The 57477-nt window shown below is 64.8% G+C and carries 51 protein-coding genes and 1 pseudogene (1 of these 52 only partly in view); 26 read left to right on the forward strand and 26 right to left on the reverse strand.

Going from position 1 to position 57477, the window contains the following annotated elements; all coding sequences use genetic code 11:
• Positions 1–342: pseudogene (locus IVA78_RS28875) on the reverse strand (hypothetical protein); the annotation flags it as partial.
• A 257-nt stretch (positions 343–599) separates the two neighbouring features.
• On the opposite strand from IVA78_RS28875, the gene dapF reads away from it, so the two are divergent.
• Entirely contained in the window at positions 600–1475 is an 876-nt protein-coding gene (dapF, locus tag IVA78_RS28880) for a diaminopimelate epimerase (protein WP_247281264.1), read from the forward strand.
• Positions 1475–2728 carry a tRNA (N(6)-L-threonylcarbamoyladenosine(37)-C(2))-methylthiotransferase MtaB gene (gene mtaB, locus IVA78_RS28885; protein WP_247468926.1) on the forward strand — a complete coding sequence of 418 codons (1254 nt, stop codon included), beginning with the start codon at positions 1475–1477 and terminating at the stop codon, positions 2726–2728. The genes dapF and mtaB overlap by 1 nt, the downstream gene beginning before the upstream one ends.
• Positions 2729–2859: 131 nt before the next feature.
• Here mtaB and IVA78_RS28890 read toward each other — a convergent pair whose 3' ends face one another.
• Positions 2860–3969 (reverse strand): DUF2336 domain-containing protein, encoded by a 1110-nt coding sequence (locus tag IVA78_RS28890; protein WP_247468928.1) that lies wholly within the window; start codon positions 3967–3969, stop codon positions 2860–2862.
• 226 nt (positions 3970–4195) lie between these two features.
• On the reverse strand, positions 4196–4897 hold the full coding sequence (locus IVA78_RS28895; RefSeq protein WP_247469006.1) for an RNA pseudouridine synthase: 702 nt from the start codon (positions 4895–4897) through the stop codon (positions 4196–4198).
• A 47-nt stretch (positions 4898–4944) separates the two neighbouring features.
• Here IVA78_RS28895 and ftsY point away from each other — a divergent pair, with 47 nt between their 5' ends.
• Both ftsY and IVA78_RS28905 read left to right on the forward strand, forming a co-directional pair.
• Positions 4945–5889 (forward strand): signal recognition particle-docking protein FtsY, encoded by a 945-nt coding sequence (ftsY, locus tag IVA78_RS28900; protein WP_247468930.1) that lies wholly within the window; start codon positions 4945–4947, stop codon positions 5887–5889.
• A gap of 2 nt (positions 5890–5891) precedes the next feature.
• On the forward strand, positions 5892–6494 hold the full coding sequence (locus IVA78_RS28905; protein WP_247468932.1) for a septation protein A: 603 nt from the start codon (positions 5892–5894) through the stop codon (positions 6492–6494).
• A gap of 152 nt (positions 6495–6646) precedes the next feature.
• Here IVA78_RS28905 and IVA78_RS28910 read toward each other — a convergent pair whose 3' ends face one another.
• The 5 genes from IVA78_RS28910 to ccmA all read right to left on the reverse strand — a co-directional run bounded on the left by IVA78_RS28910 (position 6647) and on the right by ccmA (position 9854).
• Positions 6647–7243 (reverse strand): DsbE family thiol:disulfide interchange protein, encoded by a 597-nt coding sequence (locus tag IVA78_RS28910; protein WP_247468934.1) that lies wholly within the window; start codon positions 7241–7243, stop codon positions 6647–6649.
• A complete protein-coding gene (gene ccmD / locus IVA78_RS28915) occupies positions 7240–7425 on the reverse strand; it encodes a heme exporter protein CcmD (RefSeq protein WP_247468936.1) in 186 nt (61 codons plus the stop codon). The genes IVA78_RS28910 and ccmD overlap by 4 nt, the downstream gene beginning before the upstream one ends.
• Entirely contained in the window at positions 7422–8213 is a 792-nt protein-coding gene (locus tag IVA78_RS28920; RefSeq protein ID WP_247468938.1) for a heme ABC transporter permease, read from the reverse strand. The genes ccmD and IVA78_RS28920 overlap by 4 nt, the downstream gene beginning before the upstream one ends.
• Before the next feature lie 92 nt (positions 8214–8305).
• Entirely contained in the window at positions 8306–8974 is a 669-nt protein-coding gene (gene ccmB / locus IVA78_RS28925) for a heme exporter protein CcmB (RefSeq protein WP_247468940.1), read from the reverse strand.
• 277 nt (positions 8975–9251) lie between these two features.
• Entirely contained in the window at positions 9252–9854 is a 603-nt protein-coding gene (gene ccmA, locus IVA78_RS28930) for a heme ABC exporter ATP-binding protein CcmA (protein ID WP_247468942.1), read from the reverse strand.
• A 240-nt stretch (positions 9855–10094) separates the two neighbouring features.
• Here ccmA and acnA point away from each other — a divergent pair, with 240 nt between their 5' ends.
• The 3 genes from acnA (at position 10095) to IVA78_RS28945 (ending at position 14775) form a co-directional block, all read left to right on the forward strand.
• Positions 10095–12815 carry an aconitate hydratase AcnA gene (gene acnA / locus IVA78_RS28935; protein ID WP_247468944.1) on the forward strand — a complete coding sequence of 907 codons (2721 nt, stop codon included), beginning with the start codon at positions 10095–10097 and terminating at the stop codon, positions 12813–12815.
• Between the two features lie 231 nt (positions 12816–13046).
• Positions 13047–13823: a DUF1223 domain-containing protein gene (locus tag IVA78_RS28940; RefSeq protein WP_247281253.1), complete on the forward strand. Its 777-nt coding sequence runs from the start codon at positions 13047–13049 to the stop codon at positions 13821–13823.
• Between the two features lie 580 nt (positions 13824–14403).
• On the forward strand, positions 14404–14775 hold the full coding sequence (locus tag IVA78_RS28945; RefSeq protein ID WP_247468945.1) for a DUF2794 domain-containing protein: 372 nt from the start codon (positions 14404–14406) through the stop codon (positions 14773–14775).
• A gap of 25 nt (positions 14776–14800) precedes the next feature.
• On the opposite strand, the gene IVA78_RS28950 is transcribed toward IVA78_RS28945, so the two are convergent.
• The 4 genes from IVA78_RS28950 to IVA78_RS28965 all read right to left on the reverse strand — a co-directional run bounded on the left by IVA78_RS28950 (position 14801) and on the right by IVA78_RS28965 (position 20013).
• Entirely contained in the window at positions 14801–15331 is a 531-nt protein-coding gene (locus IVA78_RS28950; RefSeq protein WP_247468946.1) for a GNAT family N-acetyltransferase, read from the reverse strand.
• 331 nt (positions 15332–15662) lie between these two features.
• Positions 15663–16454, reverse strand: a complete 792-nt coding sequence (locus IVA78_RS28955; protein WP_247281250.1) for a Bax inhibitor-1/YccA family protein — start codon at positions 16452–16454, stop codon at positions 15663–15665.
• A 269-nt stretch (positions 16455–16723) separates the two neighbouring features.
• A complete protein-coding gene (locus tag IVA78_RS28960; RefSeq protein ID WP_247468947.1) occupies positions 16724–19294 on the reverse strand; it encodes an FtsX-like permease family protein in 2571 nt (856 codons plus the stop codon).
• Entirely contained in the window at positions 19291–20013 is a 723-nt protein-coding gene (locus IVA78_RS28965; RefSeq protein WP_247281248.1) for an ABC transporter ATP-binding protein, read from the reverse strand. Before IVA78_RS28965 ends, IVA78_RS28960 begins: the two co-directional genes overlap by 4 nt.
• Positions 20014–20068: 55 nt before the next feature.
• Between IVA78_RS28965 and IVA78_RS28970 the strand changes: the two genes are divergently transcribed.
• From IVA78_RS28970 to IVA78_RS29025, 12 genes are all read left to right on the forward strand, one after another.
• Positions 20069–20704, forward strand: a complete 636-nt coding sequence (locus tag IVA78_RS28970; RefSeq protein ID WP_247468948.1) for an arylesterase — start codon at positions 20069–20071, stop codon at positions 20702–20704.
• Between the two features lie 174 nt (positions 20705–20878).
• The gene (thpR, locus tag IVA78_RS28975) at positions 20879–21415 is read left to right on the forward strand and encodes an RNA 2',3'-cyclic phosphodiesterase (protein WP_091893084.1); all 537 of its coding nucleotides are present in this window, start codon (positions 20879–20881) and stop codon (positions 21413–21415) included.
• A gap of 172 nt (positions 21416–21587) precedes the next feature.
• Positions 21588–22772 (forward strand): cell division protein ZapE, encoded by a 1185-nt coding sequence (gene zapE, locus IVA78_RS28980; RefSeq protein ID WP_247468949.1) that lies wholly within the window; start codon positions 21588–21590, stop codon positions 22770–22772.
• 249 nt (positions 22773–23021) lie between these two features.
• A complete protein-coding gene (gene mdh / locus IVA78_RS28985) occupies positions 23022–23990 on the forward strand; it encodes a malate dehydrogenase (RefSeq protein ID WP_247468950.1) in 969 nt (322 codons plus the stop codon).
• 209 nt (positions 23991–24199) lie between these two features.
• Positions 24200–25396, forward strand: coding sequence for an ADP-forming succinate--CoA ligase subunit beta (sucC, locus tag IVA78_RS28990; protein WP_247281244.1), 1197 nt, complete (start codon positions 24200–24202; stop codon positions 25394–25396).
• 4 nt (positions 25397–25400) lie between these two features.
• Positions 25401–25880, forward strand: a complete 480-nt coding sequence (locus tag IVA78_RS28995) for a DUF1579 family protein (protein WP_247281243.1) — start codon at positions 25401–25403, stop codon at positions 25878–25880.
• Positions 25881–25913: 33 nt separating this feature from the next.
• Positions 25914–26798: a succinate--CoA ligase subunit alpha gene (sucD, locus tag IVA78_RS29000; protein WP_247332645.1), complete on the forward strand. Its 885-nt coding sequence runs from the start codon at positions 25914–25916 to the stop codon at positions 26796–26798.
• A 136-nt stretch (positions 26799–26934) separates the two neighbouring features.
• Complete coding sequence (locus IVA78_RS29005) at positions 26935–29892, forward strand: 2-oxoglutarate dehydrogenase E1 component (protein ID WP_247468951.1); 2958 nt, start codon at positions 26935–26937, stop codon at positions 29890–29892.
• Positions 29893–30069: 177 nt separating this feature from the next.
• Positions 30070–31314, forward strand: a complete 1245-nt coding sequence (gene odhB, locus IVA78_RS29010; protein WP_247468952.1) for a 2-oxoglutarate dehydrogenase complex dihydrolipoyllysine-residue succinyltransferase — start codon at positions 30070–30072, stop codon at positions 31312–31314.
• Positions 31315–31378: 64 nt separating this feature from the next.
• Positions 31379–32128, forward strand: a complete 750-nt coding sequence (locus tag IVA78_RS29015; RefSeq protein WP_247468953.1) for an SDR family oxidoreductase — start codon at positions 31379–31381, stop codon at positions 32126–32128.
• Between the two features lie 38 nt (positions 32129–32166).
• Positions 32167–33567, forward strand: a complete 1401-nt coding sequence (lpdA, locus tag IVA78_RS29020; RefSeq protein ID WP_247468955.1) for a dihydrolipoyl dehydrogenase — start codon at positions 32167–32169, stop codon at positions 33565–33567.
• 34 nt (positions 33568–33601) lie between these two features.
• Positions 33602–34132: a hypothetical protein gene (locus tag IVA78_RS29025; RefSeq protein ID WP_247468957.1), complete on the forward strand. Its 531-nt coding sequence runs from the start codon at positions 33602–33604 to the stop codon at positions 34130–34132.
• Between the two features lie 257 nt (positions 34133–34389).
• Here IVA78_RS29025 and IVA78_RS29030 read toward each other — a convergent pair whose 3' ends face one another.
• The gene (locus IVA78_RS29030; RefSeq protein ID WP_247281236.1) at positions 34390–34980 is read right to left on the reverse strand and encodes a DUF4337 domain-containing protein; all 591 of its coding nucleotides are present in this window, start codon (positions 34978–34980) and stop codon (positions 34390–34392) included.
• An 84-nt stretch (positions 34981–35064) separates the two neighbouring features.
• A complete protein-coding gene (locus IVA78_RS29035; protein WP_247468959.1) occupies positions 35065–36030 on the reverse strand; it encodes a tyrosine recombinase XerC in 966 nt (321 codons plus the stop codon).
• A 124-nt stretch (positions 36031–36154) separates the two neighbouring features.
• Here IVA78_RS29035 and IVA78_RS29040 point away from each other — a divergent pair, with 124 nt between their 5' ends.
• Positions 36155–38365 carry a primosomal protein N' gene (locus IVA78_RS29040; protein WP_247468961.1) on the forward strand — a complete coding sequence of 737 codons (2211 nt, stop codon included), beginning with the start codon at positions 36155–36157 and terminating at the stop codon, positions 38363–38365.
• 211 nt (positions 38366–38576) lie between these two features.
• On the opposite strand, the gene IVA78_RS29045 is transcribed toward IVA78_RS29040, so the two are convergent.
• Positions 38577–39083 carry a septal ring lytic transglycosylase RlpA family protein gene (locus IVA78_RS29045; protein ID WP_247281233.1) on the reverse strand — a complete coding sequence of 169 codons (507 nt, stop codon included), beginning with the start codon at positions 39081–39083 and terminating at the stop codon, positions 38577–38579.
• A 638-nt stretch (positions 39084–39721) separates the two neighbouring features.
• On the opposite strand from IVA78_RS29045, the gene IVA78_RS29050 reads away from it, so the two are divergent.
• The 5 genes from IVA78_RS29050 to IVA78_RS29070 all read left to right on the forward strand — a co-directional run bounded on the left by IVA78_RS29050 (position 39722) and on the right by IVA78_RS29070 (position 44876).
• Positions 39722–40282, forward strand: coding sequence for a F0F1 ATP synthase subunit delta (locus IVA78_RS29050; RefSeq protein WP_247468963.1), 561 nt, complete (start codon positions 39722–39724; stop codon positions 40280–40282).
• Positions 40282–41811: a F0F1 ATP synthase subunit alpha gene (gene atpA / locus IVA78_RS29055; protein WP_247300026.1), complete on the forward strand. Its 1530-nt coding sequence runs from the start codon at positions 40282–40284 to the stop codon at positions 41809–41811. Before IVA78_RS29050 ends, atpA begins: the two co-directional genes overlap by 1 nt.
• 174 nt (positions 41812–41985) lie before the next feature.
• Positions 41986–42861 carry a F0F1 ATP synthase subunit gamma gene (locus tag IVA78_RS29060; protein WP_247468965.1) on the forward strand — a complete coding sequence of 292 codons (876 nt, stop codon included), beginning with the start codon at positions 41986–41988 and terminating at the stop codon, positions 42859–42861.
• Positions 42862–42913: 52 nt separating this feature from the next.
• Positions 42914–44356 carry a F0F1 ATP synthase subunit beta gene (gene atpD, locus IVA78_RS29065; protein WP_247281229.1) on the forward strand — a complete coding sequence of 481 codons (1443 nt, stop codon included), beginning with the start codon at positions 42914–42916 and terminating at the stop codon, positions 44354–44356.
• Between the two features lie 112 nt (positions 44357–44468).
• Positions 44469–44876, forward strand: a complete 408-nt coding sequence (locus IVA78_RS29070; RefSeq protein WP_247281228.1) for a F0F1 ATP synthase subunit epsilon — start codon at positions 44469–44471, stop codon at positions 44874–44876.
• Between the two features lie 315 nt (positions 44877–45191).
• On the opposite strand, the gene IVA78_RS29075 is transcribed toward IVA78_RS29070, so the two are convergent.
• The 10 genes from IVA78_RS29075 to proB all read right to left on the reverse strand — a co-directional run bounded on the left by IVA78_RS29075 (position 45192) and on the right by proB (position 54866).
• Positions 45192–45689, reverse strand: coding sequence for an RNA pyrophosphohydrolase (locus IVA78_RS29075; RefSeq protein WP_247468967.1), 498 nt, complete (start codon positions 45687–45689; stop codon positions 45192–45194).
• 64 nt (positions 45690–45753) lie between these two features.
• On the reverse strand, positions 45754–46260 hold the full coding sequence (locus IVA78_RS29080; protein ID WP_247468969.1) for an RNA pyrophosphohydrolase: 507 nt from the start codon (positions 46258–46260) through the stop codon (positions 45754–45756).
• Positions 46261–46341: 81 nt separating this feature from the next.
• Positions 46342–47577 carry a divergent polysaccharide deacetylase family protein gene (locus IVA78_RS29085; protein WP_247468971.1) on the reverse strand — a complete coding sequence of 412 codons (1236 nt, stop codon included), beginning with the start codon at positions 47575–47577 and terminating at the stop codon, positions 46342–46344.
• Positions 47578–47721: 144 nt separating this feature from the next.
• Positions 47722–49077, reverse strand: coding sequence for a S41 family peptidase (locus IVA78_RS29090; RefSeq protein WP_247468974.1), 1356 nt, complete (start codon positions 49075–49077; stop codon positions 47722–47724).
• A complete protein-coding gene (locus tag IVA78_RS29095; RefSeq protein ID WP_247469008.1) occupies positions 49074–50396 on the reverse strand; it encodes a peptidoglycan DD-metalloendopeptidase family protein in 1323 nt (440 codons plus the stop codon). The genes IVA78_RS29090 and IVA78_RS29095 overlap by 4 nt, the downstream gene beginning before the upstream one ends.
• A 32-nt stretch (positions 50397–50428) precedes the next feature.
• The gene (gene rlmH / locus IVA78_RS29100; RefSeq protein WP_247281223.1) at positions 50429–50911 is read right to left on the reverse strand and encodes a 23S rRNA (pseudouridine(1915)-N(3))-methyltransferase RlmH; all 483 of its coding nucleotides are present in this window, start codon (positions 50909–50911) and stop codon (positions 50429–50431) included.
• A gap of 97 nt (positions 50912–51008) precedes the next feature.
• Complete coding sequence (gene rsfS / locus IVA78_RS29105) at positions 51009–51365, reverse strand: ribosome silencing factor (RefSeq protein WP_024338888.1); 357 nt, start codon at positions 51363–51365, stop codon at positions 51009–51011.
• A 211-nt stretch (positions 51366–51576) separates the two neighbouring features.
• Positions 51577–52221: a nicotinate-nucleotide adenylyltransferase gene (locus IVA78_RS29110; RefSeq protein ID WP_247281222.1), complete on the reverse strand. Its 645-nt coding sequence runs from the start codon at positions 52219–52221 to the stop codon at positions 51577–51579.
• Positions 52222–52237: 16 nt separating this feature from the next.
• Positions 52238–53533, reverse strand: coding sequence for a glutamate-5-semialdehyde dehydrogenase (locus tag IVA78_RS29115; protein WP_247468976.1), 1296 nt, complete (start codon positions 53531–53533; stop codon positions 52238–52240).
• Between the two features lie 211 nt (positions 53534–53744).
• A complete protein-coding gene (gene proB, locus IVA78_RS29120; RefSeq protein WP_247468977.1) occupies positions 53745–54866 on the reverse strand; it encodes a glutamate 5-kinase in 1122 nt (373 codons plus the stop codon).
• Positions 54867–55061: 195 nt separating this feature from the next.
• Between proB and IVA78_RS29125 the strand changes: the two genes are divergently transcribed.
• Positions 55062–56024: a Bug family tripartite tricarboxylate transporter substrate binding protein gene (locus tag IVA78_RS29125; protein WP_247468979.1), complete on the forward strand. Its 963-nt coding sequence runs from the start codon at positions 55062–55064 to the stop codon at positions 56022–56024.
• Positions 56025–56275: 251 nt separating this feature from the next.
• On the opposite strand, the gene IVA78_RS29130 is transcribed toward IVA78_RS29125, so the two are convergent.
• Positions 56276–57477, reverse strand: partial view of an alkaline phosphatase family protein gene (locus IVA78_RS29130; protein ID WP_247468981.1) — the 3' portion only. 433 nt of this gene lie beyond the right edge of the window; 1202 of the gene's 1635 nt are visible here — the last part of the coding sequence; the start codon falls outside the window, past its right edge; the stop codon is at positions 56276–56278.

A 57477-nucleotide genomic window follows, 5' to 3' on the forward strand; every position in this document is an offset into this window, starting at 1 on the left:
GGCGGCGAGCGCCTCACCCGCCCCTGCTGCGACGCCCTCGCCCGCAGCCAGCGCCTCACCCAGCCCGGCCGCGGGCGGGGGCGCGGCCGGGCTGGGTGAGGCGCTGGCTGCGGGCGAGGGCGTCGCAGCAGGGGCGGGTGAGGCGCTCGCCGCCGGCGCGGGCGTTGCCATCGGCGCAGGCGAAGCACTCGCGGCAGGCGCCGGCGAGGCCGACGGGGCCGGTGAGGGGCTTACTGACGCGGCGGGCGCCGGGCTCGGACTTTGTGCCCGAGCGGCGGACAGACCAAGCGACATGGCCGCCGGGATCAGCGCGGCCAGAGCGAGACGACGAAACCTAATCATTCTATTCTCCCCAAGAACTTGGGCACCAAGACCTTGGGCTCCAAGACCTTGCCACCAAGGCCTAAATCCCGTTTTGCGCCCGGCCGCGCCTCCCGGTTCGCGCGAATGCCGCCGTTCTAACACGCGGGCGCCGAATTCGTCCCATGACAGATGCGTCATGGGCGGCGTCGCGGGCCGCGGCCCGGGCGCTCCGCAGTAAACCGCTGGCCAAGCCGGCAAGGATCGCCATATAAGACGGGCGAAATTCGGGAATTTTCATGAGCGCGCTGGCCAACCACGCATTCGCCAAGATGAACGGCATCGGCAACGAGATCGTCGTTGTCGACATGCGCGATTCCACAGCAAAGGTCACGCCGGACGACGCGCGGGCGGTGGCGTCCGCAAATGGCGGCGTGGCTTACGACCAGCTCATGGTGCTGCAGAAGCCGCGGCTGGACGGCACTGAGGCCTTTATCCGCATCTACAACAATGACGGCTCCGAAGCCGGTGCCTGTGGCAACGGCATGCGCTGCGTCGTGCGCCGCATTTTCGAGAAGAGCGGACAGACCACGGCGACGTTCGAGACGGCTGCGGGCCTGCTCAATTGCTGGCAGGGCCCGACGCCCGACCTCTATACCGTCGACATGGGCGCGCCGAAGTTCGGCTGGCAGGACATTCCGCTGGCGGAAGAGTTTCGCGACACCCGCTACATCGAATTGCAGATCGGGCCGATCGACAATCCGATCCTGCATTCGCCCTCGGTGGTGAACATGGGCAATCCGCACGCGGTCTTCTGGGTCGAGGAGGTCAGCGCCTATGATCTCGAGCGGTTTGGTCCTCTGCTCGAAAACCATCCGATCTTCCCCGAGCGCGCCAATATTACGCTTGCCCACATCGTCGATCGCGACCACATCACGATTCGCACCTGGGAGCGCGGCGCCGGCCTCACCAAGGCCTGCGGTTCGGCAGCCTGCGCCGCGGCTGTCGCCGCGGCGCGGCTGAAGCGCGCCAATCGCAATGTCGAGATCACATTGCCCGGCGGCAAGCTCGCCATCGAATGGCGCGAGCGCGACGACCATGTGCTGATGACGGGCACCGCGACCTTCGAATATGAAGGCAATTTCGATCCGGCGCTGTTCGCGCCGGTCGGCTGATGGCCGTCGACGTCGTCACCTTCGGTTGCCGCCTCAACGCCTTCGAGGCCGAGGTGATCCGCCGCGAGGCGGAAGGTGCCGGCCTCTCCGACACCATCGTCGTCAACAGCTGCGCCGTCACCAACGAGGCGGTGGCGCAGGCGCGCCAGTCGATCCGCAAATTGAAGCGCGAGCGGCCCGGTGCGCGTATCGTGGTCACCGGCTGCGCCGCGCAAACGCAAAGCGCGATGTTCGCCGACATGGCCGAGGTCGATCGCGTCGTCGGCAATGACGACAAGATGCGCTCGTCCGCATGGCGCGATGCGCGCGATGCATTCGACATCGGTGCCAGCGAGAAGATTGCCGTCAGCGACATCATGGCAGTGAAGGCGATGGCGCCGCATCTGATCGACGGCTTTGCCGCCGGCCTGCCGCGCGTCTTCGTGCAGGTGCAGAACGGCTGCGACCATCGCTGCACCTTCTGCATCATCCCGTTCGGCCGCGGCAACTCGCGCTCGGTTCCGATGGGCGCTGTGGTCGATCAGGTGCGGGCGCTGGTGGAGCGCGGTCACGGCGAGATCGTACTGACCGGCGTCGACCTCACCAGCTACGGCGCCGACCTGCCGGGCGCGCCCAAGCTTGGCATGCTGACCAAGCAGATTTTGCGGCACGTGCCGGACTTGAGGCGCCTGCGCATCTCCTCGATCGATTCGATCGAGGCAGATGACGATCTGCTCGATGCCATCGCCGACAATGCGCGACTGATGCCGCATCTGCACCTGTCGCTGCAATCCGGCGACGACCTGATCTTGAAGCGCATGAAGCGGCGGCATTCGCGCCAGGATGCGATCGCGTTCTGCGACCAGGTGCGCCGCCTGCGCCCGGACGTCATTTTTGGCGCCGACATCATCGCGGGCTTCCCGACCGAGACCGAGGACATGTTCTCGCGGTCGCTCGATCTCGTCGAGGAATGTGGTTTGACGTTCCTGCACGTCTTTCCCTACTCGCCACGCCCCGGCACGCCGGCCGCGCGAATGCCGCAGGTTGCGGGCGGCGCGATCAAGGAACGTGCGAAGCGGCTGCGTGCAGCCGGTGCGGCGGCATTGCGGCAGCGACTGCAAGCCGAGATCGGCGCCGCGCGCGAGGTGCTGATCGAGAGCGAAGGCCAGGGACGCACGGAGCATTATCTGCCGGTGGCGATTGCGGGCGAACGTGTGGGCAGCGTCGTGCCGCGTATGATTGCCGGAAGTGATGGCGAGCGTCTGACAACATAGCTCGCTGTCGTCGCCCGGCTTGACCGGGCGACCCAGTACGCCGCGGCTTCTCCGTATCTCACGACCGTCTCTGGAATACTGGATCACCCGCTTTCACGGGTGATGACACCGCCGGTGGTACACGGTGTGCCCTACAGGGCCCGCACCTGCCAGAACCGGAGCGTGCGCCGCGCATTCTCCGTCGTCATTCTCGCAAAATCGCCCTGCGAGCGCGCGAGATCAGCCGGCTTCATCGCGCCGGTCGCAAAACGGCTTTCGAGCACGGCAGCGGTGGCGTCCCAGCTGAGCTGCGCGGCCTTGCACGGCACGAGCAGGCCATCGTCGCGCAGGCTCTGCATCAGCGGGCGAATCACCTCGACGGTCGATCCGGACAGCGCCGCCAGGGCGGCGACGGTCTCCTCATAGCGCCGCTGCGTGGCGAAGCCGAGTAGCGTCGCTTCGTTGAGCTGGCCGATCGTCTTGAGATTTGCGATGGCCCGCTTGGCGCCTTCGAAATCGCGAACGCCAGACATCTCGCGCTCGACGCCGACGGTGACGGCGGCAATTGCGCTCTGGATTTCCTCGAACAGATGCGGTGGGGCGCGCGACAACAGGCGGGTGCGCACCGCATCCGTTGCCGAACGCAGCAATCGGCGGCGCAGCTCCGACGGCAAATCGACGCGGACGCCGACGCTGACCGCGAGCTCCGGATCGCTTTCGGCCTGTCCGACGATGATGGCAAATCCGCTGCCGGAGACGCGGGCGCCGGGATTGGCGGCGAGCCGCCGGCTGACGCTGGGATAGCGCCGCGCCAGCAGCGCATCGGTGACGATCTCCCTCAGCCACCAGCGGCCGGCGACCGCGAGCAGATGCGGCTCGCCCTTGGATGATGCGATCTTCACCAGCTCGCCATCGTCGAGGCGCGCGGATTCCTGGAGCACGGGTCCGGCGATACGGATCTCGTCATTGCTGGCGAGGCGGCGGATCACGGATGGCGGCGCCTGCGCGATCGGAGCGAGCTGCGCGCTGATCTCCGCGAGCGCAATTCGGGCGCCGATGTCGGCGACGGCGCGCAGCTCGATGGTGCCGATCAGGCGCTCGAGCACGTCGTCAAACAGCGCGATCTGCTCGTCGTCAAAGCTGCCGGCGGAAGACAGGAACAGGTCCGTGACGCGCCGGGCCGTCTCCAGCCCCTTTTCCGGCGAGCCCATCCGTATCGCGGATTCGACCTCGTCGATGATCGATAGCTCGGCCTTGGACATCACGCGCTGCTCGTCCTGAGCGGTTACAGAAGCTTGTTCTAAGCAACCGCTATCATTAGAGGCGAGCGCTGAACGTTTCGTAAACCATGGGCTTGTTGCCCCTCATCCTGAGGAGCCCGCAAAGCGGGCGTCTCGAAGGATCGAGGCTCAACTGCAACAGCACGGGCCTTTCATGGTTCGAGGCGGCGCTGACGCGCCTCCTCACCATGAGGGGCTGGCTGCCGGGCTAGTCCCCATGCCACCCGCAGGCGCGGAGGCGCTCGTGCATGTGGGGCGGGGCCGGCGCCACGACGCGGATCGGCTCCTTGTTCCGGGAGATCGGCACCACGATCTCACGGGAATGCAGGTGCAGGCGCGGCTCGCCGAAGCGCGGGCCGTTGCCGTAAATGTTATCGCCGACGATCGGCCAGCCGGTCGCGGCCGAATGCACCCGCAATTGGTGGGTCCGGCCGGTCACCGGTTCCATGGCGAGCCAAGCGAGGCCCGCGCCCCGGCCCATTACCTTCCAATTGGTGATCGCCTTCTGCCCTTCGGGATCCGGCTTCTGCCACCAGCCGCGCTCAGCATTGAGGCGGCCGAGCGGCATGTCGATGGTGCCTTCATCTTCATCAGGGCCGCCCTCGACCACTGTCCAGTAGGTCTTGCCGATCTTGCCGTGCTTGAACAGCAGGCCGAGCGAGGCGGTGGCTTTGCGATGGCGGCCGAGCACGAGACAGCCGGAGGTGTCCTTGTCGAGCCGGTGAGCCAGCACCGGCGGCCGCGGCAGACCGAAGCGCAGCGCGTCGAAGGAGGCTTCGAGGTTCGCCCCGCCCTTGGGGCCGCGATGCACCGGCAGGCCGGCCGGCTTGTCGATGACCAGCATCAAGCCGTCGCGATGGAGCACGCGGGCCAAAATCTCATCTGCGGTCAATTCGGGAACATCGAGCAATTGCAAGACTTTCGTTTAATCGTCGGAACGGCTAACACACCCCCACCATGAACGATACCTCCGAGACCCCCAAGCTGAGCTGGTGGCGCCGCCTGTCCGACGGGCTGAAGCGCACCTCGTCCTCGCTCGGGACCGCGGTCGCCGATCTCGTCACCAAGCGCAAGCTCGATCGCGCCATGCTCGACGACATCGAGGACGTGCTGCTGCGCGCCGATCTCGGCACGCAAGTCGCAGTGCGGATCGCGGATGCCGTCGGTACGGGGCGCTACGACAAGGCGATCTCGGCGGACGAGGTCAAGGACGTGGTCGCCACCGAGGTCGAGAAGGTGCTCGCGCCGGTGGCGAAGCCGCTCGAGATCGATGCGGGCAAGAAGCCGTTCGTCATCCTCGTGGTCGGCGTCAACGGCTCCGGCAAGACCACCACCATCGGCAAGCTGTCGCAAAAATTCGCCTCCGAAGGCCGCAAGGTGATGCTGGCTGCCGGCGACACCTTTCGCGCGGCGGCGATCGAGCAGCTCAAGGTCTGGGGCGAGCGCACAAGGACGCCGGTCATCGCCGGCGCGCAAGGCTCGGATTCGGCGAGCCTTGCCTTCAGCGCGCTGACGGCAGCAAAGGAGCAGAGCGCCGACATCCTCCTGATCGACACCGCGGGTCGGCTTCAGAACAAGGCCGAACTGATGAACGAGCTCGAGAAGGTCGTGCGCGTCATCCGCAAGGTGGATGCCACCGCGCCGCATGCGGTGCTGCTGGTGCTGGATGCCACCGTCGGCCAGAACGCGCTGTCGCAGGTCGAGGCCTTTCACCGCACCGCCGGGGTCACCGGCCTCGTGATGACCAAGCTCGACGGCACCGCGCGCGGCGGCATCCTGGTGGCGCTGGCGGAAAAATTCAAACTGCCGGTGCATTTCATCGGCGTCGGCGAGGGCGTCGACGATCTCGCGCCCTTCACCGCGCGCGATTTCGCCCGCGCGATCGCCGGAATCGAAAGTTGAGAATGGACAAGACCCAGCCGCATCCGTTGTTCAAGCTTGCGACCGAGCTCGGTCCGCTGCTCGTGTTCTTCTTCGTCAATGCCAGGTTCAACCTGTTCGCCGCGACCGGTGCCTTCATGGTGGCAATCGTGGCGGCGATGGCCGCGTCCTATATGGTGACGCGGCACATTCCGATCATGGCGATCGTGACGGCCGTGATCGTGCTGGTGTTCGGCACGCTGACCCTGGTGCTACACGATGAGACCTTCATCAAGGTCAAGCCGACCATCATCTACGGCCTGTTCGCCGCGATCCTCGGCGGCGGCCTGCTGTTCGGCCGCTCCTTTATCGCCGTGATGTTCGATCAGGTGTTCAATCTGACGCCGCACGGCTGGCGCATCCTCACGCTGCGCTGGGCGCTGTTCTTTGCCGGCATGGCGGTGCTGAACGAGGTCATCTGGCGCACGCAGAGCACGGACTTCTGGGTGAACTTCAAGGTCTTCGGCGTGACGACGCTGACCATGATCTTCGCGGTCGCCCAGTTGCCGCTGACCAAGCGCTATCACCTCGCGCCGGCGTCGCTGGAAGCGAGCGAGGCCGAGGCCGGAGATGTGAGCAAGGGCTAGGGCGAAGCGTCGCCCCACATACCGCTGTCATTCCCCGCGAAGGCGGGGACTCCAGCATGCCGCGGCCTCTTCGTATACTGCTGACGTCTCTGGAATACTGGATCGCCCGATCGAGTCGGGCGATGACAGTTGCGTGTGTCGCGAGAGCGGAGCTAGCTTCCCCCCGCCTTCAACGCCTTCTCCAGCTGCGGCAATAACACGGTGCGCAGATTGTCCGGCGTGATCGGTCCCACCAGCTTGTAGACGATGGTGCCCTCGGGCCCGACGACGAAGGTCTCCGGCACGCCATAGACGCCCCATTCGATCGAGGCGCGGCCGTTGGCGTCCACGCCGACGCGGCCGAACGGATTGCCGTAACGCCCGAGGAAGCGCCGCGCATTGTCGGCCGCATCCTTGTAGTTGATGCCGACGAGCTGGAAGCGCTTGTCCTTGGCGAGCTCGGTCAGCAGCGGCGCCTCGTCATGGCAGGGCACGCACCAGGACGCCCAGACGTTGACGAGACTGACCTTGCCCTTGAACGCGGCGGGATCGAGCCCTGGCACCGGCGCATTGTCAGCCTGCAATCCTTCGAGCGGCGGCAGCAGCGTTTGCGGCGCAGGCCGCCCGATCAACGCGGACGGAATCCGCGAGGGATCGCCGCTGCCGAGCCGAAACCAGAACAGCAGGGCCAGCGCGATGAAGGCGATCAGCGGCAGCACCATTAGGAAGGTGCGACGCTGCGGCGTCGCCTGGCTCGACGGATCGCTCATGATCTGTCCGTCGCGCTGCGGCCGGAGCGGCGGGTCACGCCGCTGCGATCGAGCTCGCGCAGGCGCGCGGTCTGACTGCGGTAGTCGAGCATCACCCAGCCGATCAGGATCATGACCACGAGGGCCGCTGCGGCATAGGACATCACGATGAACGACGCGTAAGGACCGAGCGTTATCATCACGCAGCCCCAGCTTCTTTTGACGCGTTTTCTTCACGCGAACCGGCGCTTAACTCGCTCGAAAACGCGACGCGGCTCGCCTGCACCATCTGCAGGGAGCGGACACGGCGGCGCAGGATCTCGTTGCGCATCGCAGCTAAGTGCAACGTGACGAACAGCAGCGTGAAGGCGATCGCCATCACCAGCAGCGGGATCAGGAACGATTTGTCGAGTGCCGAGCCGCCGATGCGCATCACCGAGGCCGGCTGATGCAGCGTGTTCCACCAGTCGACGGAAAACTTGATGATGGGCAAGTTGATGGCGCCGACCAGCGTCAGCACCGCCGCGGCGCGTGCCGCGCGCGAGGGATCGTCGACCGCGCGCCACAGCGCCATCAGGCCGAGATACATCAGGAACAGGATCAGCACCGATGTCAGCCGCGCGTCCCATTCCCAATAGGTGCCCCACATCGGCCGCCCCCACAGCGAGCCCGTGAGCAGTGCGAGGAAGGTGAAGGCGGCGCCGATCGGCGCTGCCGCTTTGGCGGCGACATCGGCGAGCGGATGCCGCCATACCAACGTGCCCAGCGAGGCGATGCTCATGACGCCCCACACGAACATCGAGAGCCAGGCATTGGGCACGTGGATGAACATGATCTTCACCGTCGCGCCCTGCTGATAATCGTCAGGCGCAATCGCTGATTGGTACAGGCCGATGGTAAGCAGGATGACGGTTGCAGCCGCAAGCCACGGCAGCAGGCGCGCTGTTAGCGCGAGGAACCGCGTGGGATTGGCGAGGTCGATCAGCGTCATGGTTATTGTGATAATGATCCGGGAGCGCTCAGGCAATCAGCACGAAAGTGCGTCGCGAGAGTTGATCCGGGTCAAGGTCTGGCGAGCCCATCTCAGTCGAGTCCATGCCGCAGGCTCGCCGCCGCCGCGAAAGGGCCGATGACGAGGCTGACCAGCGACAGTGCGCAGAGGATCGAGAACGGCGCGCCGAACGTCATGGGACCGACGATCACCGCCTGCGAGGCCGCGACCCCGAAAATCAGCACCGGAATCGACAGCGGCAGCACCAGCACGGCCATCAGAAGCCCGCCGCGATGCAGCGTCACCGCCAGCGCCGCGCCGATCATGCCGGTGAAGGTGAGCGCCGGGGTGCCTGCAAACAGCGTCAGCGCCACCGCGCCGGTTGCGACCATGTCGAGGTTGAGCAGGAGGCCGAGCACCGGGGTTGCGACAATCAGCGGCAGGCCGGCGGCCAGCCAGTGCGCCAGCGCTTTCGCAGCGCAGGCCAGTTCCAGCGGCGTCCGGCTCATCGTGATCAGGTCGAGCGAGCCGTCCTCATGATCGGCCATGAACAGCCGGTCCAGCGTGAGCAGGCTCGCCAGTAGCGCACCGAGCCACAGGATGGCCGGCCCGAGCCGCGACAGCAGCGCCAGATCCGGGCCCACCGCGAACGGCATCAGCACCACCACGGTGAGGAAGAACAGCACGCCAATCAATGCCCCGCCGCCGACGCGAAGCGCGATCCGGATGTCCCGGCGGATGAGCGCGGCAAGGGCGGTCATGGGGGGCTTCCTTCGAGGCCGCGCCCATGCATGCCCGGCTGGCGCCACGGGCAAACTGCGCTCCCTCCCCCCTTGTGGGGGAGGGCTGGGGAGGGGGGTAGCCCCGGGCGGGATCCTCGTCGGAAGCGAACTGCGGGCAACAGAGCGCTCGCCACTTCAACTCTAGAACCGAAAGGCCGCGCCGTGTGGCACCCCCCTCCCTGACCCTCCCCCACAAGGGGGGAGGGAATGGAGAGAGCCGTGCCCAGCCGCTCGGAAAGCTGAGGGTCGGGTCCGATCACGCCATACCCCCGATCCGCAGCTCGCGCGAGTCGATCCCCAGCGGGGCGTGGGTGGCGGCGACGATGAGGCCGCCGCTTGCCAAGTGCTCTCGCATCAATCCGGAAAACATGTTCTGGCCGCCGGCATCCAGCGCCGTGGTCGGCTCGTCCAGCAGCCAGACCGGGCGGCGCACCGTCAGCAGCCGGGCCAATGACAACCGGCGGCGCTGGCCCGCGGAGAGGAAGGCGGCCGGCAGGTGGGTGGCGTGGTCGAGGCCGACCTTGGTGAGGCTCTCGGCGGCATCGCAGCGCTCGCCGCCGAGAAAATCAGCCCAGAATGCCAGATTTTCCTTCACACTCAGCGCCGGCTTCAGTGCATCGCGATGGCCGAGATAATGGCACTGCTCCGGCAGCGTCAGCTCGCCATCGCCCCCGTCCAGCGCGATCGTCCCGCCGGCCGGAATGAGCAGGCCGGCGATCAGCCGCAGCAGCGAAGTCTTGCCCGATCCGTTGCGGCCGACGACCGCCAGGGCTTCGCCCGAGCCGGCCGCAAAATCGAGGCTGGCGAACACCTCGCGTCCGCCCCGCACGCATCTGAGCCCGCTGCCGGAAAGCCGCATCTCGCTTCGTTTCAACCCGCTCAAAGCCGGGCCTCAGGAAATCTTGGGGTAGCGCATGGGAATTTTTGGCTCGCGAATTGCTGCGGCACGATTGTGGCTGTGGCGGCGCGGTTAGAAAGCTTCTATAAGCCCGGAACTACTTGATGCAGCAACTCAACCTGCCCCTGCAAGCGGCCCAGCCTGATACGCTGACGGTGTCAAAATACCCTGCCGGGTATAACTAGCAATTGGGATTCCTACATGACCTCGCTCGACAGCTTCAAATGCAAAAAGACCCTCAAGGTCGGCGCCAAGACCTATGTCTATTACAGCCTGCCCACGGCCGAGAAGAATGGTCTGAAGGGAGTTTCGAAACTTCCCTATTCGATGAAGGTCCTGCTCGAGAACCTGCTGCGCAACGAGGACGGCCGCTCGGTCAAGAAAGAAGACATCGTCGCCGTCTCGAAATGGCTGCGCAAGAAGTCGCTGGAGCATGAGATCGCATTCCGCCCGGCGCGCGTCCTGATGCAGGACTTCACCGGCGTGCCCGCGGTCGTCGACCTCGCCGCGATGCGCAACGCGATGCAGAAGCTCGGCGGCGAGCCGGAGAAGATCAATCCGCTGGTCCCTGTCGATCTCGTCATCGACCATTCCGTGATCGTGAACTTCTTCGGCGACAACAAGGCTTTCGGCAAGAACGTCACCGAGGAATACAAGCAGAATCAGGAGCGCTATGAGTTCCTGAAGTGGGGCCAGAAGGCGTTCTCGAACTTCTCCGTCGTGCCGCCCGGCACCGGCATCTGCCACCAGGTCAATCTCGAATATCTGGCCCAGACGGTCTGGACCAAGAAGGAAAAGATGACGGTCGGCAAGAAGACCGGCACCTTCGAGGTCGCTTATCCCGACTCGCTGGTCGGCACCGATTCCCACACCACCATGGTCAACGGCCTGGCCGTGCTCGGCTGGGGCGTCGGCGGCATCGAGGCGGAAGCCTGCATGCTCGGCCAGCCGCTGTCGATGCTGCTGCCCAACGTCGTCGGCTTCAAGCTGAAGGGCGCGCTGAAGGAGGGCGTCACCGCGACCGACCTCGTGCTGACCGTGACGCAGATGCTGCGCAAGCTCGGCGTCGTCGGCAAGTTCGTCGAGTTCTTCGGCCCCGGTCTCGACCATCTCTCCGTCGCCGACAAGGCGACCATCGCTAACATGGCCCCTGAGTATGGCGCGACCTGCGGCTTCTTCCCGGTCGACGCCGCCGCGCTCGACTATCTCAAGACCTCCGGCCGGGCCTCGGCGCGCGTTGCGCTGGTGCAGGCCTATGCGAAGGCGCAAGGGCTCTTCCGCACCGCCAAGTCGCCCGACCCGGTGTTCACGGAAACGCTGACGCTCGACCTCGGCGACGTCGTGCCGTCGCTGGCCGGCCCGAAGCGCCCCGAAGGCCGCATTGCACTGCCCACGGTCGCGGAAGGCTTTTCGCTCGCGCTCAGCAGCGAGTACAAGAAGGCCGAGGAGCCTGCGAAGCGCTTCCCCGTCGAAGGCAAGAACTTCGATCTCAGCCATGGCGACGTCGTGATCGCCGCGATCACCTCGTGCACCAACACCTCGAATCCGAGCGTCCTGATCGGGGCCGGCCTGCTCGCACGCAATGCGGCAGCGAAGGGCCTCAAGGCGAAGCCGTGGGTGAAGACCTCGCTTGCCCCGGGCAGCCAGGTGGTCGCGGAATATCTCGCCAATTCCGGCCTTCAGGCTGACCTCGACAAGGTCGGCTTCAACCTGGTCGGCTTCGGCTGCACAACCTGCATCGGCAATTCCGGTCCGCTGCCGGAGGAGATCTCGAAGTCGATCAACGACAACGGCATCGTCGCGGCCGCCGTGCTCTCCGGCAACCGCAATTTCGAGGGCCGCGTCTCGCCGGACGTGCAGGCGAACTACCTGGCTTCGCCGCCGCTGGTCGTCGCCTACGCGCTCGCGGGCAGCGTGACCAAGAACCTCGCCACCGAGCCGCTCGGCGAAGGCAAGGACGGCAAGCCGGTGTATCTGAAGGACATCTGGCCGACGACGAAAGAAATCAACGCCTTCATGAAGAAGTTCGTGACCGCGTCGATCTTCAAGAAGAAGTATGCCGACGTGTTCAAGGGCGACACCAACTGGCGCAAGATCAAGACGGTCGAGAGCGAGACCTATCGCTGGAACATGAGCTCGACCTATGTGCAGAACCCGCCATACTTCGACGGCATGAAGAAGGAGCCGGAGCCGGTCACCGACATCGTCGAGGCGCGCATCCTCGCCATGTTCGGCGACAAGATCACCACCGACCACATCTCGCCGGCCGGCTCGATCAAGCTCACCTCGCCCGCGGGCAAATATCTCAGCGAGCACCAGGTGCGCCCTGCCGACTTCAACCAGTACGGCACGCGCCGCGGCAACCACGAAGTGATGATGCGCGGCACCTTCGCCAACATCCGCATCAAGAACTTCATGCTGAAAGGCGCCGACGGCAACATTCCGGAAGGCGGTCTGACCAAGCACTGGCCCGACGGCGAGCAGATGTCGATCTACGACGCCGCGATGAAGTACCAGGAAGAGAAGGTGCCGCTGGTGGTGTTCGCCGGCGCCGAATATGGCAACGGCTCCTCGCGCGACTGGGCCGCAAAGGGCACGCGCCTGCTCGGCGTTCGCGCCGTGATTTGCCAGAGCTTCGAGCGCATCCACCGCTCGAACCTGGTCGGCATGGGCGTGCTGCCGCTGACCTTCGAGGAGGGCACCTCGTGGCAGTCGCTGGGTCTCAAGGGCGACGAGAAGGTCACGCTGCGCGGCCTCGTCGGCGACCTCAAGCCGCGCCAGAAGCTGACCGCGGAGATCGTCTCCGGCGACGGTTCATTGCAGCGCGTTTCGCTGCTTTGCCGCATCGATACGCTGGACGAGCTCGACTACTACCGCAACGGCGGCATTCTGCACTACGTGCTGCGCAAGCTCGCGGCGTAAGCGCGGATTTGTGAACGATGGCTCACTGCGAAGTGAGTAGAAGCCTGAACGAAGGCGGCCTATCAAAAGGCCGCCTTCGCGCGTTTGCGGCACGTTTCGGATGAGCCCGGCCGGTGGAAACCTCCTCCTGGACGGTTGCCTGGAAGGACGAATGTGCCGCGCCCCGTAAGACTACGGTGACCATCAGGCGATAAGATTCCCTCTCACAAGCAATGGTGTGCGGCGTTCGACATGACAACAATGACGGCTTCTCATCCGGTTTCACGTTGGTCCAGTGCCCTCTGGTCGGGTGCTCTCGGCATCTGTGCGATCGTCGCCGTCATCCGCCCCGCCGAGGCTGATCCCCGCGCCGTTGTCGAATTGTTTACCTCGCAGGGCTGCTCGTCCTGTCCGCCCGCCGACAAGATCATCGGCGATCTCTCCAAGGATCCCTCGGTCATCGCGTTGAGCATGCCGATCGACTATTGGGACTATCTCGGCTGGAAAGACACGCTGGCGGATTCACGCTTCTCTGCACGGCAGCGTGCTTACTCGCGCGTGCGCGGCGACCGCGAGGTCTACACGCCGCAGGTCGTCGTCAATGGCTCGACCCATGTCATCGGCAGCGATCGCACCGGCATCGAGAATGCAATCGGCAAGACCGACAAGGGCACGGGGGTGATGAGCGTGCCGGTGACAATGTCGCTTGCGGGCAAGCAGATCAACGTCTCGGTGGCCGGGAGCAACGAGCCCACGGTCTCGCATGGCGAGGTCTGGATCTGCTCGATCGCCAAGTCGGTGCCGATCACGATCACCCGCGGCGAAAATCGCGGACAGCAGGTCACCTATCACAACGTGGTGCGCAACCTGCTGAAGGTTGGCGACTGGACTGGCCGTCCGGAAAGCTGGACGGTGCCGATCGAGAATCTCACGCGCGATGGCGTCGACGGCGCCGTGGTCTACGTCCAGGATGGCAGCCGAGAGAAGCCGGGCCCGATGCTGGGCGCGGCGTACACGTCGCTGCACTGATTCTTTGGCGTCGTACTCTGCTTTCAATCCTCATGGTGAGGAGCGCGCCCTTGCGCGCGTCTCGAACCATGAAAGGGGCCCCCCGCTGATGCAATGGGGCCTCCATCCTTCGAGACGCCGCGCAAGAGCGCGGCCCTCAGGATGAGGAGAGACAGGTGCGGATCAGAGACAAGTTCGCAGGACCGGGAACATCCCGACCCAAACAAAAAAGGACCAACTTGCGTTGGCCCTCCTTGCCGTGCGTACAGACCCGATCCTGTCGACCCCGGGGGGCTGGGGGCTGAGGAATCCGGAACCGAAGGACCGGGTCAACGCACGTAAGTCTTTTCGCAATGCAGGGCGGCAGTCGCTAGGCGGAAAAGCGGCGATACTATGATTCCTGCTAACGATGCCGTGACGGTTTGCCGCGACAGAGTTCCACCGCTGCGTGTGTTCGGATCCGCAACCGATTCCATTGGTTGAGCAAGGGAGCCCCTTGCGGCGCGGTACGGTTGGCGCGATCATGCAATTGTCATGAGCGCAGTTCCCGGGACGGTCTTCGGGGATGCGGGTCATGCCGCGCGATCAGGAGGCGCTTCCCATGAGTCTGATGTCGGAGGATGCCGATCCGAGCGAGCAGCGCGCGGCGGCGCGCCCCGCCGCTGCAACGACGCAGCCGAACCGGGTGACGTTCAACCGCCTCGAACTGCACCGGATCCTCAATCTCTATGGCCGCATGGTCGCCGACGGCGAGTGGCGCGACTACGCCATCGACTTCCTGAAGGACCGCGCCGTGTTCTCGGTCTATCGCCGCGCCTCGGAAGTGCCGATCTATCGCATCGAGAAGGACCCGCGGCTCGCGCGCAAGCAGGGCATGTACAGCGTGATCTCGGCGACCGGCCTGATCCTGCGCCGCGGTCACGAGCTCGAGCGCGTGCTGCTGGTGATCGATCGCAAGCTGGCGGTGGTGTAGGCGGCGTCGGGTGGGCGCAACGCGCCTACTTCCCCGGCAACGTGCTTGCACCCTCGCCGAGGGCGCGCTGCATCATCACCGTATCGAGCCAGCGGCCGAATTTCAGCCCGACATTGGGATGCGTGCCGATCATCTTGAAGCCGCTCTTGGCGTGAACGCCGATCGAGCCGGCATTGGCGGAATCGCCGATCACCGCGATCATCTGCCGGAAGCCGCGCGCCTCGCATTCGGTGATCAGCCGCTCCAGCAGCAGAGAGCCGACACCGCGGCGGTGGAACGAGGGATCGAGATAGATCGAATTCTCCACCGTGAAGCGGTAGGCCGGCCGCGGCCGGTAGGCACCGGCATAGACATAGCCGGCGACGCGACGATCAAGGATCGCGACGAAATAGGGATAGCCGCCGTCGATCAGCGCGCGATAGCGGCGCGTCATCTCGGCAAGATCGGGCGGCTCCAGCTCGAACGTCGCGGTGCCCTCGCGGACGGCCTGCTGGTAAATGGCGGTGATGGCGGGAAGATCGGCCTCGAGCGCGGGCCTGATTTCGGGTGTGGACATGGCGGCAAGATTAGAGCCTTCCCGCGGCCGCTGGAAGAGGGCAGGGCTGCTTCCCAGCCGTCATTGCAGGCGCAGCAGCCTCGATCTTCTCCGCTGTCATGCCTCGCCTAGTGCGCAATTGCGCACGGGGGCGGGGCATCCAGTACGCCGCGGCCCCTCGGCTTATCACGGACGCCTCTGGAATACTGGATCGCCCGCCGGAGCCTGTCATCGGGCTCGCCGAAGGCGAGACCCGGTGGCGGGCGATGACACCGGGTATGTGACGACATCTGCCCCAAACAAAAACCCCGGCCTTTCGGCCGGGGCTGATGTCGTTCTCTCAGCCTATCGCTTAATCGCGCTGGCCAAGGAGCTGCAACAGCAGCGTGAACAGGTTGATGAAGTTCAGGTACAGCGACAACGCGCCGGTGATGGCCGCACGCTCTGCGATGTCACCGCCGGCCGACGCGTAGCCGTAGATGTAGTCGTTCTTCAGCCGCTGGGTATCCCAGGCGGTGAGGCCCGCAAACACCAGCACGCCGACCACCGACACGATGAACTGCAGCATCGAGCTCGCCAGGAACAGGTTGACCAGGCTCGCGATGACGATGCCGATCAGGCCCATGAACAGGAACGAGCCCATGCCAGTCAGGTCACGCTTGGTGGTGTAGCCGTAGAGGCTCAGCGCACCGAAGGTGGCTGCGGTGATGAAGAACACCCGCACGATCGAGGTGTGCGTGAACACCAGGAAGATCGACGACAGCGAGATGCCCATCAGCGCCGAGAATACCCAGAACAGGATCTGGGCGGTCGAGGGTGCCAGACGGTTGATGCCCGCCGAGATCACGAACACCATCGCGAGCGGCGCCAGCATGAACAGCCACTTCAGGGGGCTCACGAACATCGCGTAGCCGAACGGCGTCAGGAACAGCTTGCCGACGCGGACGGCTTCCGGCGTCGGGACGTCCGTCACGGCGGCCATGTAGACGCCGAGCGCCGCCAGGCCCGTGATGGCCAGGCCAATGCTCATGTAATTGTAGATGCGCAGCATATAGGCGCGCAGGCCGGCATCGACCGTCGCGGCGTCAACACGCCCGGCGGCCCTGCCGAAAGGAGAAGCGTAGTTACGGTCTAGGTCCGACATGGTCGAATTCCCGTTGGTTGGTCCGGTCCGGCACGAGGGTCGCCATGCCGCCGGTTCGTCAGTTCTATCTCGGATACCGATGCCAGCCGACTAAATTCTGGCTCACAATCGGGGCTCCGAACCCACTCGATATGTGGGAAACTAACACATTCACTGCAACCGTCCACGCGCGGCCGAATGTCGCCCTCGGCCACAATCCTGACGGGAGGACGTGGTTAACCGCAGGAATCGTGCGATTCCGCTCCCGCGCGGTCAGCCGCTACCTTTTGTCACAAATTCCGCAACACCGTCGCGGGCTTTTTGTTCAATGCCAGCAACGTGCCGGCGAGCCCGAGCCCGACCGTGACGACGAGCGCGGCCGCGACCACGCCGGCCGCGCTGCCGGCCTGCCAGACGAAACTCAGCGTCATCAGCCGCGTCACGATCATCCAGGCCGCGATGCTGCCGGCGATCACGCCGAACAAGGCGGTGGCGAGCCCGATCAGGAGGTATTCGAGGGCATAGGCGCCGAGCAGCCGCAGCCGCGTCGCGCCCAGCGTCTTCAGGATCACCGCATCATAGACCCGGTGGCGATGACCAGCGGCGAGCGCCCCGCCGAGCACCAGGATCGCCGAGATCAGGGTCACGGCGCTGGCGCCGCGGATCGCCAGCGCCAGGTTGGTCACCACCGAGCCGACCGTCTCCATCACCTCGCGCACGCGCACGCTGGTCACCATCGGATAGGCATCCGCCACCTGCTTGATGATCTGGCCGTCACCCGCAGCATTGCTGCCGGCTTCGGTCAACGTTGCGATATGGGTATGCGGCGCGCCCTTGAAGGCGTTGGGCGAGAACACAAGGACGAAGTTGATACCGAGGCCCTGCCAGTCGATGGTGCGCAGATTGCCGATTTTAGCCGGGATGTCGCGGCCGAGCACGTTGACCACGACCTCGTCGCCAAGCTTGAGGCCGAGACCGTCAGCAATCTTCTTTTCCATCGAGACCAGCGGCGGGCCGGAATAGTCGGCGCTCCACCATTCGCCCTCGACCACCTTGGAACCCTTCGGCAGCTCGCCGGTGTAGGTCAGGCCACGGTCACTCTGCAGCACCCATTCGGAATCGGTGGAGGGCTTGAGCTCCTCGGCGCGCAACCCGCGCGCGCCGACGATGCGGCCGCGCAGCATCGGCACGTCCTCGACCTTGGCGCCGGGAGCGATCTGGCGCAGATAACCGTCGAACTGCTCGGCTTGCGCACTCGGGATGTCGATGAAGAAGAACGATGGCGCCTGATCGGGGAGCGCGGCCAGAAACTGCCGACGCAGATTGCCGTCGATCTGGGTGATGGTGACAAGCACGGCGAGCCCTAGCCCCAGCGACAGCACGACGGACGGCGTCAGCGCGCCCGGCCGGTGGATGTTGGCGATGGCGAGCCGCAGCATCGGCAGCTGCGTTCGCGGCAGCCGCGCAGCGATGGCCATCAGCAGGGCGGCGATGCCGCGCAGCAGGGCGAACACGACGATGGAGGACGCCACGAACACCGCGGCGATGCGCTTGTCGAATGAGAGACCGATCACGACGGCAACGAGCAGGACGATCACAACGCCCATAAACACGAGGTAACCCAGGCGCGGCCGGTGCCATTCGGAGCTGATGGTGTCGCGGAACAGCGCGGCCACGGGCACGTCGTGGACGCGGCCGAGCGGCCAGAGGCCGAAGGCCAGCGCGGTGAGCAGGCCATAGATGAAGGACAACGCGAGCTCGTCGGCATGCACGGCCGGCACGACCGGCAGCGGCAACAGCTTGCCGAACAGGCCGACGATGGCGAAGGGCATCGCGGCGCCGAGCGCAAGGCCGATCGCCGAGCCGATCGCAGCGAGCAGGATCACCTGCGCGAGATAGATGCCGAACACGTCGCGGCCCGTGGCGCCGACGGCTTTGAAGGCCGCGATCACCTCGAGCTTCCGGTCGATATGACTCTTCACGGCATTGGCAACCCCGACGCCGCCGACCAGCAGCGCGGCGAGCCCGACCAGCGTTAGGAATTGGGTGAAACGATTGATGTTGCGCTCGAGCTGCGGCGAGGCGTTGGAGCGGCTGCGGATCTCCCAGCCGGCCTGCGGCGCGGCATTGCGCGCATCGGTGATGAAAGTCTCGGTGGCGCGTTCGTTGTTGGCGGCGTCAGGTAGCTTCACCCGGTAGACCCAGCGAACCAGGCTGCCCGGCTGGATCAGGCCGGTGGCGTGCAGGCCCGCCTCGCTGATCAGGAAGCGCGGGCCGAAGCCGATGCCGCCGGCGAGCTTGTCCGGTTCGGCCTCGACGGTGCTGCGGATCTCGAACGTCGCCGAGCCGATGGTGACGCGGTCGCCGGTCTTGAGCGACAGCCGCGCCAGCAGCGTCGGATCGGCGGCAGCGCCGAACGCGCCGTCGCGCATCGCCAGCAGCTCGGACATCGGCAGCGGCGGCGCAAGTTTCAGCTGGCCGAGCATCGGATAGCTGTCGTCGACCGCCTTCATCTCGACCAGCGCCAGCTTGCCGTCCGTCGAGCGCGCCATGCCGCGCAAGGTCGCGGCGGTCGACACGGTGCCGCGCGAGCGCAGGAAGGCGACTTCTTCCGGCTTGGCCTCGCGCTGGAACAGCACGAACGAAACGTCGCCGCCGAGCAGGGTGCGGCCTTCGCGGGCAAGACCGTCGGAGAGGCTCGCCGAGACCGAGCCGACGCCGGCGATCGCCATCACGCCGAGCGCGATGCAGGCGATGAAGACGTAGAAGCCGCGCAGGCCGCCGCGCAATTCGCGCAGTGCGTAGCGCAGCGAGAGCGCGATGCCATTAGGCCTCGCCAACGGTTCGGCAGCCGTGCTCATGCCGGCGCAGTCTGGGTGTCGATGCGCCCGGAGCGCAGGCGGATCACGCGATCGCAGCGGTGCGCGAGCGAGGAATCGTGCGTGACCAGCACCAGCGTCATGCCACGCTCGGCATGCTTGCTGAACAGGAGATCGACGATCTGCTGTCCGGTGGCCTCATCCAGATTGCCGGTCGGCTCGTCGGCGACGAGGATGGCGGGATCGGGCGCCAGCGCGCGCGCGAGCGCAACGCGCTGCTGCTCGCCGCCGGAAAGCTGCGTCGGATAATGATGCAATCGATCGCCGAGCCCGACCGATTGCAGCTCCTGCGCCGCGCGCCTGGCGGCGTCCGGATTGCCGGCGAGCTCGAGCGGCACCGCAACGTTCTCCAGCGCCGTCATGGTCGGGATCAGATGGAAGGATTGGAAGACGATGCCGACCTGGCGGCCGCGGAAGCGGGCCAGCGCGTCCTCGTCGAGGGCATTGAAAGGCGTACCATTGACCACCACCTCTCCGCTATCAGGACGCTCCAGCCCCGCCATCACCATCAGCAGCGTGGATTTGCCCGAGCCTGACGGGCCGATCAGGCCGATCGTTTCGCTGCGGCCCACACGCAGGCTGATATCCTTGAGGATGTGAACGCGTGCCGCACCCGTGCCCAATGAGAGATTGACGTTGGAGATGGCGATGGTGTCCGGCGCAGTGCCGGCGAGCGAAGAGGTTTCGATGCGAGTGTCCATGGTCCGGTCATATGGCAACTCCGCTGGCGCGGTCGAGAGGCGTTACGGATTGTTCATGCACATAGCCGTGTTGATGCTCGCTTTGATGACGGTGGTCACGACGGCTTCGGCCGGGGGGCAGAAGCCGATCAAGCTCGTCGTGCTGGGCGATTCCTTGAGCGCTGGTCTCGGCCTCCCGGTCCAGGAGGCATTCCCGACGAAACTCCAAAAAGCCTTGCAAGCCAAGGGCATAACGGCCGACATGGTCAATGCCGGGGTGTCCGGCGACACCTCCTCCGGCGGCCGCGATCGGCTGGACTGGTCGGTGCCTGAAGGAACCGAGGGCGTCATCGTCGAACTCGGCGCCAACGACGCGTTGCGGGGCATCGATCCCGATTTGACGCGCGCCGCGCTCAGCGACATCATCCAGCGGCTCAAGGCACGCAAGATCGCGGTGATGCTGTGCGGCATGCTGGCGCCGCCGAATTACGGCGCAGATTATGCCGCGCGCTTCAATTCGATTTATCCGGATCTGGCGAAGAAATTCGACGTGCCACTCTATCCGTTCTTTCTCGACGCCGTCGCCGCCGACGCCAAGCTCAACCAAGCCGACGGCATCCATCCGACCGCGGGCGGCGTCGACATCATCGTCGACAGGATCATGCCTACGGTGGAGGCATTCATTGGCACGATCGCTGAGCAACGGCGTTGAAAAGCAGGCAATGCTAACCGTAATTCCCAGGGTTTTACCGGGGTGAGGTTGGCCAAGCTTCGCAGAGTCACACAACTGCGATAGGAATCAGGGTACCGGTGATTCGTCGCCGGCTCTAATTTGGATACCGTCCTTGCCTTGAGGGCTGTACCCAAGCATCGGGAGTGCGAAACGATGCCGCGTTTGTTCACGGGTCTGGAAATTCCGGCCGAGATCGGCCAGTCGCTTTCCAACTTGAGGGGCGGCCTTCCCGGCGCCCGCTGGATCGATCCCGAAAATTATCACGTCACCTTGCGCTTCATCGGCGATATCGACGGTGTCTCCGCCAACGAGATCGCCTCGATGCTGTTTCGCGTCGACCGCAAGCCGTTCGAGGTGAAGGTGCAGGGCCTCACGAGTTTTGGCGGCCGCAAACCGCGGGCAGTCGTTGCGACGATCGCGCCGAGCAAGCCGCTGATGGAATTGCAGGCCGAGCTCGAACGGATGATGCAGCGGATCGGTCTCGACCCTGAAGGCCGCAAGTTCATCCCGCATGTCACGCTGGCCCGGCTGCACGACGCCTCCGATCGCGACGTTGCCGACTATCTCTCGCTGCGCGGCTACTTCCCGAGCAAGGCGTTCATGGCGGAGCGTTTTGTTCTCTTCTCATCCCGCGCCTCCACCGGCGGCGGCCCGTATGTCGTCGAGGACGCCTACGAGCTGTGTGCGTAGGTCGCTCTTGTGCCCCCGGCCGTAGAGCCGGGGCCCAGCGCTCCGCGTTGAACGAAATTTGGCGATGAACGAAACTGTGGGTCCCGGCTCAGCGTGTCCGGGACACGAATCCGCATACCCCGTCCACCAATTCACGGCTTGCAATTTCCGTCCTTCTCTGGCGGAAAGGGCCATGCTCTCGACCCCCAGTTCCTCATTCCGCGAAGCCTATCAAGCCCAGATCGCCTCCGGGGCGATCGAGCCTGATGCCGCGCAGGCCGAAATCGCCGAAGCCTATGCAGCGCTCGACCAGCGGCTCGCGGCTTACAAGCCCGCGCGCAAGCAGGGTCTGCTCAGCCGCCTGTTCAGCAGCGACAAGGACGAGGCGCCGCGCGGACTCTACATCCATGGCGAGGTCGGCCGCGGCAAGACCATGCTGATGGACCTGTTCTTTCAGCATTCCTCGGTCGAGCACAAGCGCCGCGCGCATTTCCACGAGTTCATGGCGGAGGCTCATGAGCGCATCTACGATTATCGCCAGAGCATCGCGCGCGGCGAGACCGCCGACGGCGACGTCATCGCGCTAACCGCGAGTGCGATCTTCGAGGAGAGCTGGCTGCTCTGCTTCGACGAATTCCACGTCACCGACATCGCCGACGCGATGATCCTCGGCCGTCTGTTCGCAAAATTGTTCGAGCTCGGCACCGTCGTGGTCGCGACCTCGAACGTCGCGCCCGACGATCTCTACAAGGGCGGCCTGAACCGGTCGCTGTTCCTGCCCTTCATCAAGCAGATCACCGATCACATGGACGTTGCGCGGCTCGACGCGCGCACCGATTTCCGCCTGGAGAAGCTTCAGGGCGTGCCGATGTGGCTGACACCGGCAGATGCCGATGCGGATGCCGCGCTCGACCGCGCCTGGTCGAAGATGAGCGGCGGCGCCAGATGCAAGCCGCGCGACATCTCAATCAAGGGACGCATCCTGCACGTACCATGCTCGGCCCATGGCATCGCGCGATTCTCGTTCGCCGATCTCTGCGAGAAGCCGCTTGGGGCATCGGACTACCTCAGGCTCGCGCAGGACTATCACACCATCCTGGTCGACCATATTCCAGTGATGGACGTCTCTCAGCGCAACGCCGCCAAGCGCTTCATCACGCTGATCGACACGCTCTATGACAATGCGGTGAAGCTGATGGCCTCGGCCGATGCCAACCCGATCGCGCTGTACCTTGCGACCGAAGGCAACGAGGCCAACGAGTTCAAGCGGACCGCGTCACGCCTGATCGAGATGAGCTCGGAATCCTATCTGGCGTTGCCTCACGGCCGCAAGGATTCCACCGCCAGCGGCTCGACCAAGGGTCTGGTAGAGACTTAAGTCCTATTTCTAGCCTCCGGTCATTCCGGGGCGCGCCCCAGCGCGAACCCGCAATCTCGCGCTACAATTTCGAGATTCCGGGTTCGCCCGCGCAATGGCGCAGGCGCCCCGGAATGACGGCTTAGAGGCTGCTGGCCGGAATCGCGACAAGCCCGACAATTGGGCATCCACCGACTTGAACGGGGGAGGCGAAAGGGATAACCACCCGTCTCAGTTTTCCCTCCTTACGTGTCTAAAGGACAGGCTCACATGGCGCGCGACAAGATTGCTTTGATTGGCTCCGGTCAGATCGGCGGAACGCTGGCTCACCTCATCGGCCTGAAAGAACTGGGCGACGTCGTGATGTTCGACATCGCCGAGGGTGTGCCGCAGGGCAAGGCGCTCGACATTGCGCAGTCCTCGCCGGTCGACGGTTTTGACGCGCATTATGCCGGTGCGAACTCCTACGAGGCGCTCGACAACGCAAAGGTCTGCATCGTCACCGCCGGCGTGCCGCGCAAGCCCGGCATGAGCCGCGACGACCTCCTCTCCATCAACCTCAAGGTCATGGAGCAGGTCGGCGCCGGCATCAAGAAGTACGCCCCCGACGCCTTCGTTATCTGCATCACCAACCCGCTCGACGCGATGGTCTGGGCACTGCAGAAGGCCTCGGGCTTGCCGCACAAGAAGGTCGTCGGCATGGCCGGCGTGCTGGATTCGGCGCGCTTCCGCTACTTCCTGGCCGATGAGTTCAACGTCTCCGTCGAGGACGTCACCGCCTTCGTGCTCGGCGGCCATGGCGACACCATGGTGCCGCTGGTGAAGTACTCCACCGTCGCCGGCATCCCGCTGCCCGACCTCGTCAAGATGGGCTGGACCTCGCAGGCGCGTCTCGACGAGATCGTCGACCGCACCCGCAACGGCGGCGCCGAGATCGTCAATCTGCTCAAGACCGGCTCGGCCTTCTACGCGCCGGCGGCGTCCGCGATCGCAATGGCCGAGAGCTATCTGAAGGACAAGAAGCGTGTGCTGCCCTGCGCCGCCTACGTGAACGGCGAGTACAGCGTGAAGGATATGTATGTCGGCGTGCCCGTCGTGATCGGCTCCAAGGGCGTCGAGCGCGTGGTCGAGATCGAACTCGCCGGCAAGGACCGCGAGGCCTTCGACAAGTCGGTCGGTGCGGTGCAGGGCCTCGTCGACGCCTGCAAGAAGATCGCCCCCGATCTTCTCGGCCGCTAAGCGCCAGCAATTCCCCGCCGAAGTCCGAAAACCGGTCTTCGGCGGTTTCATTTCCGGGGCCCGCGCATCGGGCGGCTTTCCGGTTCGGCAGTCCAGAGATCTCGAAGTCAAAAGAATCCGGGTTGCAGTTCCTGTGGTATATGGTATGCCAGCCACAAGACTGAGGTGGGCCCTTGAGGTCACCGCCCGCGGGTTCAGGGAGCGACCATATGAATATTCATGAGTACCAGGCCAAAGCGCTGCTGAATGAGTTCGGCGTGCCGATTTCCAAGGGCGTGCCCGTCCTCAAGCCGGCTGACGCGGAAGCCGCCGCCAAGGCGCTGCCGGGTCCGGTCTGGGTCGTGAAGAGCCAGATCCATGCCGGCGGCCGCGGTAAAGGCAAATTCAAGGAAGCCAGCGCCGGCGACAAGGGCGGCGTCCGCATCGCCAAGTCGGCCGCCGAGGTCTCCGAATTCGCCAAGCAGATGCTGGGCGCGACGCTGGTGACCGTGCAGACCGGTCCCGCCGGCAAGCAGGTCAACCGCCTCTACATCGAGGACGGCTCCGACATCGATAAGGAATTCTACCTCTCGATCCTGGTCGATCGCGAGACCTCGCGCGTCTCCTTCGTCGTCTCGACCGAGGGCGGCGTCAACATCGAGGAGGTCGCGCACAACAGCCCTGAGAAGATCGTCACCTTCTCGGTCGATCCCGCGACCGGCGTCATGGGCCATCACGGCCGCACGGTGGCGAAGGCGCTGAAGCTATCAGGCGATCTCGCCAAGCAGGCCGAAAAGCTCACCGCGCAGCTCTACGCCGCCTTCGTCGCCAAGGACATGTCGATGCTGGAGATCAACCCGCTGGTCGTGACCAAGCAGGGCCAGCTCCGCGTGCTCGACGCCAAGGTCTCGTTCGACGACAACGCGCTGTTCCGTCATCCCGAGGTGCTCGCCCTGCGCGACGAGACCGAGGAAGATGCCAAGGAAATCGAGGCGTCGAAATACGACCTGAACTACGTCACCCTCGACGGCAACATCGGCTGCATGGTCAACGGCGCCGGTCTTGCCATGGCGACGATGGACATCATCAAGCTCTACGGCATGTCGCCGGCCAACTTCCTCGACGTCGGCGGCAGCGCCAGCAAGGAGAAGGTCGCGGCCGCCTTCAAGATCATCACCGCGGACCCCAACGTGAAGGGCATCCTGGTCAACATCTTCGGCGGCATCATGAAGTGCGACGTGATCGCCGAGGGCGTCACAGCCGCCGTCCGCGAGGTCGGTCTCAGCGTGCCGCTGGTGGTGCGGCTCGAAGGCACCAATGTCGAGCTCGGCAAGAAGATCATCCGTGAATCCGGCCTGAACGTGGTGCCGGCCGACAATCTCGACGACGCCGCGCAGAAGATCGTGAAGGCCGTCAAGGGAGGCTAAGGCCATGGCCCAGGACCATCTCGCCGCATCATCTCCGCTCCCCGAGCACGCGCGCCTCGCCGCGTTTGCCGGCGAATGGGATGGTGAAGAGATGGTCTTCCCGTCGCGCTGGACGGAGGGCGGACCGGCCACCTCTCACGTCGTCGCGCGCTTGGAGCTCAACGGGTTCTATCTGATCCAGGACTCGGTCCAGATGCGCGACGGCAAGCAGGTCTTCGCCACTCACGGCATCTTCACCTACGACCGCGACGATCGGACCTACAAATTGTTCTGGTACGACTCGCTCGGCTACACGCCGCCCTCGCCCGCCTCCGGCGGCTGGGTCGGCAAGACCCTGACGCTGGTGCGCGGCTCGCTCCGCGGCAATGCGCGCCACGTCTACGAGATCATCGACGACAATTCCTATTCGTTGAAGATCCAGTTCTCGCCGGACGCGGAAGGCTGGGCCGACGTGCTCACCGGCGTCTACCGCCGCATCCACTGACCTCTCACTCGTTAGTTCGCGAAAGCAGACCTCATGTCCATCCTGATCGACAAGAACACCAAGGTCATCTGCCAGGGCTTTACCGGCAAGAACGGCACCTTCCATTCCGAGGCCGCGATTGCCTATGGCACCAAGATGGTCGGCGGCACCTCGCCGGGTAAAGGCGGCGCGACGCATCTGGGCCTGCCGGTGTTCGATACCGTGCGCGAGGCGCGTGAGAAGACCGGCGCCGATGCGTCGGTGATCTACGTGCCCCCGCCGGGCGCGGCGGACGCGATCTGCGAAGCCATCGATGCCGAGATTCCGCTGATCGTCTGCATCACCGAAGGCATTCCGGTCGTCGACATGGTCCGGGTGAAGCGCTCGCTGATCGGTTCCAAGTCGCGCCTGATCGGGCCGAACTGCCCGGGCGTCATGACCGCGGGCGAGTGCAAGATCGGCATCATGCCGGCCAACATCTTCAAGACCGGCAGCGTCGGCATCGTCTCCCGCTCCGGCACCTTGACCTATGAAGCCGTGTTCCAGACCTCCCAGGAAGGCCTCGGCCAGACCACTGCCGTAGGCATCGGCGGCGACCCGGTCAAGGGAACCGAGTTCATCGACGTCCTGGAAATGTTGCTGGCCGATCCCAAGACCGAATCGATCATCATGATCGGCGAGATCGGCGGTTCCGCCGAGGAAGACGCCGCCCAGTTCCTCAAAGACGAGGCCAAGCGCGGCCGCAAGAAGCCGATGGTCGGCTTCATTGCCGGTGTCACCGCACCTCCCGGCCGCCGTATGGGCCACGCCGGCGCGATCATCTCGGGCGGCAAGGGCGACGCCGGTTCCAAGACCGAAGCGATGAAATCGGCCGGAATCGTGGTCTCTCCGTCACCCGCACGCCTTGGTCATACGCTTGCCGAAAAGTTGAAGGGCTAATTCACTTCTTCGTATTTTTCCGGGCGAAGTTTCGCAGCAAATAGGGTAAAGGGTGCCTGTCGCGCCGAGCCTCTGCCGGGAGCTCGGCGCCAGCGCCGTTTGTTATGCGCGAACCGAAATCGCCAGGAACTCCAGTATGTCTCGCCAGGACGCGAACGCAGCCTTTGCCCTCTCATCCTTTTTGCAGGGCACCAACGCCACCTACATCGACGAAATCTACGCCCGCTACCAGAAGGATCCGTCCTCGGTCGACCCCGAGTGGCAGGAGTTCTTCAAGAGCCTGAATGACCAGCCCGGCGACATCAGCAAGAACGCCGAAGGTCCTTCCTGGGAGCGCGCCAACTGGCCGCTGACCCCGCAAGACGAGCTGACCTCCGCTCTCGACGGCAACTGGGCCGAGGTGGAGAAATCGGTCGGCAGCAAGATCGCCGCCAAGGCGCAGGCCAAGGGGGGCGGCCTGTCTTCCGCCGACCTGCTCCAGGCCACGCGCGACTCCGTCCGCGCCTTGATGCTGATCCGCTCCTACCGCATGCGCGGCCACTTCCATGCCAAGCTCGATCCGCTCGGCATCGAAGCCCCGCGCAATCGCGAAGAGCTCGACCCGCGCACCTACGGCTTCAGCGAAGCCGATTTCGACCGCAAGATCTTCCTCGATCACGTGCTCGGTCTCGAATACGGCACGCTGCGCGAGATCACCGCGATCTGCGAGCGCACCTACTGCCAGACCCTCGGCGTCGAGTTCATGCACATCAGCAATGCCGCGCAGAAGGCCTGGATCCAGGAGCGCATCGAGGGGCCGGACAAGGAGATCTCGTTCACCCGCGAAGGTCGCCGCGCCATCCTGATGAAACTGATCGAAGCCGAAGGCTTCGAGAAATTCTGCGACACCAAGTTCACCGGCACCAAGCGCTTCGGCCTCGACGGCGGTGAATCGCTGATTCCCGCGCTGGAGCAGATCATCAAGCGTGGCGGCAATCTCGGCGTGAAGGAGATCGTGCTGGGCATGCCGCATCGCGGCCGCCTCAACGTGCTGACCCAGGTGATGGGCAAGCCGCACCGTGCACTGTTCCACGAATTCAAGGGCGGCTCGGCCAATCCCGATGCAGTCGAAGGCTCCGGGGACGTCAAGTATCACCTCGGCGCCTCCTCGGACCGCGAGTTCGACGGCAACCGCATCCACCTGTCGCTGACGGCGAACCCCTCGCATCTCGAGATCGTCGATCCCGTCGTGCTCGGCAAGGTCCGCGCCAAGCAGGACCAGCACGGCGATCCGCCGGATATGCGCATCTCCGTCATGCCGCTGCTGATGCACGGCGACGCGGCGTTCGCTGGCCAAGGTGTCGTTGCCGAATGCTTCGGTCTGTCGGACCTGAAGGGCTACCGCACCGGCGGCTCCGTGCACTTCATCGTCAACAACCAGATCGGCTTCACCACCTATCCGCGTTACTCGCGCTCGTCGCCCTACCCGTCAGACGTGGCGAAGATGATCGATGCGCCGATCTTCCACGTGAACGGCGACGATCCGGAAGCGGTCGTGTTCGCGGCCAAGGTTGCTACCGAGTTCCGGCAGAAATTCCACAAGCCCGTCGTTATCGACATGTTCTGCTACCGCAGGCATGGACATAACGAGGGCGACGAGCCGGCCTTCACCCAGCCGGTGATGTACAAGAGGATTGCCGCCCATCCCTCGACGCTGGAGCTCTACTCGCGGCGTCTGATCAGCGAAGGCGTGATCACCGAGGGCGAGGTCGACAAGGCCAAGGCCGACTGGCGCGCCCGGCTCGATGCCGAGTTCGAGGCCGGCACGTCCTACAAGCCGAACAAGGCCGACTGGCTCGACGGCAAATGGGCGGGCTTCAAGATCGCCGACCAGGAAGAGGATGCGCGCCGCGGCGTCACCGGCGTCGACCTGCCGATCCTCAAAGACATCGGCCGGAAGATCACCAAGGTGCCGGACGGCTTCCGGGTCCACCGCACCATTCAGCGTTTTCTGGAAAATCGCGCCAAGGCGATCGAGAACGGCGTCGGCATCGACTGGGCGACCGGCGAGGCGCTGGCGTTCTGCACGCTGCTTCAGGAAAACCATCACGTCCGCCTGTCCGGACAGGATTCCGAGCGCGGCACGTTCTCGCAGCGTCACTCCGTCCTGATCGACCAGGAAGACGAGAGCCGCTACACGCCGTTCAACCATCTGGGCACCGAGCAGGGCCATTACGAGGTCATCAACTCGCTGCTGTCTGAAGAGGCCGTGCTCGGCTTCGAATACGGCTATTCGCTCGCCGAGCCGAACACGCTGACGCTGTGGGAAGCCCAGTTCGGCGACTTCGCCAACGGCGCCCAGGTCGTGTTCGACCAGTTCATCTCCTCGGGCGAGCGCAAATGGCTGCGCATGTCCGGTCTCGTCTGCCTCTTGCCGCATGGCTATGAGGGCCAGGGACCGGAGCACTCCTCGGCACGTCTCGAGCGTTATTTGCAGATGTGCGCCGAAGACAACATGCAGGTGGTCTATCCGACCACGCCGGCGAACTACTTCCACGTGCTGCGGCGTCAGCTCCACCGCGAGATCCGCAAGCCGCTGATCATGATGACGCCGAAATCGCTGCTGCGCCACAAGCGGGCGGTGTCGCGTCTCGAGGAGCTGGCGAAGGGCACGACCTTCCACCGTATCCTCTATGATGACGCCCAGATGCTGCCGAACGAGGCGAGCAAGCTCGTCCCTGACGAGAAGATCCGCCGCATCGTGCTCTGCTCCGGCAAGGTCTATTACGACCTCTATGAGGAGCGCGAGAAGCGCGGCATCGACGACATCTATCTGATGCGCGTCGAGCAGCTCTATCCGGTGCCGCTGAAGGCGCTGGTGGCCGAGCTGTCTCGCTTCAAGAAGGCCGAAGTGATCTGGTGCCAGGAAGAGCCCCGCAACATGGGTGCCTGGCACTTCATCGAGCCCTATCTGGAATGGGTGCTGAACCAGGTGAACGGCGCGAGCCGGCGTCCGCGTTATGTCGGTCGCGCCGCCTCGGCTGCGACCGCCACGGGTCTGATGTCCAAGCATCAGGCGCAGCTGAAGGCGTTCCTGGACGAAGCACTGAGCTGAACTTTTTGAACTGTGTCATGCCCCGCCTCGTGCGCGACTGCGTACTGGGGTGGGGCATCCAGTACGCCGTGTCGTCCGTGCAGCATACGCACGCCCGGTTTGCTGGCTGGCTTGCTTTTCGCAGGCGATGACATCCGCACTTATGACCGCATTGGCGATCTCCTTAAGGAAAAGACCATGACTGAAATTCGTGTGCCGACGCTCGGCGAATCCGTCACCGAGGCCACCATCGGCCGCTGGTTCAAGAAGGCCGGCGACCCCGTCGCCGTCGACGAGCCCTTGGTGGAGCTCGAGACCGACAAGGTCACCATCGAGGTCCCGGCGCCCTCCGCCGGCACGCTGAGCGAGATCATTGCCGCCGATGGCGCGACTGTTGCGGTCGGCGCGCTGCTCGGCCAGATCACGGAAGGCGCAGGTGCTGCAAAGCCGGCCGCTGCTGCCGCGAAGCCCGCCGCTGCTGCTCCTGCGGCCGCTGCCGCCGCTCCTGCAGCAGCCTCGGCCGCGAAAGCGCCGCCGGCCGATGCGCCGCTCGCCCCCTCGGTGCGCAAGCTGTCGGCCGAGACCGGCATCGATGCCTCGACCGTTCCGGGCTCCGGCAAGGACGGCCGCGTCACCAAGGGCGACATGCTCGCCGCGATCGAGCGTGCGGCGTCCGCGCCGACCCCGGTCAACCAACCCGCCGCCGCCGTGCAGGTGCGCGCGCCGTCGCCGGCCGATGACGCCGCCCGCGAAGAGCGCGTCAAGATGACCCGCCTGCGCCAGACCATCGCGCGCCGCCTCAAGGACGTGCAAAACACCGCCGCCATGCTCACGACCTTCAACGAGGTCGACATGACCAACGTCATGGCACTGCGTGCCCATTACAAGGATGCGTTCGAGAAGAAGCATGGTGCCAAGCTCGGCTTCATGGGCTTCTTCACCAAGGCCGTCGTGCAGGCGCTGAAGGACATTCCGGCCGTCAACGCCGAGATCGACGGCACCGACCTGATCTACAAGAACTACTATCACATCGGCGTCGCCGTCGGCACCGACAAGGGTCTCGTCGTGCCCGTGGTGCGCGACTGCGACCACAAGTCGATCTCCGATATCGAGAAGAGCATCGCCGATTTCGGCCGCCGTGCCCGCGACGGCCAGCTCAAGATCGACGAGATGCAGGGCGGCACCTTCACCATCACCAATGGCGGCATCTACGGCTCGCTGATGTCGACCCCGATCCTGAATGCGCCGCAGTCCGGCATTCTGGGCATGCACAAGATCCAGGAGCGGCCGATGGTCGTCGGCGGCAAGATCGAGGTCCGGCCGATGATGTATCTGGCGCTGTCCTACGATCACCGCGTCATCGACGGCAAGGAAGCCGTGACCTTCCTGGTCCGCGTCAAGGAGAGCCTGGAAGATCCAGCACGCCTGGTGCTCGATCTCTGATTCCCGTTGCTCTGCGAGCGCCGTCGCCATTCGCGGCGGCGCGTATCGAACCATGGAGGCGCGCGTGACGGATAAAGTCGTTGTCATTACCGGCGGCAGCCGCGGCATCGGGCGGGCGACCGCGGTTGCGGCGGCCGCGCGCGGCTTCCGCGTCGTGGTCGGCTATGCCAGCAACAAGATTGCCGCGGACGAGGTGGTCGCGCAGATCGAGGCTGGTAACGGCAGTGCCATCGCCGTGAAATGCGATGTCGCGGAGGAAAGCGACATCCTCGACCTGTTCAAGCAAGCCGACAAGTTCGGCACGCTCGGCGCGCTCGTCAACAATGGCGGCATCGTCGGCAAAAGCGGCGTGCGCGTCGACGAGATGTCGGCCGAACGCATCCAGCGCGTCATGGCCGTGAACGTCACCGGCTCCATTCTCTGCGCGCGCGAGGCGGTGAAGCGGATGTCGACCAAGCACGGCGGCAAGGGCGGTGTCATCGTCAACCTGTCATCGGTCGCTGCCAAGCTCGGCGCACCCAACACCTATGTCGATTACGCCGCGTCCAAGGGCGCGGTCGATTCCTTCACCGTCGGCCTCGGCTATGAGGTCGCAGGCGAAGGCATCCGCGTCGCCGCGATCCGCCCCGGCCTGATCGACACCGAAATCCACGCCGCCGGCGGCGAGCCCGACCGCGCCCATCGCCTGGCCCATCTGGTGCCGATGAAGCGCGTCGGCACCGCCGAGGAAATCGCCAACGCCATCGTCTGGCTGATCTCGGACGAGGCCTCCTACGTCACCTCCGCCATTCTCGATGTGTCCGGCGGGCGCTGACACATCCTCATCCAGCTAAACCTACGGGACTTTCTCTCATGGCTACCTACGATCTCGTCGTCATCGGCACCGGACCGGGCGGATATGTCTGCGCGGTGCGTGCAGCCCAGCTCGGCATGAAAGTCGCCGTGATCGAAAAGAACACTTTCCTCGGCGGCACCTGCCTCAATGTCGGCTGCATGCCCTCCAAGGCGCTGCTGCACGCGTCCGAGATGTTCGAGGAAGCCGGCCATTCGTTCGCGAAAATGGGCGTGAGCGTTTCCGCGCCGAAGCTCGATTTGCCGGCGATGATGAACTTCAAGCAGCAGGGCATCGACGGCAACGTCAAGGGCGTCGAGTTCCTGATGAAGAAGAACAAGATCGACGTGCTCCAGGGCACCGGCAAGATTTTGGGGACCGGCAAGGTCGAAGTCTCCGCCGACGGCAAGTCGCAGACAGTCGAGACCAAGAACATCGTGATCGCCACCGGCTCGGACATCGCGCGTCTCAAGGGCATCGAGATCGACGAGAAGCGCATCGTGTCCTCGACCGGTGCGCTGTCGCTGGACAAGGTACCCGGCAGATTGCTGGTTATTGGCGCGGGCGTGATCGGGCTCGAACTTGGCTCTGTGTGGCGCCGGCTCGGATCCGAAGTCATGGTGGTCGAATTCCTCGATCGCATTCTGCCCGGCATGGACGGCGAGGTCGCCCGGCAATTCCAGCGGATCCTTGAAAAGCAGGGATTTGCATTCAAGCTGGGTTCGAAGGTCACCGGCGTCGAAGCCAACAGCAAGGCATTGCTCGCGAAAATCGAACCGGCTGCCGGTGGTACCGCCGAGACCATCGAGGCCGATGTCGTTCTGGTCTGCATCGGCCGCACGCCCTACACCGACGGGCTCGGCCTGAAGGAAGCTGGTGTCGCGCTCGACGCACGCGGCCGCGTCCAGATCGATCCGCATTTCGCCACCAGCCTGAAGGGCGTCTACGCCATCGGCGACGTGGTTGCAGGCCCGATGCTCGCGCACAAGGCCGAGGATGAAGGCGTTGCGGTTGCAGAGATCATTGCGGGCCAGGCCGGCCACGTGAACTACGACGTCATTCCGGGCGTCGTGTATACCACGCCGGAAGTATCTTCTGTCGGCAAGACCGAGGAGGAACTGAAGCAGGCCGGCGTCGCCTATAACGTCGGCAAGTTTCCCTTTACCGCCAACGGTCGCTCCAAGGTCAACCAGACCACTGACGGCTTTGTGAAGATTCTCGCAGATGCGAAGACCGATCGCGTGCTCGGCGTGCACATTATCGGCCGCGAAGCCGGCGAAATGATCCATGAAGCGTGCGTTCTCATGGAGTTTGGCGGCAGTGCAGAGGATCTCGCCCGCACCTGCCACGCCCACCCGACCCGCTCGGAAGCGGTCAAGGAAGCCGCGCTTGCAGTCGGCAAGCGGGCCATCCATATGTAGTCCAAGGCCCGAGCCGAATCGGGCGGGACAACACATGCTGCGCCGCCTTCTTCAACCGGTCTGGGTCCTGCTTGCGATCGTCTTCCTGATCGAAGCCTGGCTGTGGGACCATCTCGAGCCGATCGTTGCAAAAGTCGTCGCGGCGATCCCGCTCGCGCGCTTCAAGCAATGGCTGACGGAGCGCGTCGATGCGCTATCGCCGGCCATGACGCTGATCGTGTTTGCGGTCCCGATCATCCCGCTGTTTCCGCTCAAGCTGGTCGGCCTGTGGCTGCTCGCGCACGAATACTGGACCAGCGCGGTGTTCACCATCGTGTTCGCGAAGATGCTCGGCCTCGGCGTCACCGCCTTCGTGTTCGACGTGACGCGCGCCAAACTGTTGGAGATGCACTGGTTCGAGCGGCTCTACGAACTGGTGTTGAAGGTGCGCGCCAAGGCCGCCGCGCTGGTCGACCCGGTCAAGCGGCGCATCCGCGAGCTGATCGCCGGCAACGGCGAGGGATGGTCCTCCCGCACGCTCCGCCTGATCCAGCGCTTCCGCAAGAGCGTGCACGAAGCGCGATAGCTGCTCGCCTCATATTCGGTGTCATCTCCACAGACTCACTGTCATTGCCCGCGAAGGCGGGCAATCCAGTATTCCAGAGACGTCGGTGATTGAACCGAGAAGTCGCGGCGTACTGGATGGCCCGGTCCCGTCTCCGCCAAGGCTACGCCGGGACCACAAGGGTACTCGGCCGGCCGGAGCTTTAGAAGGCGGCAAGCCGGGGCATGACAGCGGAATGTGTGGCGACGGATTCGCTGCGCCATCGTCACGCGCCGCCCTCAATGCAAATGCAATAGATGCGGCCACCACAGGCCGAGCGCGGTCATGATCAGACCGGCAATCGTCAGCACGCCACTGACATAGGCGAGCGCGAACATGCCGGTGATGATGGTGGCCGAGGCCAGCACGATGCCGATCTGGAAGGCGGCCGAGGCCAGCTCGAAGTGATGGTACTTCGCGGTCGCCTCGTCGCGATCGTGCTCGGCATGCTTGGCCTTCTCGGCGAGTTGCTCGGTGCCCTCGCCGGTCTCGGGCTCGGAGCGGTAGCGCTGCGCGGTCTTGGTCCAGTCGTCGACCTGTTTCTGCACCGTCGCCTTCATGGCCTCGTCGGTCGTGCCGCCCAGCGTCAGCTTGCCCTGTTCTGCCGCGGTCACCACCACGGTGCGGCGGATGCTCTTGGCCTGGAAGAACGCCCAGAGATTGGCAGCCTCGACGTTCTTGCTGATCGATTCGGTCTGGGCCCCCTTGCCCAGCGTTTCCGAGATCGCCAGGAACAGCGCCAGAACCGCTATCAGGAGCGCGATCTTCTTGTTCGAGCCGGACGCGTGTTCAGCGTGCTCGGCATGCTCCATGCTTTCATGTGCGCTCATGATGTCCCTCCTGCCTCGGTTCCCCCACGATTGACCGAACCGCGTGCGCCGCGCAAGAGGCAAGCACGTTATGACGTCAGTGTGTCAGCGCCGCGGATGCGCGCTGGCATAGACTTCGAGCAGCCGCTCGGAATCGATGCCGGTATACACCTGTGTGGTCGAGAGCGAGGAATGGCCGAGCAATTCCTGAATCGCGCGCAGATCGCCGCCGCGCGAGAGCAGATGCGTGGCGAAGGAATGGCGGAGCGCGTGCGGGGTGGCGCTGTCGGGCAGGCCGAGCGCGCCGCGCAGCCGCTCCATCGCGAGCTGGATGATGCGGGGGCTCAAGGGCCCGCCGCGCGCGCCGACGAAGATCGGGCCCTCGGCGGGCAGCGGATACGGGCACATCGCAACGTATTCCTGCACCAGCGCGAGCACGTTTTGCAGCACCGGCACCATGCGGGTCTTGTTGCCTTTGCCGGTGACGACGAGCACGTCGCCCTCGCCCGGTCGCGGCACCTCGCGACGCTTCAGGCCGAGCGCTTCGGAGATGCGCAGGCCCGAGCCATACAGCAGCGCCATCACCGCAGCATCGCGCGCCAGAATCCAGGTCTCGCGTTCCTCGCCGGCGCGCTCGTCGGCATCGGCAAGCCGTTTGGCCGACGCCATCGGCAGCGGCTTTGGCAGGCTTTTTGCGACTTTCGGCGCGCGGATCGCGGAGAGCGCGCCGACCTTGCCCTTGCCTTCGCGCTCGAGGAAGCGGCCGAACGAGCGCAGGCCTGCGAGCGCGCGCATCAGCGAGCGGCCGGCAATATCGTCGGACCTGCGCATCGCCATGAAGGCGCGCACATCAGTGGCTTCCAGCGCGGCGAAGCGCTCAAGCGTAACGCGCTCGCCCCAATGGGAGCAGAGGAAATCCAGGCATTGCCGCAAGTCGCGGCCATAGGCCTCCAGCGTCTTCGGCGACAGCCGCCGTTCGGCGCCGAGGTGCGACAGCCAGCGCGCCATTTCTTGCGCGATCGAGGGATCGGCGCTGGCGAGTTCGATGGATGGGGCGGCCGCTTTGCTCATGCACTCTGGACGTGGTGATTCCGCACAGTATATCGCATCACACCCGTTTATCGTTCGCTAAGGCCGCCCCAGGGCGCTAGCCTTGAGGCGTCCTAAGGTTCCGATTCTCCCTCCAAGCCAGTTCATGGATCATTCGTCGCGCAGCACGTCCGCCCCCGCCACCGCGACCCGCATGGTCGACGTGCTGGTGCCGGTCGCGCTCGACCAGACCTATTCCTACAAGTTGCCGCGCGGGATGGAGCTGAAGGCCGGCGATCTCGTCGGCGTGCCGCTCGGGGCGCGCGAGGTACTGGCCGTGGTCTGGGCCGAAAACGCCAATCCCGATCCGCGCCTGCATAACCGTCTCAAGGACGTCAGCGAGAAGCTCGACATCCCGCCTTTGAAGGGCGAGCTGCGCGCGGTCGTCGATTGGGTCGCCAATTACACGCTGAGCCCGCGCGGCATGGTGCTGCGCATGTGCCTGCGCATGGGCGAAAATCTCGGCCCTGAACGGATGCGCGCCGGCGTGCGGCTGGTTGGCGATCCGCCGAAGCGCCTGACGCCGGCGCGGCAGCGCCTGATCGCGGTGCTGTCGGACCGGCTGCTGCACGGCAAGTCCGAGGCCGCCAAGGAAGCGGGCGTCTCGGCCGGCGTGATCGACGGCCTCGTCGACGAAGGCACGCTCACGGTCGAACCGATGCCGCCGCCTCCGCCGCCGCCGGCACCCGATCCGGATTTTGGCCGGCCGGATTTCACACCGCTCCAACGCGCGGCGGTCGATACGATGCGCGCGCTCGCGGCCAACGGCACTTTCCACGTCGCGCTGCTCGACGGCGTCACCGGCTCGGGCAAGACCGAGGTTTATTTCGAAGCCGTGGCGGAAGCCATTCGTCGCGGAAAACAGTCGCTGATCCTGATGCCGGAGATTGCGCTCACCGGCCAGTTCCTCGACCGGTTCGCGCAGCGCTTTGGCGTTCGGCCGCTGGAGTGGCATTCGGAGCTGACGCCGCGCACCCGTGCGCGCAATTGGGCGGCGATCTCCGCGGGCAGCGCGCCGGTCGTGGTCGGCGCGCGCTCGGCGCTGTTCCTGCCTTATGCCAATCTCGGCCTCATCGTCGTCGACGAAGAGCACGACCAGGCTTACAAGCAGGACGATGGCGTGCATTACCACGCCCGCGACATGGCGGTGGTGCGCGCGCATATCGCCAAAATACCGGTCGTGCTGGCCTCCGCGACGCCCTCGGTCGAGTCCGAGGTCAATGCGCGCAAGAACCGCTATCAGCGCATCGCGCTGCCCTCGCGCTTCGGCGGCCAGCACATGCCGCATATCGAGGCGATCGATCTCCGCCGCGAGCCGCCGGCGCGCGGCCGCTTCATCTCGCCCCGGCTTGCGGGCGAGATCAAGACCGCGATCGAGCGGCGCGAGCAGGCGCTCTTGTTCCTCAATCGCCGCGGCTATGCGCCGCTGACGCTGTGCCGTTCCTGCGGCCATCGCTTCGCCTGCACCATCTGCGATGCCTGGTTGGTCGATCACCGCTTTCGTCAGCGCCTCGTCTGTCATCACTGCGGCTTCTCGATGCCGCGCCCGCACGTCTGCCCGAACTGCTCTGCGGAGGAATCGCTGGTCGCCGTCGGCCCAGGTGTCGAGCGCTTGCAGGAGGAGGCGGCCGCGCTGTTCCCGGACGCGCGCACCATGGTGCTGTCGAGCGATCTCATCACCTCGATCGAGACGATGCGCAGCGAGCTTGCCGAGATCGCGGAGGGCCGCGTCGACATCATCATCGGCACGCAGCTCGTCGCGAAGGGTCACAATTTCCCGCGGCTCAATCTGGTCGGCGTGGTCGATGCGGATCTCGGCCTCTCCAACGGCGACCCGCGCGCGGCAGAGCGCACCTGGCAATTGCTCAACCAGGTGATAGGCCGCGCCGGACGCGAGCAGGGCCGCGGCGTCGGCTATCTCCAGACCCACCAGCCCGATCATCCCGTGATGAAGGCCCTGATCGCCTGCGACCGCGAGGCCTTTTACGACAGCGAGATCGACCTGCGCGAGAAGACGCTCTATCCGCCGTTCGGCCGGCTCGCCAGCCTGATCGTCTCAGCAGGCGACCGGCCGAGCGCGGAAGGCTTTGGCCGCCGCCTGGTTGCGCTGGCGCCACGAGACGAGCGCGTGGTGGTGCTGGGGCCGGCGGAAGCACCGCTCGCGGTCATCAAGGGCCGCTACCGCTTCCGCATCCTGGTGAAATCGGCGCGCGGCTTCGATCTGTCGGATTATCTGCGGAACTGGCTCGCCGTGTGCCCGAAGCCGACGGGCAATCTCAAGCTCGAGGTCGACGTCGATCCGCAGAGCTTTTTGTAGGGGCTGTGCGCACTCTCTCCCCGTCATTGCGAGGAGCGAAGCGACGAAGCAATCCAGAATCTTTCCGCGGAGGCAGTCTGGATTGCTTCGCTGCGCTCGCAATGACGGAAGAACAAAAAGGCCCGCGGTCCCCCAAGACCGCGGGCTTGCTTCACGCGCGCATCAAACTGATGAAAACTGCGCGGCTGAGATGAGGCGCTTGGAGCGCGCGTTAGGAGACGACTTCCGCGGTGACGCGGCCGACGCCGGCGCCGGTCAGGCCGATGGCGCGGGCAGCGCCGGTGGAGAGGTCGAGCACGCGGCCACGAATGAACGGGCCGCGGTCATTGATGGTGACGATGACGCTCTGCCCGCCATGGGTGACGCGCAGCTTGGTGCCGAACGGCAGCGAACGGTGCGCGGCGGTCATGGCGTTCTGGTTGAAGCGCTGGCCCGAAGCAGTCTTGCTGCCGGATTCGTTGCCATAATAGGAGGCGATGCCGGAGAAGCTGCGGCCCGTGCCCGACGACGGCGTCATCGACGCATTGGCGTTGCGCCAATCGGAGCTCGCGTTGGTATCGTTCTGAGCGTGGTGGCGGTGATGATGATGGTGATGCCGGTGATGTCTGGATTTGGCGGAAGCCTCGGTGGCAGTTCCACCGATGAAGAGAGTTGCGGCAACGAATGCGATCGCCGTGCGCGGCCGGGTCGCAAAGCCCAGCGTCTTCAAAGACAGCATTTAGTGGTCCCTAAGCTAGTATTGCCACATATGTGGCTAGTGGAGCCCCCATCAGTTTGTGAGCGGTATGGCGTTTCCTTTCGCAATGCGGCGTGAATTGGGCAGTAAATCCGCTCTGTGTCGTCATGAAACATCTTGTTACCTGTGCCGATATTCGGTTGATGTTCCGCAATCCTTTGTTTTAACAATTCATTAACTAATCGATTACTTGGGAATACTGTAAAATGAAGTCATTTCCGCCAGCGTTTAGAATTGGGTAAGTATTCGACGAATGGAACTGACGCGGCGGGATTCACGCCTCGGCGATCCGTGTTCATGGCGGGTATGCGCTGAGGGCAAGGAACGAACAGGTGCCGAGCCGTCGCGAGGCTCACGGCAATTCCGTGATGCGGGAGCTCATCGTCACGTCGTCGTGGCGTGCGACGAACTGGCGACAGATCCTCATGCCTTTAATTTGGCGTCATGTTGCACCTGCGCGCCTGCTATGTTAGCAAAGCCGCGATTTTAACGAGCCCGGCACCTCCCGTGCTGGTCGAAAAATCGAAGTCCCGCTTGAATTCCAAGGGCTTGGATCGCTAGGCGCCGCTTCGTGGCGACGGTTTTTCCCTTGCGAGTTTGACAGCAAAAAGAGCGCGTCTGTGGCTGCAGAAGATACGTCCGTTTCCGGTGTGTCCGGCCGTTATGCAACGGCCTTGTTCGAACTGGCCCGCGACCAGAAAGTGGTCGACGAAGTCAAAGCCGATCTTGAGAGATTCGAGGCCCTGCTGACCGAGAGCGCCGATCTCAATCGCCTCGTCCGCAGCCCGGTGTTCGCGGCTGACACCCAGTCCAGGGCCTTGTCGGCCGTCCTGACCAAGGCCGGCATCGCCGGCATCTCCGCCAATTTCCTGAAGGTGCTGACCGCCAACCGCCGCCTGTTCGCGGTGTCGGACGTCATCCGCGCCTACCGCGCCCTCGTCGCCAAGTTCAAGGGCGAGACGACGGCCGATGTCACCGTCGCGGAAACGCTCTCGGGCAAGAATCTCGACGCCCTCAAGGTTGCCCTGAAGTCGGTGACCGGCAAGGACGTCGCGCTGAACGTGAAAGTCGATCCCTCGATCATCGGTGGCCTTGTCGTCAAGCTGGGCAGCCGCATGGTTGATAGTTCGCTTCGCACCAAACTCAATTCGATCAAGCACGCGATGAAAGAGGCAGGCTGATGGACATCCGCGCCGCGGAAATTTCCGCGATCCTCAAGGACCAGATCAAGAATTTCGGCCAGGAAGCTGAAGTCTCCGAAGTCGGACAGGTGCTGTCCGTCGGCGACGGTATCGCCCGCGTCTACGGTCTGGACAACGTCCAGGCCGGTGAAATGGTCGAGTTCGAGAACGGCACCCGCGGCATGGCGCTGAATCTGGAGACCGACAACGTTGGTGTCGTTATTTTCGGTGCCGACCGCGAGATCAAGGAAGGCCAGACCGTCAAGCGCACCCGCGCCATCGTGGACGCGCCGGTCGGCAAGGGCCTGCTCGGTCGCGTCGTCGACGCGCTCGGCAATCCCATCGACGGCAAGGGCCCGATCCAGGCCGACAAGCGCATGCGTGTCGACGTCAAGGCGCCCGGCATCATTCCGCGCAAGTCGGTGAACGAACCGATGGCGACCGGCCTCAAGGCGATCGATGCCCTGATCCCGATCGGCCGCGGCCAGCGCGAGCTGATCATCGGCGACCGCCAGACCGGCAAGACCGCGATCGCGCTCGACACCATCCTGAACCAGAAGCCGCTCAACGCGCAGCCGGACGAGAACATCAAGCTGTACTGCGTCTACGTCGCGGTCGGCCAGAAGCGTTCGACCGTTGCCCAGTTCGTGAAGGTGCTGGAAGAGCAGGGCGCGCTCGAATACTCGATCGTCGTCGCCGCCACCGCCTCGGATCCGGCACCGATGCAGTACATCGCGCCGTTCACCGGCTGCACCATGGGCGAGTACTTCCGCGACAACGGCATGCACGCGGTCATCATCTATGACGATCTGTCCAAGCAGGCCGTCGCCTACCGCCAGATGTCGCTGCTGCTGCGCCGCCCGCCGGGCCGCGAAGCCTATCCGGGTGACGTGTTCTATCTGCACTCCCGCCTGCTCGAGCGCGCGGCGAAGCTGAACAAGGACCAGGGCTCGGGCTCGCTGACCGCGCTGCCGGTCATCGAAACCCAGGCCAACGACGTGTCGGCCTACATTCCGACCAACGTCATCTCGATCACTGACGGCCAGATCTTCCTGGAAACCGACCTGTTCTTCCAGGGCATCCGTCCTGCGGTGAACGTCGGTCTGTCGGTGTCGCGCGTCGGCTCCTCGGCGCAGACCAAGGCCACCAAGAAGGTTGCGGGCAAGATCAAGGGCGAGCTCGCGCAGTACCGCGAAATGGCGGCGTTCGCGCAGTTCGGCTCCGACCTCGACGCCTCGACCCAGCGCCTGCTCAACCGCGGCTCGCGTCTCACCGAGCTCCTGAAGCAGCCGCAGTTCTCGCCGCTGAAGATGGAAGAGCAGGTCTGCGTGATCTGGGCCGGTACCAACGGCTATCTCGATCCGCTGCCGCTCAACAAGGTGCGCGCGTTCGAGGACGGCCTGCTCTCGCTGCTGCGCGGCAAGCACGTCGACATCCTCAACACGATCCGCGACAGCCGCGATCTCTCCGACGACACCGCTGCCAAGCTGAAGTCGGTGGTCGAGGGCTACGCGAAGTCTTTCGCATAAGAAGGCCGTCAGGGCGGGGAAGGCGCGAAGCGCGTCTTCGCATCTAAAGTCCCGGCCAATCCACGCCTTCGCGTGGCTTATGAAGACGTGGATGCCCGGGACAAGCCCGGGCATGACGATTGGGATAGGCTAGCGGCTTGATCGTAAGGGTCGAACCGCCGGGGTGAACGAAGAATGGCGTCACTTAAAGACATGCGCGTCCGCATCGCCTCCACCAAGGCGACGCAAAAGATCACCAAGGCCATGCAGATGGTCGCGGCGTCGAGATTGCGCCGCGCCCAGCAAGCGGCCGAAGCGGCACGGCCCTACGCCGACAAGATGAGCGCGGTGATCGCTAACATCGCCAGCGCCGCCGCGGGCTCGCCCGGCGCGCCGGCATTGCTGGCCGGCACCGGCAAGGACCAGGTTCACCTGCTGCTCGTCTGCACCGGCGAGCGCGGCCTGTCCGGCGCCTTCAACTCCTCGATCGTGCGCCTGGCGCGCGAGCGCGCGCAGGCGTTGATCGCGCAAGGCAAGGAAGTGAAATTCTTCTGCGTCGGCCGCAAGGGCTATGAGCAGCTCCGCCGCCTGTTCGACAAGCAGATCGTCGAGCACATGGATCTGCGCAGCGTCCGCCAGCTCGGCTTCATCAATGCCGAGGACATCGCCAAGAAGGTTCTGGCGCGTTTCGACAACGGCGAGTTCGACGTCTGCACGCTGTTCTACGCGCGCTTCCGTTCGGTGATCGCGCAGATCCCGACCGCCCAGCAGATCATTCCGCTGACCGTGGAAGAAAAGGCGGCGAACGCGCCGGCGACATCCTACGAATACGAGCCGGAGGAGGACGAACTCCTCCCCCGCCTATTGCCGCGCAATATCGCGGTGCAGATCTTCCGCGCGCTGCTCGAAAACAATGCCTCGTTCTACGGCGCGCAGATGAGTTCGATGGACAACGCCACCCGCAACGCCGGTGAAATGATCCGCAAGCAAACCCAGATCTACAACCGAACCCGTCAAGCCCAGATCACCAAGGAGCTGATCGAGATCATCTCCGGCGCCGAGGCGCTCTGACGCACCAATTAAACGACGGTCGTTCAAGTACAGAATTTCGAAGGAGAGCTTCATGGCTACAGCAGCTAACCCGGTCGGTCGCGTCACCCAGGTCATGGGCGCCGTCGTCGACGTTCAGTTCGAAGGCCACCTCCCGGCCATTCTCAATTCGCTGGAAACCAAGAACGGCAATATCCGTCTGGTACTCGAAGTTGCGCAGCATCTCGGCGAGTCCACCGTGCGCACGATCGCGATGGACGTGACCGAAGGTCTGGTGCGCGGCCAGGAAGTGACCGACACCGGCCAGCCGATCGCGGTTCCGGTGGGCGCCGGCACGCTCGGGCGCATCATGAACGTGATCGGCGAGCCGATCGACGAAGCCGGCCCGATCCAGTCGGAAGGCAAGCGCGCCATCCACCAGGAAGCGCCGACCTACACCGATCAGTCGACCGAAGCTGAAATTCTCGTCACCGGCATCAAGGTCGTCGATCTCTTGGCCCCGTATGCGAAGGGCGGCAAGATCGGGCTGTTCGGCGGCGCCGGCGTCGGCAAGACCGTGCTGATTCAGGAGCTGATCAACAACGTCGCCAAGGCGCACGGCGGTTACTCCGTGTTCGCCGGCGTCGGCGAGCGGACCCGCGAGGGCAACGACCTCTATCACGAGTTCATCGAATCCAAGGTCAACGCCGATCCGCACAATCCGGATCCGAGCGTGAAGTCGAAATGCGCGCTGGTGTTCGGCCAGATGAACGAGCCGCCGGGCGCCCGCGCCCGCGTCGGCCTCACCGGTCTGACTGTCGCTGAGCACTTCCGCGACCAGGGCCAGGACGTGCTGTTCTTCGTCGACAACATCTTCCGCTTTACGCAAGCCGGCTCGGAAGTGTCGGCGCTGCTCGGCCGTATTCCTTCGGCGGTGGGTTATCAGCCGACGCTCGCCACCGATATGGGCGCGCTGCAGGAGCGCATCACCACCACGCAGAAGGGCTCGATCACCTCGGTGCAGGCCATCTACGTGCCGGCCGATGACTTGACCGACCCGGCGCCTGCGACCTCGTTCGCGCATTTGGACGCCACCACCGTGCTTTCGCGCGCGATCTCGGAAAAGGGCATCTACCCCGCGGTGGATCCGCTCGACTCGACCTCGCGCATGCTCTCGCCGCTCGTCGTCGGTCAGGAGCACTACGACACCGCGCGCCAGGTCCAGCAGGTGCTCCAGCGCTACAAGTCGCTGCAGGACATCATCGCCATTCTCGGCATGGACGAGCTCTCGGAAGAGGACAAGCTGACGGTGGCCCGCGCCCGCAAGATCGAGCGCTTCCTGTCGCAGCCGTTCCACGTCGCCGAAATCTTCACGGGTTCGCCGGGCAAGTTCGTCGACCTCGCCGACACCATCAAGGGCTTCAAGGGCCTGGTCGAAGGCAAGTACGACCACCTGCCGGAAGCTGCCTTCTACATGGTCGGCACCATCGAAGAAGCCGTCGAGAAGGGCAAGAAGCTCGCCGCTGAAGCGGCTTAAGCATTCTCATCTCGTCATCGCCGGGCTTGACCCGGCGATCCATCGAGAGCGTTTTGATGGATGGACCCGCGGGCCAAGCCCGCGGGTGACAAGCGGAAAAAACGGATAGCTCATGGCCACCTTTCACTTCGATCTCGTCTCTCCGGAAAAGCTCGCCTTCTCGGGCGAGGTCGACCAGGTCGACATCCCCGGCGTCGAGGGTGACTTCGGCGTGCTGGCGGGACATGCGCCGGTCGTCGCTGCGATCCGCCCCGGCATTCTCACCGTGACCACGGGCGGCAGGCACGAGAAGGTCATCGTGCTCGGTGGCCTTGCCGAAGTCTCCGAAAGGGGCCTGACCGTGCTCGCCGACGTCGCGACGTCGCTGGCCGAGCTCGATCGTGCGCAGTTCGCCGAGACGATCGCGGAGATGGAAGAGAATCTGAAGGAGCACGAAGGCAGCGAGCTCGATCACGCCATCGAGCGGCTGGACCACTTCAAGAGCATCCAGCACCAGCTCAACTCCACGGCTATGCACTAAGCCCCGGGGCACCGCTCCGGGGCTCAAGCCTAGAATTCGTGAACAGATTCAGCGCTCGTCACACCGTGGCGGGCGCTGAAGCTTTGCTGCACCGCGCCGTGCGCGCCTAGTTTAGCTGGCCCAATGCCGACGCAAATCGCGAAGGCACCGATGACGCCGCCGAGTGCCACGCGGCGATGGCGCCGATGTCGGCACCTTCACCATTCGATTGCGCTTTGCCGCCGATTCTACCCGACACTTCAAAGGCTTCACACTAACCACAGTGCATCGCGCCGAAGGTGCTCGGCTACTGTGCATGGGGTTGTTTTCGCAGTTTTAGTTTCCGAACCCCGCAAACTGCCGTGCCACGGCGCGGTAGACGTCGCGGCGGAACGGGACCACGAGGTCGGCGACGTGGTCGAGGCGCTCCCAGCGCCAGGCGTCGAATTCCGCCGGTTGGCCGTTGCGCGGCGTCAGCGGATCGATCTCGTCGTCACGCCCGGTGAAGCGCAGCGCGAACCATTTTTGGCGCTGGCCACGGAATTTCGCCAGCCGGTGCGTCTGCGGTCCGTCGTAGGGCGGGAATTCGTAGGTGAACCAGTCGGTCTCGCCGAGATAGTCGGCGCTGACGACGTTGGTCTCCTCCCAGAGCTCGCGCATCGCCGCATCGCGCAGATTCTCGCCCTCATCGACGCCACCCTGCGGCATCTGCCAGTCGAGTCCCGGCAGGATGATCTCGGGCCCGTCGCCCTTGAAGCGGTGGCCGATCAGCACGCGGCCATCGGCGTTGAACAGGGCGATGCCCACATTGGGGCGGTAGGGCTTTTCCGTCACGCGTGCATCTTTCGCTGTCACTCCGCGCGATGGATTAGCACCGAACCTGGAACGGCAACTCGAATTATTGATCCGCCAGCGCGGAAAATTCCTTCACCACGCGTTCATAGACCGGACGCTTGAACGGGATGATCAATCCCGGGAGGTTCTTCATCGGCTCCCAGCGCCAGCTCACGAACTCGGCCTTGTGGCCGCCGCCGCCGGGCTTTTCGACATTGATCTCGCTGTCCTTGCCGGTGAAGCGCACCGCGAACCATTTTTGGCGCTGGCCGCGGTAGCGGCCCTTCCAGGTGCGCCCGGCCACCGTGCGCGGAATATCGTAGGTCAGCCAGTCCGGCACCTCGCCGAGCCGCTCGACCGAGCGCACGCTGGTCTCTTCATAGAGCTCGCGCTTGGCGGCTTCCCAGGTGTCCTCGCCGGGATCGACGCCGCCCTGCGGCATCTGCCAGACATGGGTGTCATCGACATGCTCGATGCCGCCGGCGCGGCGGCCGATGAACACCAGCCCCTTCGTGTTGATCAGCATCACACCGACGCAGGTCCGGTAGGGCAGATCCTCGTAACGCGCCATTCCGCCAGACCTCTCGCATGCTGTTGTCGGTAGGACCTGATGCGGCCCCGCCGGGCACCCGTGCCGTACCAATTCGTTGATTTAGCTGGATTTTGATTTCAGCATCGCGGTTGTCAATGGCACCAAAAGGATACCCCGGTCGCCCAATGTCTTGGTCCAGACGCCGATGCGCTCGATCGAGACGGGCAGAGCCGAGGCAGTGCCGACGGCGGCGCCGCGCTCGCGCGCCGTCGCTTCGAGCTTGTTCAGGGCGCGGTCGATCTCGGTCGGCGTCGGCACCACGTCGATCGCGATGTCGCCCTTGCCGAACGGCATCGCCTGGTTGGCCGCTGCCTGGGACGCGATACTGCGGGGTGAGGAGCCGTCGTCGAAGAAGCCGAGCCCGCGCTTGGCCGCCTCGCGGATGATCGGCTGCATCGCCGGCTCGGACGCGATGAAGCGAGCGCCCATGAAATTGGTGAGGCCGGCATAGCCTTGCATCCGGCTGAGGTGCCAGTACAGGCGGTCCATGTTCTGGTCGGTGCTGAGCGAGGTCAGCAATGTTTGCGGCCCGGGATCGTTGTCGGGGAAGTCATAGGGCTCCATCGGGATCTGAAGGAAGACCTCGTGGCGCTGGGCGCGGGCCCGCTCGGCAAGCTTGCCAGGGTCGGACCCATAGGGTGTGAAGGCCAGCGTCACCGCGGGCGGCAGCTTCATAATCGCATCGGTGGTCTTGGCGGCGCCAACCCCGAGGCCGCCGATCACGATGGCGACCACCGGCATCTTTGCGGCCTTGGCGCGGTCGGCATCGGCCGCGTAGACGTTGAACGGCTTCAAGTCCCCGGCGACCACCGGGATCATGCCGTAGCGCGACTTCTCCAGCAGTTTTGGTTCGATCCCGGCCATGACAGGCGGCGGTGCCGAAGCCGCCCCGCCCTTATCGGTGGCCTCGCCAGCGCCGATCACCACGTCATGGCGTGCGCCGGTGGAGCCGTCGATCATGGTGACGGTCTTCTGCTCACTGCGAGCGGCCTGCTTCGGCGTCTCCTTGGCCTCGTGCTTGCTGTCCTGACCATGGCCCGCGGCGGCCGGCTTCTCTTCGATAGCCTTGTCCGTTGTCTTGTCCGATGTCTTGGGCTCGCGGATCGCGATCCGCATTATCGGCTCGCCGCCGAGCGGATCCTTGTTGAAGATGGCGAAGCCGGCAAAGGTGACCAGGAACAGGAGAAGCAGGACGGCAAGCAGCTGCATGGCCGTAAACGGCAGCCGCAGCCGGCGTTTCCGGCGCGGCTTGTCCTGTCCGAGCGGGGCGCTCAGATCATCGGCCGTTTCAGTCATGCGCGATCCCGAATCACTCGCAACGACGATACCACGCCGAGGTCAAGCGGCGGCAGGCCGGGATCGGCCGGGGGCATCAGGAGTTCCAAGCAAAAAGGGCGGCTTTTGCAGCCGCCCTTTGCAAGAAGTTCGTGTGCGCCGATGCTAGTTCGCCGCTTTGGGCTTGTCGGCGGCGGCCTTGTCGCCGCCCGGCGTCGGCGCGGCCGAGGCGCTGTTCTTGATGCCGTGGAGCAAATCGTCGGCAAGCTTGAGCGCCTTGTCGTCCTTGGCGTCCGGCGGGACGTAGGACTGCGAGCCGGTCTTCTCGTCGCCATCGTTCTTGAGGTGGCCGCGCAGCGACGCCTCGCCCTTGGTGTCGGTGCGGGACTTCAGCTCGTCCGGCACGTCCTGAAGCACTTCGATGTCGGGCACGATGCCCTTGGCCTGGATCGACTTGCCCGACGGCGTGTAGTAGCGCGCGGTGGTCAGCCGCAGTGCGCCGTTGCCGCTTCCGAGCGGAATGATGGTCTGCACCGAGCCCTTGCCGAACGAGCGCGTGCCGACGATGGTCGCCCGCCTGTGGTCCTGCAGCGCGCCGGCGACGATCTCGGAGGCCGAGGCCGAGCCGCCATTGACCAGCACGATGACCGGCTTGCCCTTGGTGAGGTCGCCCGCATGCGCGGTACGGCGCTGGGTCTCCTCGGCATTGCGGCCGCGGGTCGACACGATCTCGCCCTTCTCCAGGAAGGAGTCGGAGACGGTGACCGCTTCCTCCAGCAGGCCGCCCGGATTGTTGCGGAGGTCGATGATGTAGCCCTTCAGCTTGTCGCCGATCTGGTTCGAGAGATTGCCGATCTCGCGCTTCAGGCCTTCGGTGGTCTGCTCGTTGAAGGTGGTGATGCGGATATAGGCGATGTCGTCGGCTTCGACGCGCGCGCGCACCGAGCGGACGCGGATGTTGTCGCGCACCAAGGTGACGTCGAGCGGATTGTCCTGGCCCTTACGGATGATCTTGAGCTTGATCTTGGTGTTGACCGGACCGCGCATCTTCTCGACCGCCTGGTTCAGGGTCAGGCCCTGCACCGCCTCGTCGTCGAGATTGGTGATGATGTCGTTGGCCATGATGCCGGCGCGTGAGGCCGGTGTGTCGTCGATCGGCGAGACCACCTTGATCAGGCCGTCTTCCATCGTGACCTCGATGCCGAGGCCGCCGAACTCGCCGCGGGTCTGCACCTGCATGTCACGGAAGCTCTTGGCGTCCATGTAGCTCGAATGCGGATCGAGGCCGGTGAGCATGCCGCTGATTGCGGATTCGATCAGCTTGGTGTCGTCGGGCTTCTCGACATAGTCGGAGCGCACGCGCTCGAAGACGTCGCCGAACAGATTGAGCTGGCGATAGGTGTCCGCGGTGGCGGCTCGCGCGCTGGAGCCCATGAACACGGCGCGCGGCTGGGTCACGAACAGCGTCAGCGCCGCGCCGGTGGCCGCGCTGAGGAGGATTACTGAAGTCTTGCGCATCATCCGCGAACCTTCTCGCCTTCATTTGCGGCCCACCATGGGCCTGGATCGATTGGAGTGCCGTCTTTACGGAACTCGACATACAGCACAGGTTGACTCGCGTTCGTGGCGAGAATGGAGGCGACCTGAGAGGTCGACCCCATGGTCGCGACCGGCTCCCCCGTGAGCACAAACTGTCCGATGTTGACCGAAATGCGCTCCATCCCGGCGATCAGGACATGATACCCGCCCCCGGCATTGAGGATCAAGAGTTGTCCATAGCTGCGGAAGGGGCCGGCATAGACCACCCAGCCGTCACACGGCGTTGTGACCTGAGAGCCGGGTTTGGTGGCCAGTGAAATGCCCTTCTGGACCCCGCCGATCCCGTCGGAACCACCAAAGTCCCTGATCTTGTTACCATTAACCGGAAGAGGCAGGAGCCCCTTGGCCGACGCGAAGGCCATCGCGGGCGTGGTCCGGGACCGGTCCTTGAAAGCGCCCGGGCCGGACTTGGCGCTGGCGGCCGCCTTCGCCTCGGCCTGCTTTGCCGCCTCGGCCGCCTTCTCAGCGGCCTTGGCAGCGCTTTGCAGATCCTGCTCCATCTTGGTGATCAGGCCCTGGAGATCGCCGACCTGCTTTGACAGCATGATCGCGCGCGAATTCTCGGCGTCGAGGTCCTTTTCCCGCGCCGCCTGCTGGCGCTGCCGCTCGTCGACCAAAGCAGTGAGCCGGCTCTGGTCGTTGCGGACCCGGTCGCGGTCGAGGGCGAGCTGGTCGCGTTCGGTGGCGATGTTCTTGCGCAGGGCGACGAGCTCGCCGAGGTCGCCGGCGATCTTCTCGGCGCGGCCGCGCAACTCCGGCACGACGGCGCCCAGCACCATCGCGGTGCGCAGCGACTGCAGCGCATCTTCGGGGCGCACCAGCAGCGCGGGTGGCGTGCGCCTTCCGGCGCGCTGCAAGGCGGCCAGCACTTCGACGATGTCGGCGCGGCGCGAATCGAGCGAGGCGCGCATCTGTTGCTCGCGGCCGTTCAGCGTCCGCAGCCGGGCTTCGGCTTCGTCGATCTTGGTCTCGACGGTGCGCACATTGGCGGCGGTGTCGATCAGCTGCTGATTGAGTTGAGTGCGGTCCTGGCCGAGCGCGGTGATCTCGGCCTTGAGCTTGGCCTGCGCTTCCTCCGCGCTCTTCTGCCTGGCGCGCGCGGCCTCGAGCTCCTGCTCGCGCTGCTTGATTACATCGGGCGAGACAGCCGCGGTCTGCGGCGGTGTCGCCGTCTGAGCGTGCGCGAGGCTTGTGCCTGCGAGGCCAGTGATCAGCAGCAGGTTGAGAATCGGCGCACGCATCTCGTCGGCAAAGGTGCTCGTTGTGGCGCGCATCACGCGCGGTGATAGGGGTGGCCGGCCAGAATGGTGGCGGCCCGATAAAGCTGTTCCAGAAGCATGACGCGGACCATTTGGTGCGGCCAGGTCGCAGAGCCGAACGCGATCGCGAGCTTGGCCTTACGGCGCAATTCGGGCGAAAGTCCGTCCGCCCCTCCGATCACGAAGATAGTATGTCCGGCGCCTTCGTCCCGCCAGCGCGCCAGATGCCGTGCGAATACGGTGGAGTCCAGATTCTGACCGCGCTCGTCCAGCGCCACCAGGACCGCCTTCTCCGGAATATGGGCCGAGATCGCCGCGGCCTCTTCAGCCATCCGCGTTGCTGCGTCGCGCGCCCGGCTCTCCGCAAGTTCGTAAATCGAGAGATCGCGAAATCCGAGCTTGCGGCCGGCCTCGGCGAACCGCTCGAAATAGCGATCGGCAAGCTCCCGTTCGGGGCCCTGCTTCAGCCGGCCCACCGCAATGACAGCAACACGCATGATGGCTTCAGCGTCGTGTTTTCAAGGTCGCGCGCATCAGACGCGCGCACGACGCTAGCATGCGCGTCAGCCGATTCGAAATCGGCTCGTCAGGCCTCTAGATCGCCTTCGCCGCCCCTGGGCCCTGCGTGTACAATCGCTCGAGATTGTAGAACTCGCGGACCTCGGGTCTGAACACGTGCACGATCACGTCGCCGGAATCGATCAGCACCCAGTCGCAATTGGGCAAGCCCTCGACATGGATGTTTTTGATGCCGTTTTCCTTGAGGCTTTTGGTGACGTTTTCCGCGATCGCGCCAACGTGCCGGTTAACCCGGCCGGTCGTGACGATCATGTAGTCGGAGTACGCCGATTTGCCGCGAAGGTCGATTGTGACCGTCTCTTCCGCCTTCATGTCCTCGAGGCGGGAGAGGATCAGGCTCAGCGTCTTGTCGGCGTCGGGTTGCGCCTTCAAGGCAGCTTTGGACGATGTTTTACGCGTAGGCTTAGCAACCTTGGGTAAAACAGACTTGGACAATACAGATGTGGCCAGGGACCATTCCTTTCACTGTATCGCGAACGCCGAATCCGGCGCTCACCGGTTACACTACATCATGTGGGGTTAAGGGTTTCAATATGCCAGAGAGCCCCAATTCCACACACTCCGTCTCACTTCGTACCTTTTCTCACTTCGTACCTTTCCAGCTCCCGTCCGGGTTCCGCAGGCCCGTCGAGGAGAGATTCAGCTTCAATCCGGTCAGGAACACCCAGGCCGGCGCCGGCCGATCCGCAAGCAGTGCCGCCTTATTCTCGGGCAAGCGGTAGCGCGCCAGTGCCTTGGCGGCAGGAGAGGCGAGGGCACGAAAACTTTGCGGCGGGCGATCGATGACCGCAATCGGCACCTGGGCGGCGATCCGCCGCCAGTCCTGCCAACGGTGGAATTGAGCGAGGTTGTCGGCGCCCATGATCCAGACAAAGCGCAAGCCGGGTAAACGGCGACGCAAGATGTTGATCGTGTCGATAGTGTAGCGCGTGCGAATGACGGATTCGAGACAGCTCACCTCGATTCTGGGATCGGCCGCGACGTCACGCGCCGCCTGCATGCGCGCGCCGACCTCATGCAGCGTGCCGTTCTCCTTGAGCGGATTGCCTGGCGTCACCAGCCACCAGACGCGATCGAGCTGTAATCGCTTCAGCGCGAATTGGCTGATTGCGCGATGGGCCTGGTGCGGCGGATTGAACGAGCCGCCGAGCAGGCCGACGCGCATGCCCTGGGTGTAGGGCGGGATCGCTTGCGCCACGAAACGCGGCACGACGAAATTGTTGCTCAATGCCCGCCCCGAGCGGCTACGGCCGCGTCTGCCCGGTGCCGAGGACCCGGTATTTGAAGCTCGTCAGCTGCTCGGCGCCAACAGGTCCGCGGGCATGGAAGCGGCCGGTGGCGATGCCGATCTCCGCACCGAAGCCGAACTCGCCGCCATCGGCAAACTGCGTCGAAGCGTTGTGCAGCACGATCGCGGAATCGACCTCGCTCAGGAATTTCTTCGCGGCGACCTCGTCCGCGCTCACGATGGCGTCGGTGTGATGCGAGCCGTGGTTCCGGATGTGCGCGATCGCGCCGTCGACGCCGTCGACCACTTTCGCTGCGATGATCGCATCGAGATATTCAGTATTCCAATCGTCTTCGCTGGCAGGCTTTACGCGTGCGTCGGTCTTCTGCACCGCATCGTCGCCGCGCACTTCGCACCCGGCATCCAGCAGCATCTCGACCAGCGGCTTCAGGCTCCTTGCGGCTCCCGCACGATCGACCAGCAGCGTCTCGGCGGCGCCGCAGACACCGGTGCGGCGCATTTTTGCGTTGAGCACGATCGATTTTGCCATGGCGAGGTCGGCGCTGGCATCGATGTAGACGTGATTGACCCCTTCGAGATGCGCGAACACCGGCACGCGCGCTTCCTGCTCGACGCGCGCGACGAGGCTCTTGCCCCCGCGCGGCACGATCACGTCGATCGCGCCATTCAATCCTGACAGCATCATGCCGACCGCCGCGCGGTCGCGCGTCGGCACCAGCGTGATCGCGGCTTCGGGCAGGCCGGCTTCGCGCAGGCCTTGCACCAGGCATTCATGGATGGCGCGGCAGGAGCGGAAACTGTCGGAGCCGCCGCGCAGGATCACGGCATTGCCGGACTTCAGGCACAGCACGCCGGCATCGGCCGCAACATTCGGCCTGCTCTCGAAGATCACGCCGACGACGCCGAGCGGCACGCGCACGCGCTCGATGGTCATGCCGTTCGGCCGCTGCCAGCTTTCAGTAACGACACCGATCGGATCGGCAATGCCGCGCACGGTGCTGATGCCCTCGGCCATCCCTTCGACGCGCGCCGGCGTCAGCGTCAGGCGGTCGATGAAGGAGGCGGTCGCGTTGCCGGAGGCGCGGGCTTCAGCGACGTCTTCGGCATTGGCGGCGAGGATCGCCGCAGCGTTGCCGCGGATCGCCCGCTCCATGGCTTCCAGCGCCCGGTTCTTCTGCTCCGGCGGCGCCAGCGCGAGCACGCGCGCGGCAGCGCGGGCACGGGTACCGAGATCGGACATCAGCGCCTGGAGATCGGCATTGCCGTCAACGGCTTTGAGGGGGGCGGCCATGGGAGTCAACCTTCTGCTAAGGCGGTGTCCTAGCACGGAAATCCTGCGTCTGCGAAGGGCGGCGACGGTATGGCTGGTCTCCCGGCGACTTGGTGCAAAGGCCATCGGGCCAATCGCGACGTCATGGCCGGGCTTGACCCGGGCCATCCACGCCTCTTGCGGCTCGAAGAAGGTGAATGCCCGGGACAAGCCCGGGCCTGACGGCAAAGGCCTACCCGCCCACCACCAGGTCGTCGCGGTGGATCATCTCCGACCGCCCGCTGATGCCGAGGATCGCCATCACGTCCGGGGACGAGCGGCCCTTGATCCGCTCGGCGACTTCGGCGTCATAGGCGATCAGGCCGCGGCCGATCTCGCTGGCGTCGGGACCGCGCACGATCACGGCGTCGCCGCGGGCGAACTGGCCCTCGACCTTGATCACGCCGGCCGGCAGCAGGCTGGCGCCGGCGCGCAGCGCCGTCACCGCGCCGGCATCGATGGTCAGCGTGCCCTTCGGCTCCAGCGTGCCCGCGATCCAGCGCTTTCGCGAGGTGATGGGATTGGCCGGCGTCAGGAACCAGGTGCAGCGGCCGCCATCGGCGATGGCCTGGAGGGGGTGCTCGATCTTGCCGGAGGCGATCAGCATGTGCGTGCCGCCTGTGGTGGCGATCTTGGCCGCCTCGACCTTGGTACGCATGCCGCCGCGCGATAGCTCGGACTCGGCGTCCCCGGCCACCGCCTCGATCTCTGAGGAGATGCTCTCGACCACAGGAATGAGTTTTGCGTTCGGGTTGTTCTTGGGCGGAGCGTCGTAGAGGCCATCAATGTCGGACAGCAGCACCAGCAGGTCGGCGCTCGCCATGGTGGCGACGCGCGCGGCAAGGCGGTCATTGTCGCCGTAGCGGATCTCGTTGGTGGCCACCGTGTCATTCTCGTTGATCACGGGGATGGCGCGCCATTCCAGCAGCTTGCCGATGGTGGAGCGCGCATTGAGATAGCGGCGGCGCTCCTCAGTGTCCTGAAGCGTCACCAGGATCTGGCCGGCTTCGATGCCGTGCGCGCCGAGCACTTCCGACCAGATTCGCGCCAGCGCGATCTGGCCGACGGCGGCGGCGGCCTGGCTCTCCTCGAGCTTCAGCGGGCCGCGTGGCAATTTGAGGCGGCTGCGGCCGAGCGCGATCGAACCGGAGGAGACCACCAGCACATCGCGGCCCTCGCGGTGCAGCTTGGCCATGTCGTCCGCCAGCGCCGCGAGCCAGGACGCGCGCACCTCACCCTTGTCGGAATCGACCAGCAGCGCGGAGCCGACCTTGACGACGATACGGCGGAATTGACTGAGTTCGGGGCTGGCCATGTGGATAGATGTGTTGGCGCTGGATGCGATTGTTCGGAAAACGGCGGAGCAGACGGCGCCGATGAGCCCTGCTTTTGCAGCAGGACGGTGACGGGCGCAAGGCAGCCGCCATGGTAAACGGCGAATGTCGGCCTTGTGTCGGGCGTCCGCCCGGCTCTAATTGCGGTCAACGATAAAGGGCCGAAGAGGAAACGAATGGATCGCCGCAAATTCATGGCTGGATGTCTCGGGCTGCCGCTGCTGGCGCAGGCGGGTGGGGCGCAAGCGCAGGCCGGGCTCACAAAGATCATCTTCCCGTTCGCAGCGGGAGCAGGCGGCGACACGCTGTGCCGGCTGATCGCGCTGGAGTTGGCGCCGGTGCTGCAACGGACCATCGTGGTCGAGAACCGCACCGGCGACGGGCTGATCGGCATCAAGGCGGTCAAAGGCGGCAGTCCCGACGGCAGCATGGTGCTGGTGACGACGGGGCCGACCATGTATCTGCTGCCGATGGTGGAGACGACGCCGAGCTTCGACACGGCGAAGGACTTCTTGCCGGTGTCGCTCTTGGCGCGGTTCGAATTTGCGCTGGCGATCAGTCCGGCGGTCGAGGCCACTGATTTCAAGAGCTTTGTGACGTGGCTGAAGGCGCATCCGGACAAGACCTCGTTCGGGGTGCCCAGCAATGGCACCATCCCGCATTTCATGGGCTCCAAGCTCGAGAAGGACCTCGGCATTCCCCTGACCCGCGTGCCCTATCGCGGCAGCGCACCCATCCTCAACGACATCGTCGGCGGCCACATCTCGTTCGGCATCACCACGTTGGCCGATGCTCTGCCGCAACATCGTGCCAAGGGCGTGAAGATCATTGCGGTCGCGAGCGCGGAACGATCGCCGTTTGCACCAGACGTTCCGACGCTGAGGGAGAGCGGCATCGATCTTGTCGCCGACGCCTGGTACGGCATGTGGCTTCCGGCGGGCAGCCCGCAGGAGTTCGCGAGCAAGCTCGGCGCCGCCGCGCGCGCCGCGCTCGCCAAGCCCGAGGTGAAGGAGAAGCTGACGGCGATCGGGCTCATTCCGGTCGGGTCGACACCGGAAGGCTTGACGAAAGAGCTCGCAGCAAACATCGCGCTATGGCAACCGATCGTGAAGGCGACGGGATACAGGATCGAGAATTAAGGCGTTGCTCGCACAACGCACCCCGCCGTCATGGCCGGGATTGATTCGGCCATCCATGCGCTTCCGCGCTCGACGCAAGACGTGGATGCCCGGCACAAGCCCGGGCATGACGAGCTGAGCGAGCAGCGCGCTCTCTATCCCTCATCCTGAGGCGCCGCAAAGCGGCGTCTCGAAGGATGAAAGGCCCGCGCTGTCGCGGCGAGGCCTGCATGGTTCGAGACGGCGCTTCGCGCCTCCTCACCATGAGGGGCTTAGAGCTTCCCTCGCTGCGCGATGCCGTCCTTGATCGTCGCCAGTTCGGCTTCGTCCCAGACGCCGATCAGAATGCCGCCCTTCACCTGGAGCTGGTTGTCCGCATAGGCCGCGATCTTCTCGCGCGGCGTCGTGATGTGGTCGTTCGGATGCAGCGCCCAGTCGAACAGCTCGGCCTGCAACCGCGCGATGATGCCGGCGCAACCGGGGTCATCGCCGCGGTCCACAAATTCGTCCGGATCGGTTTCGAGGTCATACAGCATGGGGCGGAAGCCGGAGGCGTGGATATATTTCCAGCGGCCGTCGAACACCATGAACAGGCGGCAGCGCTCGATGGGCTGGTTCAACTTCAGCCGCACATCCTGCATGGCGTAGTCATATTCGGAGAACGCCACCCTGCGCCAATCTGATGGCGTGCGGCCGCGCAGCAGCGGCAGCAGCGAACGCCCTTCGAGAATGTGTCCCGGCACCTTGCCACCGAAATAGTCGAGGAAGGTCGGCGCGAGGTCGATCGCCTCGACCAGTGCATCGCTACGTGTGCCGCGCGTGGCGTCGGCCTCTTGCGACGGATCGATCACGATCAGCGGAATCTTCGCTGATTGCTCGTGGAACAGGTCCTTCTCGCCCATCCAGTGATCACCGAGATAATCGCCGTGATCGGAGGTGAACACGATCATGGTTGTCTCCAACAGCCCGCGCGCCTCCAGGAACTTCATCAGCACGCCCATCTGGTCGTCGATCTGGGTGATCAGGCCCATATAGGTCGGGATCACTTTCTCGCGGGCATCGTCGCGCGCCATGTTGCGGGAGTAGCGCATGTCCATGTAGGCGCCGAACACCGGATGCGGATTCTGGCGCTCGCGCTCGGAGCGGATCACCGGAATCATGTCTGACGTCGAATACATGCTGGCGTAGGGCTCTGGCGCGATATAGGGCCAGTGCGGCTTGATGTAGGACAGATGCAGGCACCACGGCCTGCCATCGGTCTCGGCCTCGGTGATGAAGTCCATCGCACGCCGCGTCATGTAGGGCGTCTCGGAGTGCTCGTCCGGCACGCGCGCGGCCTTGTCGGCATGCACCAGCAGCCAGCCGTTCTGCAACGAGCCGTCGTCGGCCGCGCCGGAATTGGCCCAATGCTCCCAGGGATTAGTAGCCTCAAAGCCCTGCTGGCGCAGATATTCATCGTATTTCGGGCGCGGCC

This window comes from Bradyrhizobium sp. 137 (genome assembly GCF_023074095.1).
Classification (GTDB): Bacteria; Pseudomonadota; Alphaproteobacteria; order Rhizobiales; family Xanthobacteraceae; genus Bradyrhizobium.

What these genes read in the sequence shown, in the direction of transcription:
- dapF (WP_247281264.1), top strand. Translation starts at nt 600, where the DNA reads ATGAGCGCGCTGGCCAACCACGCATTCGCCAAGATGAACGGCATCGGC.
- mtaB (WP_247468926.1), top strand. Translation starts at nt 1,475, where the DNA reads ATGGCCGTCGACGTCGTCACCTTCGGTTGCCGCCTCAACGCCTTCGAG.
- IVA78_RS28890 (WP_247468928.1), bottom strand. Translation starts at nt 3,969, where the DNA reads ATGTCCAAGGCCGAGCTATCGATCATCGACGAGGTCGAATCCGCGATA.
- ftsY (WP_247468930.1), top strand. Translation starts at nt 4,945, where the DNA reads ATGAACGATACCTCCGAGACCCCCAAGCTGAGCTGGTGGCGCCGCCTG.
- IVA78_RS28905 (WP_247468932.1), top strand. Translation starts at nt 5,892, where the DNA reads ATGGACAAGACCCAGCCGCATCCGTTGTTCAAGCTTGCGACCGAGCTC.
- IVA78_RS28910 (WP_247468934.1), bottom strand. Translation starts at nt 7,243, where the DNA reads ATGAGCGATCCGTCGAGCCAGGCGACGCCGCAGCGTCGCACCTTCCTA.
- IVA78_RS28920 (WP_247468938.1), bottom strand. Translation starts at nt 8,213, where the DNA reads ATGACGCTGATCGACCTCGCCAATCCCACGCGGTTCCTCGCGCTAACA.
- ccmB (WP_247468940.1), bottom strand. Translation starts at nt 8,974, where the DNA reads ATGACCGCCCTTGCCGCGCTCATCCGCCGGGACATCCGGATCGCGCTT.
- ccmA (WP_247468942.1), bottom strand. Translation starts at nt 9,854, where the DNA reads ATGCGGCTTTCCGGCAGCGGGCTCAGATGCGTGCGGGGCGGACGCGAG.
- acnA (WP_247468944.1), top strand. Translation starts at nt 10,095, where the DNA reads ATGACCTCGCTCGACAGCTTCAAATGCAAAAAGACCCTCAAGGTCGGC.
- IVA78_RS28940 (WP_247281253.1), top strand. Translation starts at nt 13,047, where the DNA reads ATGACAACAATGACGGCTTCTCATCCGGTTTCACGTTGGTCCAGTGCC.
- IVA78_RS28945 (WP_247468945.1), top strand. Translation starts at nt 14,404, where the DNA reads ATGAGTCTGATGTCGGAGGATGCCGATCCGAGCGAGCAGCGCGCGGCG.
- IVA78_RS28950 (WP_247468946.1), bottom strand. Translation starts at nt 15,331, where the DNA reads ATGTCCACACCCGAAATCAGGCCCGCGCTCGAGGCCGATCTTCCCGCC.
- IVA78_RS28955 (WP_247281250.1), bottom strand. Translation starts at nt 16,454, where the DNA reads ATGTCGGACCTAGACCGTAACTACGCTTCTCCTTTCGGCAGGGCCGCC.
- IVA78_RS28960 (WP_247468947.1), bottom strand. Translation starts at nt 19,294, where the DNA reads ATGAGCACGGCTGCCGAACCGTTGGCGAGGCCTAATGGCATCGCGCTC.
- IVA78_RS28965 (WP_247281248.1), bottom strand. Translation starts at nt 20,013, where the DNA reads ATGGACACTCGCATCGAAACCTCTTCGCTCGCCGGCACTGCGCCGGAC.
- IVA78_RS28970 (WP_247468948.1), top strand. Translation starts at nt 20,069, where the DNA reads ATGCACATAGCCGTGTTGATGCTCGCTTTGATGACGGTGGTCACGACG.
- thpR (WP_091893084.1), top strand. Translation starts at nt 20,879, where the DNA reads ATGCCGCGTTTGTTCACGGGTCTGGAAATTCCGGCCGAGATCGGCCAG.
- zapE (WP_247468949.1), top strand. Translation starts at nt 21,588, where the DNA reads ATGCTCTCGACCCCCAGTTCCTCATTCCGCGAAGCCTATCAAGCCCAG.
- mdh (WP_247468950.1), top strand. Translation starts at nt 23,022, where the DNA reads ATGGCGCGCGACAAGATTGCTTTGATTGGCTCCGGTCAGATCGGCGGA.
- sucC (WP_247281244.1), top strand. Translation starts at nt 24,200, where the DNA reads ATGAATATTCATGAGTACCAGGCCAAAGCGCTGCTGAATGAGTTCGGC.
- IVA78_RS28995 (WP_247281243.1), top strand. Translation starts at nt 25,401, where the DNA reads ATGGCCCAGGACCATCTCGCCGCATCATCTCCGCTCCCCGAGCACGCG.
- sucD (WP_247332645.1), top strand. Translation starts at nt 25,914, where the DNA reads ATGTCCATCCTGATCGACAAGAACACCAAGGTCATCTGCCAGGGCTTT.
- IVA78_RS29005 (WP_247468951.1), top strand. Translation starts at nt 26,935, where the DNA reads ATGTCTCGCCAGGACGCGAACGCAGCCTTTGCCCTCTCATCCTTTTTG.
- odhB (WP_247468952.1), top strand. Translation starts at nt 30,070, where the DNA reads ATGACTGAAATTCGTGTGCCGACGCTCGGCGAATCCGTCACCGAGGCC.
- lpdA (WP_247468955.1), top strand. Translation starts at nt 32,167, where the DNA reads ATGGCTACCTACGATCTCGTCGTCATCGGCACCGGACCGGGCGGATAT.
- IVA78_RS29025 (WP_247468957.1), top strand. Translation starts at nt 33,602, where the DNA reads ATGCTGCGCCGCCTTCTTCAACCGGTCTGGGTCCTGCTTGCGATCGTC.
- IVA78_RS29030 (WP_247281236.1), bottom strand. Translation starts at nt 34,980, where the DNA reads ATGAGCGCACATGAAAGCATGGAGCATGCCGAGCACGCTGAACACGCG.
- IVA78_RS29035 (WP_247468959.1), bottom strand. Translation starts at nt 36,030, where the DNA reads ATGAGCAAAGCGGCCGCCCCATCCATCGAACTCGCCAGCGCCGATCCC.
- IVA78_RS29040 (WP_247468961.1), top strand. Translation starts at nt 36,155, where the DNA reads ATGGATCATTCGTCGCGCAGCACGTCCGCCCCCGCCACCGCGACCCGC.
- IVA78_RS29045 (WP_247281233.1), bottom strand. Translation starts at nt 39,083, where the DNA reads ATGCTGTCTTTGAAGACGCTGGGCTTTGCGACCCGGCCGCGCACGGCG.
- atpA (WP_247300026.1), top strand. Translation starts at nt 40,282, where the DNA reads ATGGACATCCGCGCCGCGGAAATTTCCGCGATCCTCAAGGACCAGATC.
- IVA78_RS29060 (WP_247468965.1), top strand. Translation starts at nt 41,986, where the DNA reads ATGGCGTCACTTAAAGACATGCGCGTCCGCATCGCCTCCACCAAGGCG.
- atpD (WP_247281229.1), top strand. Translation starts at nt 42,914, where the DNA reads ATGGCTACAGCAGCTAACCCGGTCGGTCGCGTCACCCAGGTCATGGGC.
- IVA78_RS29070 (WP_247281228.1), top strand. Translation starts at nt 44,469, where the DNA reads ATGGCCACCTTTCACTTCGATCTCGTCTCTCCGGAAAAGCTCGCCTTC.
- IVA78_RS29080 (WP_247468969.1), bottom strand. Translation starts at nt 46,260, where the DNA reads ATGGCGCGTTACGAGGATCTGCCCTACCGGACCTGCGTCGGTGTGATG.
- IVA78_RS29085 (WP_247468971.1), bottom strand. Translation starts at nt 47,577, where the DNA reads ATGACTGAAACGGCCGATGATCTGAGCGCCCCGCTCGGACAGGACAAG.
- IVA78_RS29090 (WP_247468974.1), bottom strand. Translation starts at nt 49,077, where the DNA reads ATGATGCGCAAGACTTCAGTAATCCTCCTCAGCGCGGCCACCGGCGCG.
- IVA78_RS29095 (WP_247469008.1), bottom strand. Translation starts at nt 50,396, where the DNA reads ATGCGTGCGCCGATTCTCAACCTGCTGCTGATCACTGGCCTCGCAGGC.
- rlmH (WP_247281223.1), bottom strand. Translation starts at nt 50,911, where the DNA reads ATGCGTGTTGCTGTCATTGCGGTGGGCCGGCTGAAGCAGGGCCCCGAA.
- IVA78_RS29115 (WP_247468976.1), bottom strand. Translation starts at nt 53,533, where the DNA reads ATGGCCGCCCCCCTCAAAGCCGTTGACGGCAATGCCGATCTCCAGGCG.
- proB (WP_247468977.1), bottom strand. Translation starts at nt 54,866, where the DNA reads ATGGCCAGCCCCGAACTCAGTCAATTCCGCCGTATCGTCGTCAAGGTC.
- IVA78_RS29125 (WP_247468979.1), top strand. Translation starts at nt 55,062, where the DNA reads ATGGATCGCCGCAAATTCATGGCTGGATGTCTCGGGCTGCCGCTGCTG.